Source organism: Haloferax sp. AB510, from assembly GCF_024136985.1.
Lineage (GTDB): Archaea > Halobacteriota > Halobacteria > Halobacteriales > Haloferacaceae > Haloferax.
Genome location: NZ_JAMYJY010000008.1, coordinates 1 through 55999, shown reverse-complemented (window position 1 = coordinate 55999; position 55999 = coordinate 1). Strand labels below are relative to the sequence as shown.

The following is a 55999-nucleotide window of genomic DNA, read 5'->3' as shown; positions in this document are numbered from 1 at the left end:
ACGAGGTTCGCGAGAAGTTCGGCGACGAGTTCGACGTGCCGACCTACGAGACGACCGAGGAACTGCTGGACGCCGAGTTCCTCGACGCGGTGACCATCGCCTCGCCGCACACGAAGCACTTCGACCAGGCGCTCGCGGCGCTCGATGCCGACCTCCACGTCCACCTCGAAAAGCCGATGGTGACCGACCTCGGCGGCGCGCGGGCGCTCATCGACCGCGCCGAGGAGCGCGGCCTCACCCTCGCGGTCGGCTACCAGCGCCACTTCGACCCGCGGTTCCACGAACTACGGCGCGTCATCGACAGCGGCCGCATCGGCGACCCGCACATGGTGGTCTGCCACCTCGAACAGGAGTGGATTCGCTGGACGAAAGACGAGTGGCGCGGCGACCCGTCGCTTTCGGGCGGCGGCCAACTGTACGACTCGGGGTCGCACCTCCTCGACGCGATGCTCTGGGTGACGCGCTCGACGCCGGTGACCGTCGCCGCGGCGGTCGACCACCGCGGCCACGACGTGGACGTGAACTCGGCGCTCGCGGTCGTCCTCGACCGCGACGGCGACCACCTCACCGCGAGCGTCGGCGTCTCCGGCGACGGACAGAGCGTCCCGGAACCCGGCGAGTCGCTCCGCGTCATCGGCACCGAGGGCATGGTCGCCTTCGACGGCGAGACCATCGAGGTGACGGAGGGCGGAACGACCTACACCGCCACGCCGCCGACGCCCGACTTCGAGGAGTTGACCCGGAAGAAGCTCCGGAACTTCGTGGACGCCGCGCGCGACGAGGCCGACCTCGCCATTCCGGCCGAGGACGCCCTCCACGTAACCGCCCTGACCGAGGCGGCCTACGAATCGGCGACGACGGGCAGGCGAGTCAACGTCAACGGCGACGCCTGACGCCCCCGCTCCGGCTTCGAGTGTGGCCCGGGGCGACCCTCAAACGCCGGTCAGCCGGTTCAGCGCGCCCGACGACCCGGTCACGAGCTGTCGGCCGCTCGTACAGACGTAGAGTTCGCCGTCGGGGGCGCGGCCGAACGCGAGGACGTTCGCCCCGCCGTCGTCGCGGTCCGCCACGGGAATCTCAGCGATGTCCCACGGGCGCGACTCGCTCGGGCGGGCGGCGAACAGTCTCCCCTCGGACTGCCAGTCGGCGAAGACGTACGCGCCCGAGAGCGCCGGAATCGACTCGCCGCGGTAGACATGCCCGCCGATGACGGCCACGCCAGACGGTCCGTCCCCGCTGTGGGGGTACTCCAGTACCGGGTCGATGAGCGGCGCGCCGTCGGGCGTCTCGGTCGGGCAGTCGTCGGCGCGGAAGCAGTGTGCGCCCTCGCGGACGTTCCAGCCGTAGTTGCCGCCGCGCTCCAAGAGATTCACCTCCTCCCACGCTCCCTGTCCCACGTCGGCGACGTAGCAGTCTTCGCCGTCGAACGAGAGCCGCCACGGGTTTCTGAGCCCCCACGCGTACTGCTCGTCGCGGCCGTCGGAGCCGACCAGCGGGTTGTCCTCGGGAACCCCGTAGGGGCGGTCGTCGTCGCCGGAGACGCCGCCGGTCGAGTCCACGTCGATGCGGAGGACGCTCCCGAGGAGGTTCTCGGTCACGTCCTGCCCGTTGCCGCCCGGGACCGCGTCGTACCAGTCGTCGACGTGGCCGCGTCCCTCGTCGTTCGCGCCGCCACCGTCGCCCGTGGCGACGTAGAGGTAGCTGTCCGGGCCGAACGCGACGGCTCCGGCGTTGTGGTTCGACTGGGGTTCGGGGAGTTCGAGCAGCGTCCGCTCGGAGTCGGCCGAGACGGTCGTCGCCTCGGGATCGACCGTCAGTTCACTCAGGACGAACGTGTGGCTGTAGTTGGAGGGCGTCCCGGAGCGTCGCGGGGCGCTGTACCGGAGGTAGAGCCGCCCGTTGTCGGCGAACTCGGGGTGGAAGGCGACGCCGAGGAAGCCGCGTTCGTCGTAGCCGCTGAGGTCGACGACGCGGTCGGTGATGTCGAGATAGGGCTCGCTCAGTAGTCCCGAGTCGTCGTGGAGCCAGATTCGACCGGGCTGGTCCACGACGAACCGTCGGCTCCCGCCGAACGCCTCGGGAATGGCCACGTCGACCGGCGAGGCAAACCCGGTCGCTAGCGTCTCGTAGGCGACTTCGAGGCCCGAGAGGGAGCCGCCACCCCCGGCATCCGTGGTCGCGGTCGAGCTATCGGTGTCGTCGGATGTCGCGTCGCTGTCAGTCGTTCCGCCAGCGCCGTCGTCGGTCGGCGCGCTCGCACAGCCCGCGAGACCGCCGAGGAGGGTCGCGCCGGTCGCGGCGAGGAAGTGGCGTCGGGAACCGTTCATGTCAACGTAGAACGGCGCGACCGGAGTAAGGCTTGCTACGGTCGGGCCGGAGAGGACTCCTCGTTCGCCCCGCCCCGCGACTCGAATCGAGCGGCGATTCCGAATCCCTTACCACCCGATAGTGACGACGGATACGACATGGACGAGGTACTCGCCGCCGACGGCCTCAGGAAGTCCTACGGCGACGTGGAGGCGCTTTCGGGCGTCTCCCTGTCGGTCGCCGAGGGGGAGGTCTTCGGCCTCATCGGTCCGAACGGCGCGGGGAAGACGACGCTGGTTCGCGCCCTCACGGGCACGACCGCAGTGGACTCGGGGTCGGCGGCCATCCTCGGGCGCGACCCGACCGAGGTGGACCGCCAGCGTCTCGGCGTCCTCCCGCAGGAGTTCCGGCCCGCGGGGCGGCTCTCCGCCCGCGAACTCGTGGCCTACTACGCGGGGCTCTACGACGACGCCCGCAACCCCGACGCGGTGCTCGACGAGGTCGGCCTCGCCGACGCCGCCGACACGTGGTACGAGAACCTCTCGGGCGGCCAACAGCGCCGCACCTGCATCGCGCTGACGCTCGTCAACGACCCCGACGTGCTGTTCTTGGACGAACCAACCACCGGCATCGACCCGGCGGGCCGCCGGTCGCTGTGGGGACTCGTCGAAGACCTCGCCGCCGGTGGGACGACGGTGTTTCTCACCAGCCACTCGATGGAGGAGATAGAGCGCCTCGCCGACCGCGTGGGCCTGCTCAACGCGGGCGAACTCGTCACGGTCGGCCGGCCGGACGACCTCGTCGCCGAGTACGGCGGCGAGAGCCGACTCGTCGTCCGAACCGACGATGACGCCGGCGCGGCCCTCGAATCGGTGTCGCTCCCGGCCGCGCTCGACGCGACGGTGTCGGGAGACGGCATCACCGTCCACGGCGTCGGCCCGCGCGACATCGGCGACGTGGTCGCCGCCTTCGACGACGCGGGCGTCGTCTACGAGTCACTCGTCTGGAAGCAGCCCGGTCTCGAAGAGGTCTACCTCTCTCTGACCGGTGAGCAGTTCGAGGCGGCCCGGCCAGCCGCGGCCGCCGCGGTCGGAGGTGACAGATGAGCCTCGCCGCCCGCGTCCGCTCGGAGTTCGTCGCCTCGTGGCACGCGTTCCTCCGGCGGCGGACGGCGGTCTTCTTCACGTTCTTCTTCCCCGCCATCATCGTCGTTATCTTCGGGGCGCTCGTGCAGACCCAGCCGACCGGCGGCGGCCTGTTCGCCGAGCCGAAGGAGTACTACATCGCCGGCTACCTCGCGGTCGTCGTGCTGTTCACCCCGCTGTCGCGGGTCGGCAGCACCATCGCCCGCCACCGCGAGGGAAGTCGCTTCGAGAAGCTGGCGACGACGCCGCTGTCCCGCGCCGAGTGGCTTCTCGCGCACTCGCTCGTCAACGTCGTCGTCATCGGTCTCGCGGCGCTGTTGCTCCTCGCGCTGTCGGCGCTCGTGACTGGGGCGTCGATTCCGCTGCGGCCCGCGACGCTCGCCATCGTCCCCTTCGTCGCGCTCGGCGTGACGCTCTTTTGCGGCCTCGGGGCCGTCATCGGGAGCGTCGCCGACTCGCAAGACGGCGTCATCGCCGCGAGCAACGCCATCGCGCTTCCCCTGTTGTTCCTCTCGGAGACGTTCGTGACGCCCGACCTGCTGCCGGCGTGGTTCGTCCCGGCGCTGAACCTCTCGCCGCTCACGTACTTCGCCCGCGGCGTCCGGGCGCTCACCTACGGCGGCGGCGACTGGCTCACGAACCTCGCGGTGCTCGCGCGCTCGCAGTCGCCTTTTTCGCGGCGGGAACGGTGGCGATTCCGCGGACCGACTGAGGGGACGCGGACGCCGCTCGGCCGCCACTCGTGAGTCGGCGCACTCGGGGCGTCCGGGTCGCTCGCGCGGGACCCGACGCGCCCGCAAACTCAAGCCTTAACCCGCGGCCGACCCCACGTGGTGGCATGGTCGAAACTGAGACGTACACCATCGAGGGACCGGACGGAGACACCGAAGCGCTGGAACTCCCCGCGGGCCTCGTCGACATCTTCTCGGAGCAGGGCGAAGACCCGACCGACGTCGTCGCCGACGTCGTCGTGCAGGCGTTCGCACAGCAGGCACACGTCGTCGCTCACCACAGCGAAGGCGGCGCGCCGGCCGACATCGCCGAAATCAACGAGAAGATGGAAGAGCTGTTCGAGGACCGCTTCGGCGTCCCGCTCTCGGACGCGCTCGGCCACTCGCACTAAGCCGCATTCGCGGCTCGCAGTTCGCTGTTTTCTCTGCCGTTCCGAGTCGAAGGCGAGAGCCGGGCGTCTGAGCCGTCGTGACGGGTCTGCCGCGCTCAGATGAACGCCAGCGGGACCATGACGGCGAAGCCGGCGACGAGCCCCGCGAGCAGTTCGGCCCGACCGCCGCGCGGGAGGCGCTCGCCGAGTTCGAGCGCCTCGGGGATGAACTCCGTGAGGACGAGAAAGACCATCGCGCCCGCGGCGAAGCCGAAGCCGAACGGGAGGAACTCCCGGGCGATGCGGACGAAGTAGAACGCGATGACCGCGCCGATAGGCTGGGGGAGACTGGAGAAGATGGCCCACCAGACGAGCTTCCAGTTCGAGACGTTCATCGACCGGAGCGGGATGGAGATGGCGAGCCCCTCGGGGACGTTGTGAATCGAGATGGCGATAGTCATGAACACCGCGAGCAGCGGGACGACGAAGCCGAACAGCTGGAAACCGCCGTCGAGGCCGAGGTCGGCGAAGGAGACGCCGACGGCGACGCCCTCGGGGAAACTGTGGACGGTGAGGATGCCGAGAATCAACAGCAGTTTACGGAAGTCGGCCTCCTCGTACTGCTTCGGGTTGACCTCCGCACCCTCGATGACGTGGTGGGCGACGAGGACGAGCGCGACGCCCGCGAGCATCCCGATACCGAGTTGCAGCGGCGTCCCGTTCGCGAGGCCCTCGAAGACGAGCCCGAACAGCGACGCCGACACCATGATGCCCGAGGCGATGCCCCACAGCGCCACGTTCCAGCGGTCGCTCACGTCCGAGACGAAGAAGAACGGAATCGCGCCGAGACCGGTGGCGATGGCCGTGACGAGCCCGGCGAGAAAGACGAACGCGAGAGCGGCAAACTGGTCCATACCGAACGTAGCCACTCGGTGCCGATAAGTATTATCATATCACAGATATTTTTGGCTTACCTAAACAATTGAATGTCCCGTAGAAGGCCCCATATGGTTTAGACGGGCCAAAAAGCCCGGGCAGCGTTAAAATAGATATTCTGATACATCTGTGCGAGCGTCGGTTCGAGGGCAGTAGTCAGCGAAGAAAGGTGTCGGTTCCGCGGTGCGCTCGTACCGGGCGCACTGGACGCACCGGGCGGAGCGTGTTCAGTCGTCTGCCGGCGACGCGCCCTCGGGCGAGTCGCTGTCGCCGCCCATCGGGGAGACGGGGGTGGCCGCGACGGAGCGGGCCGACCCCATCCAGCGCTCGACGTTGGCCGAGACGTAGTCGCGCGCGCCGAAGGCGACCGCGCCGCCGACGCCGATGGCGAGGGCCGCGGCGATGCCCCACGCGAACGCCTGCGCGATGGTGAACAGGATGGCCACGTCGATGCCCATCGTGCTCAGGCCGATGACGACGGCGGTGAAGTAGAGGAACATCCGGGTGCCGACCGCGAAGACGCTCGTGTACGGCGTCTCGGTCGCCGCGCGGGTTCGCGTGATGGCGTCACCGATGAAGTCGGCGACGACGAACCCGAGGACGATGACGAGCAGGCCGGCCACGAACGACGGCGCGTACGACGCCGCGGTCGAGACCCATTCGGAGAACAGGTCGACCGCGAGCACGTCGGCGGCCGCGAGGACCGCGATGGCGTAGACGAACCACTTACCGAGCGTCCCGAACGCGCTCGATACCGCCTTTTCTGTTCCGCCGAGAATCTTCCCGACGGGCGTCGCCAACACGGCCTTATCCACCTCGACGCGGTCGGCGATTCGCGTGATGAGTCGGGCCGCGATGCTGCCGATGAACCAGCCGACGATGAGGATTAAGAGCGCGCCCACGAGCCGCGGGACGAACGCGAGCACGGCGTTGGTCAACTCTGCGATGGACTCGGTCAACGTGACTTGTAACGGGTACATTGTTCCGGGTGGAACATCGCGCGCTCAGAGGTTAGTTAAGAATAGTAGAACCATGAATAAAATTATCTCGTAATCGGTACCCTCCGGATTCATCGATATTCGGTGGAAACGGACGGATCGCTGACATCGCCTCTCTGTGTATTATGTTGATAGTAAACCTCCCTCGCGTCTGAATTTCTGTGGTCCCGAAACACTCGTTCGGTTTAATCTATCATTCACCCTCACCGTCACGCTCCGTTCTGCGGTTGGTTGAGCCTGTTCGGGTCGCTACGAGGCGACTGAGATGTCGTCGACCAACTCCGTGACGACGACAGTGGTGAGATAACAGGATGGGCTATCTGTCTCCGAGGGGAGAATCCCGCCGTTTACGGCGGGGAGGATGTCACTCGACAACGAGTTGATTATCGACCACGCGAACGTCACTGCGGTCGAATAGATCACGTAGCCTCCCTTCGAGTTGGACGTCGGTGACGAACACGTCGATGGCGTCGAGGGTGGCGAACTCACGGAAGCTCTGTTCTCCGAGTTTACTCCCGTCTGCGACAAGGATGACGTGGCGACCGCTCTCGCACAACAGCGACTTGATCCGGGCTTCGTCCTCGTTGGAGACGGAGAGTCCCCCGTCTCCATGAATCGCGTCCGTCTCCAAAAACACGGTGTCGAAGTTGGTTTTCCGGAGATACGATTCCGCGCTCGGCCCGACGAACGCGTCCGAAGTCCGACGCAGGGAGTCACCGACGATTTTTACTTCGCCACACGACTCCCGGAGTTCGAACGCGTTTTCGGGGGAGTTAGTCGCTACGAGCAGCGATAGCGACTCAGGGATGGCTTTGGCGACCTCCAACGTCGTCTGGCCAGTGTCGAAGAACACTGCATCGCCGTTGTTCAGTTCCTCGACGGCCCGTGCGGCGATGGCACGCTTTCCACTCGGGTTCTGGATGCGGTCTCGCAGTTGCGAGCCGTTGGCTGTCTCGTCGGATGCGGGGAGGGCACCACCGTGAAACCGCTCGATGTGACCGTCTTCGGCCAATGACGCAAGGTCTCGCCGAATCGTCGGGCCGGAGACACCGAACTCCTCCGTCAACTCCTCCACGGTGACCCGATTCGATTGGTTTACCTTCCGCACGATTTCCTTTCTTCGTTTTTCAGGTAACATTTATCACTGACACCAATCCGGGCTGGCAAATGTTTCTCATTGTCGTTGTGAACGTGAATACGTGTATATTGTGGTCCCAGCTGCCGCCAGATCCTGACGGGACCTCACACAGCAATCGCTCCGGAGCGGGTGCGGCCACCGTATCATGTGGCGAGGACACCGAACAGTGTCGCGATGATCGCTCCGATACTACTGACGATTGCCCCTCCGTAGACTCCACTCACGAAGTTGTACACGGCGATACCCGCCAGTACAGCGGCGACGCCGAATGAGACCATCGTGGCAGGCGAGATGTCCCGAGTGGAGTCCAGTTGCATATTCAGACAATCGCCTTCTGCTCGGGTTTCGAGTCGTAGGTCAGGGACGCACCCGTCTGCGGGTCGAAGTACTGCAGAGAGTCTCTATCGAACCGGAGGTTGACCGAGTCGCCCATCTCGACCGCGGAATCCGGTGCAACCGCGGCTTTGACGCTCTGCCCAGTACCGAGCGTCACTTCTAGCACCGTCTTCTCGCCTTGCGGTTCGACGACATCGACGGTCGCAGGGTGAACATTCGCCGGGACCCCGTCCTGGTTGAGCGCGATGTTCTCTGGCCTGATTCCCAGCACGACACGTTCGCCGACATAGTCCTCGAGGTCTGCGGCAAACTCGTCTGGGACGTCGTGTGTCTCCCCTCCGAGGTCGAGTTCGAACTTACCCGACGAAGACGTGTTCAGAGTGCCCTCAATGAAGTTCATGCTCGGCGACCCGAGGAACCCGGCGACGAACATGTTCCGCGGGTTGGTGTAGACGTGGGTCGGTTCGCCGACCTGTTGTATCTCCCCACCGTCCATGACCGCAATCTGGTCGGCGAGCGTCATCGCCTCGACCTGGTCGTGGGTGACGTACACTGTCGTCGTCGACAGTTCCTCGTGGAGTTTGTTCAACTCGGCGCGCATCTGGACGCGAAGCTTCGCGTCCAGGTTCGAAAGCGGCTCGTCCATCAGGAACACGGCCGGGTCCCGGACGATGGCACGGCCGAGTGCGACGCGCTGCTGTTGCCCCCCGGACAGCTCCGAGGGTTTGCGGTCGAGCAGTTCCTCGATCTGGAGCAGTTTCGCGGCCTCGCTAACGCGTTCGGTGATGACGTCCTCGGGCGTGTCGTGCTGTTCCAGCCCGAAGCGCATGTTCCCGCGAACCGTCTTATGCGGGTACAGCGCGTAGTTCTGGAAGACCATCGCGATGTCTCGTTCGTACGCGCGGCGGTCGTTGACGACTTCGTCCCCGATCCGAATCTCACCGTCACTCGCCCGTTCGAGCCCCGCGACCAGGCGGAGTGTCGTCGTCTTCCCGCATCCGGACGGGCCGACGAGGACGGTGAAGCTCTCGTCCGGGATGTCCAGCGAGATGCCGTCGACAGCCGTGACGTCGTTGAAGTTCTTTACTAGCTCGTTGAGTTCTACGTGTGCCATTATTATTACTCCTTGACAGCTCCTTGCGTGAGTCCACTGACGATGTACTGCTGGAAGAACAGGCCGAACAGGATGCCGGGGAGCGCCGCAATCATGCCACCGGCGGCCAGGTGAGCCCAGTCCACGAAGTCGTCAGCGACGAAAAGCGAGACTGCAATCGGTAGTGTTTGTGCCTGTTCTGACGACGTGAGAACGAGCGCGAAGACGAACTCGTTCCACGAGAAGATGAACGACAGAATCGCTGTCGCGGCGATTCCCGGCTTCGCCATCGGGAGGATAATCTTCACGAAGCCCTCCCAGCGCGAACAGCCATCGATCCGCGCCTGCTCGTCGAGCGACTCGGGAACCCCGTCGAAGTAGTTCTTCATGATCCAAACCGCGAACGGTAGGTTGAAGAACGTGTACGTCAGGATGAGGGCGATGCGAGTATCGTAGAGGCTCCCGGTCAGACCGCCGATAAGCGGCGGGTTCGACATGATGGTGAAAAACGGGACGATGAGCGCGATGGGCGGAATCATCCGCGCGGCGACGATGGACAACAACAGCGCCTTGTTCCCCAGGAAGTCGTACCGGGAAAACGAGTATCCGGTGACCGTCCCCAGCGTGATGCAGATGAGGGTGGTCGTACTCGCGACGATGAGACTGTTCAGCGTGTACAGCTCGAACGGACGGTTCTGGAAGATCTCGACGTAGTTGCTCACCGTCGGCTGCGACGGGATGAACGATATCGGCACGTCGAGCACGGCGGTCGTCGGCTTGATGCTGGTGATGAAGATGAAGTAGATCGGGAACCAGATGACGAGGACGTACACGCCCAGCAGTCCGTAGGCGACGAGTCGCTCACGGACGATATGGGTCCATTCGTCCTCGGTATCTAGCCCGAGGGTTGCGATCACTCGGTCGATGGTCGATTGTTTCGTACTCATTGTTAGTATGGTGACTCGCCGAAGACTCTGTACAGCACGGCAACGATCACGAACGTGACCGCGAGCAGAACGACGCCGAGTGCGGCACCCTCTCCGGGTCGGTTGAACACCTGCGCCGTGCGGTAGAGCCACGAGGCCCAGACCTCGGTCGACTTACCGGGACCGCCCTGAGTCATGACCCAGACCAGGTCAAGCGCGCGGATGTCGAAGATGATTCGGATGGTCAGTGCGACCAGAATCGAGGGCTTCAAGAACGGATACGTGACGTTCCAGAACCGTGAGATCCGTCCGGCACCGTCGACTTCGGCCGCGTCATATAACTGCTCGGGGACGTTCTGCAGCCCGGCGAGCAGGATGATGATGATAAACGGGGTGAAGACCCAGATATCGGCGATGATGATCGCCATCATCGCGAGCGTCCCGTCCGAGAAGAACGCGATTTTCTCGGCGATGAGGCCGGATTGGGTAAGGAGGCCGTTGATAGCGCCGTACTCCGACTGGAACATCCAGCGCCACATCAGCCCGCTCATCACGTAGGGCAAAACCCACGGAACGATGACCGCAGTCCGGAACCAGCCACGTCCTGTGAGGTCCTTGTTGAGAAGCAAGGCGATACCGAGCCCCAGTGCGAAGGAGATACTCACGCTCAGTCCGACGTAGATGACGGTGTGCCACGTGATCGAGACGAAGTCGGGAGCGAATCCAAAGACCGACCCGGGACCCTCGGCGAAGATGAGCCGCTGAAAGTTTCGGAAGCCGACGAACTCCTTTTGTCCGTTGATCGGGTTCGTCCAGAAGACGCTGCTCCAGAGCAGCTTCAACGTCGGGTAGACGATTATCGCAGCGATCCAGAGCAACGTCGGACCGACAGTCAACGGGACGAACAGCCGGTCAAGTTTGCGTCGTAGTGATTGTTTTTCGGTTGACATTCTGAAATACGATGGGTAGTGATCGGGACGTTCCGGCACCGACGGGCTCAGAGCAGGCCGATGTCTTGGTACAGACGTTCGATGTTACTCTGTGCCGTCTGTAGCGCCTTCTTCGGGTCCTTGTCGCCCAGGAGCGCGGGCGTGATCTGTTCGGAGAGGTAGTCGTCGACCTGCGCCTGTGCGAGGTAGGTCTCACTCTGTGCGTGTTCGAGGTTGAACTTCATGTCTTCGAGCAGCCAAGAGGGGTACTGACTCTGAATCTCGGAGGAGTCGTAGACCGACGGGATAACCGCGGGGTTACCCTCGACTTTCATATTCGTCTTCGCGGACTCTGGCGTCGTCATGAAGCGAGCGAACTCCTTGGCTGCCTCTTTGCGCTCCGAGAAGGCGGAGACGCTGATGCCATTGGTGTCTTGGAACGTCGCGCGGGAACTCGGCCCCTTCGGGGGTTTCGCGCTGCTGAGGCGGTCTGCACTCCACGCGTCGGCGTCGAGTACGCGAGAACCGAGGGGCGTCCAGGACTCGACGGACGCAGTCTGTCCGGCGATAAACGTGTCACCGACGCCGCCCTCGCCCATGCTGGAAATGCCGTTGGGGATCAGGTCGTTCTCGCGGAGTCGGGTGAAAAAGTCCATCACCTCCATCCCCGCATCGACGAACGTGGGTTCGTTACTGTCGTTGAACAGTTTCCCGCCCGCCTGGTAGACGAACTGCTTGAAGGTGAAAACGTCCTTGTTCGCCCACGTGAACGCGAAGGGTGCGGTATCGTCCGTCTTGAGCTGCTTCCCCTTCGAGACGACTTCGTCCCAGGAGTTCGGCGGTTCGCTGACGCCCTGGGCCTCGTAGTGTTCCGCGTCATAGAGGAACGTCCCCCACTTGCCGAACTCCGGTGCCATGTACGCACCGTCCTCGAACGTGACGAGTTCCTGGAGATTCGACGGGAAATTCGACATGTGGCTGTCCCCGAGGTCGAGCGGTTCGATCCAGTCGGACGCGACGAAGTCGGCTAGCCACCACGTCGGTCCGTTGAACACGTCGACCGTCGAGTCCTTGTTCCGCCAGATCGTGGTGAGACTCGTCTTGAGATTGTTCCAGGGCGTTTCGTTCACTTCGACCGTGATACCCGTCTCCTCCTCGAAGCGCTTGATATTCTCGGCGGTTCCCGGATCGTACTTGAGGCTCCCCGCGTTGTAGAAGACGATTTTGTCGGCCATCGAGCCCGAACTGCTCCCAGTGGTCGTACCCGAACTCTCGGTCGTACCCCCACTGTCCGAACTCGAAGTACCACTACACCCTGCGAGCGCCGCGACACCGGCCGCGCCTGCCGCCGTGATGAACTGTCGCCGAGTTCCCGTGCCTTTGTCTTGCATACAATTGCTCACGAGAAATGCAATCATAATAAATATTGGGGACTGTTGAACTATCTCGTTCATCAGAAAATCACGAAAGCTGGACGTTAGATTCAGATTATTTGCTATCAATCGGTGATAGAAGCCCTAAAATAGGATTTCACAGATGTTCAATTACCATCAGTAATTTATTGAACGAAAGAGGTATTGAACGAATTCGTTCAATCAGTGCCGATAGTTCGTTATATATTCACGCCGTTGCTTCCGGGTCTCGGGCAACGTCGAGGTTCATCGCTACCGTCTGGGTCCTCACGCGGCGTACCATCGACACGCAAAGGAGATTCGAACGGCCCGATTCGCGTGAACTCATCCGCCACGTGACCACGACGTCAATCCCTCCTACTGACGAGCGTAACCGGCCCAATTCTGTGGTATAAATCACGAATCATCCCGATTAATTGCGCTACTGTAGCGTGCCACCAAAGGCCGTGAGAGCGCCCACACCACCGAATTTATCAGTCAATGACGGGAAGCAACAGGTAATGGGAGAGCTATCCGAATTGTTCGCGCCGAACCGAATCGCGGTGGTCGGTGCGACCGAGCGCGAAGGAGCAATCGGGCGGGCAATCATGGACAACCTCATCGACGAGTTCGACGGTGAGGTCGTTCCGGTCAACCCCAAGTACGACGAACTGTTCGGCCTGCAGTGCTACGGTGATGTCGGCGAGACGGACGCCGACCTCGCGGTCATCGTCGTTCCTCCGAAGGTCGTCCTGCCGGCCATGAAATCCGCCGGGGAAGCGGGTATCCAGAACGTGGTTGTCATTACCGCCGGCTTCGGCGAGACGGGCAGCGAAGGTGCCGCCCGCGAGCAGGAACTCCGCGACATCGCCGAGGAGTACGACCTCAACGTCGTCGGCCCGAACAGTCTGGGCATCATGAACACGGACGTCGGCATGAACGCGACGTTCGGCCCCGACATGGCCCTCGACGGCAACATGTCCTTCATGAGCCAGTCGGGCGCGTTCATCACGGCCGTCATCGACTGGGCAAACGACGAGGACATCGGCTTCAAGGACATCGTCTCTTTAGGTAACAAGGCCGTCCTCGACGAGGCCGACTTCATCGAGGCGTGGAACGACGACCCCGACACCGAGGTCATCATCGGCTACCTCGAAGGCATCTCGGCGGGCCGCGAGTTCATCGACTCCGCCCGCGACGTGACGAAGGACACGCCCATCGTCCTCGTCAAGTCCGGCAAGACCGACGCCGGCGCGCAGGCCGCCTCCTCGCACACCGGCACCATCGCCGGCTCCGACGCCGCCTACGAGGCCGGCCTCGAACAGGCGGGCGTCATCCGCGCGGACTCCGTCCAGCACCTGTTCGACACCGCCCGCGTGCTGGGCGACCAGCCGCTCCCCGAGAACAAGGACGTGGCCGTCATCACGAACGCCGGCGGCCCCGGCGTCATGACGACCGACGCCATCGGCGAGTCGGAACTGCAGATGGCCGACTTCACCGACGAGACGCTCGAAGCCTTCTCCGAGTCGCTCCCCGCCGAGGGGAACATCTACAACCCGGTCGACATCGTCGGCGACGCCGACAACGACCGGTTCAAGGAGGCCCTCGACGTGGCGCTCGCCGACGACAACGTCGGCATGGCGCTCGTCCTGACCTGCCCGACGGCCGTCCTCGACTACAACCAGCTCGCCGCCGACACCGTCGAACTCCAACAGAAGTACGACAAGCCCGTCGCCGCCTGTTTCATGGGCGGCGAGCGCGTTGACGCCGCCTCCGACGTGATGAAGGACGCCGGCATCCCGAATTACTTCGACCCCTCGCGCGCCGTCGACGGCCTCGAAGCCCTCTCGAAGTACGCCGACATCCGCCAGCGCGAGTACGACGCGCCCACCGAGTTCGACGTGGACCGCGAGCGCGCCCGCGAAATCCTCGAAACCGTCAAGGAGCGCGACGAGACCCGCCTCGGCGTCGAGGCGATGGAACTGCTCGACGCCTACGGCATCGAGACGCCGACCGGCGACATCGTCGACGACCCCGCGGACGCCCTCGAAGTCGCGGAGCGCATCGACGGCGACGTCGTGATGAAAATCGTCAGCCCGGACATCCTCCACAAGTCCGACATCGGCGGCGTCAAGGTCGGCGTCGAAAACGAGGACGTCTACGACGCCTACGAGGACCTCATCACCCGCGCGAAGAACTACCAGCCCGACGCCAACATCCTCGGCGTACAGGTCCAAGAGATGGTGAACCTCGACGACGGCGTCGAGACCATCGTCGGCATGAACCGTGACCCGCAGTTCGGCCCGCTCATGATGTTCGGTCTCGGCGGCATCTTCGTCGAAATCCTCGAGGACACGACGTTCCGCGTCGCGCCCGTCTCCGAGGTAGAAGCCGAAGACATGACGAAGGAAATCGACGCCGCGCCGATGCTCCGCGGTGCCCGCGGTAACGACCCGGTGGACATCGGCGGCATCACGGAGACCATCCAGCGGCTCTCCCAACTGGTCACTGACTTCCCCGCCATCCTCGAACTCGACATCAACCCGCTCGTCGCGCTGCCCGACGGCGTGAAGGCCGTCGACGTTCGACTCACCGTCGACCCGGACGAACTTTAAACACTTCACCACCCTACCATTCAACAATGAACACGGTACTCGTCACCTCGACCGGAGAAAGCACCGGGAAGACCGCAATCACGCTCGCACTCGGCGTCCTCGCCAAGGAGCGCGGACTGGACGTGGGCTACATGAAGCCCAAGGGCACCCGCCTGCAGTCCAGCACCGGCAAGACCCTCGACGAGGACCCGATGCTCGCCCGCGAACTGCTCGACATCGACGCCGAGATGCACCAGCTCGAACCCGTCGTCTACTCCCCGACGTTCATCCAAGGTGCCGTTCGCGGCAAGGAGAACGCCGAGGAGCTTTCGGAGGTCATCTCCCACCACTTCGAGGACATCTCGGCCGGCAAGGACCTGATGCTCATCGAGGGCGGCGGCTCCTACCGCACCGGCGGCATCGTGGACCTCACCGACGGCGACGTGGCGAACCTCCTCGACGCCGAGGTCATCCTCGTCGCCGACTACCAGCACCCGAGCGACCTCGACGACGTGGTCGCGGCGGTCGAAGACATCGGCCCCGACCGCCTCGCGGGCGTCGTGTTCAACCGCGTGAGCGACGCCTCCTACGACGAACTCGAAACCGAGGTCGCGCCGTTCCTCGAAGCCCGCGGCGTCCCCGTCCTCGGCGTCGTCCCGACCGAAAAGGACCTCGCGGGCGTCACCGTCGAAGAACTCGCGAACGAACTCGGCGCCGACTTCGCCACCGACGCGCCGACCGACGCCTTCGTCGAGCGCTTCCTCGTCGGCGCGATGGGCGGCGACGCGGCGCTCCGCTACTTCCGCCGCACGAAGAACGCCGCAGTCATTACCGGCGGCGACCGCGCGAACATCCAGCGCGCCGCGCTCGAAGCCCCCGGCGTCAAATGTATCATCCTCACCGGCGGCCACCGACCCGTCGGGGCCGTCATCGGCAAGGCCGAAGAGAAGGGCGTCCCGGTGCTCCTCGTCAACGGCGACACCCTCTCTGTGACCGACCGCGCCGAGGACATCGTCAGCACGGGCCGCACCCGCGACGAGCGCACGGTCAACCGGATGCGCGACCTACTGTACGAACACGCCGACATCGACGCCATCATCGGAAACATCGAGCCGTCCGGTGACGGCGCGGCCGACGGTGACGACGACGAGTAACGACCGACGCGACGGCACCATCGACTGCGTTGCTTTTTTCAGACTTCTGACTCAGACCCCGCTCTCGCCGCCTTCGACCCCGTCGAGGTAGTCGTTGACGAGCGACGGCGCGACGACGCCGACGGCGAGCAGCGCGAGAAACGAGAGGGCGAACTGGTCGGTGGCCGATTCCACGAGATACGCGACGGGGAGGGCGGCGAGAACGAACACGGTGACAACGAGCGTCTGTCGGGAGACCATACGCCCGCTACGGTAGTCAGCGAGTTAACAGCTTTGCGCCTAACAGCGCCAGCCGCGGTCGGTGTCGTTCAGGAGTTCCGCGCCGTCATCGGTGACGACGACGAGGTCCTCGATTCGGACGCCGAACTCGTCGGGGAGGTAGATTCCCGGCTCGACGCTGAAGACGTTCCCGACCTCGAGTTCGCGGTCGCTCCCGGCGACGATGTAGGGTTCCTCGTGCACGTCGAGGCCGACGCCGTGGCCGGTCCGATGGATGAAGCGGTCGCCGTAGCCCGCCTCCTCGATGACCTCGCGGGCCGCGCGGTCGACGTCGCCGGCAGTGACGCCCGGTTCGACGGTCTCGACGGCGGCGGTCCGGGCGGCCTGCACGACGCCGTGGACCTCGGCGAACGCCGCGGGCGGCTCGCCGGCGAAGACGACGGTCCGCGTCTGGTCGCTCGGGTAGTGGTCGACGACGGTGCCGAAGTCGAGGACGACCGGGTCGCCCGACTCGATGACGCGGTCGCCGTGGCTGTGGTGTGGCATCGCCCCGTTCGGGCCGGAGCCGACGAGCGGCCCGAAGGGAATCCCCTCGCCACCCTCGTCAGAGAGGAGTCGCTCGATTTCCGCGGCGAGTTCGTTCTCGGTCATGCCGACAGCGTCCTCTCCCATGTCGCGGACGCGCTCGACCGCGCGGTCGACGGCCGCACCAGCGCGGCGGAGTGCGTCGAGTTCGGCGTCGTCCTTCCGCGCGCGGAGTGGAGCGACGACCTCGCTCGCGAGACCGAAGTCAGCGTCGGGGAGCGTCACCCGGAGGTCCTGCGAGAAACGGGCCCACATCGTGTCGTCGACGAGGACGCGCCCGCCGGCGAGGCCGAGGTCCGAGACCACGTCGGCGAGGGCGTCACGCGGGTCGTCGTCGTCGCTCCACGTGCGCACGTCCGCGACCCACGACTCGGCGCGGACCTGCGTCTCGTAGAGGTCGGGGACGAGAAACACCGGTTCGCCCTCGCGGGAGACGAAAAGCAGTAGGTGGCGCTCCGCGGGTTCCTCGTCGAAGCCCGAGAGGTACAGCAGGTTTCGGCTGGGGAACAGTACAGCGGCGTCGGCGTCCGCGTCGGCCAGTCGCTCCTGACAGGCGCGGGTCCGTCGTTCGAAGGGCGTCATGCGAGTGGGTACGGGCGGCGGATGAAAAGCGTGGGCGGTCCTACGCCCCGAGGTCGAGCGGGTCGTAAAGCTGGCCAGTGATGGACTCGAAGGCGTCGGAGGCGGTCACGAGACCGACTACGGAGCCGCCTTCGGGGTCGCGGACCATGGCGAGTTCCTGATTCTCCGCCTGGAAGCGGTCGATGAGGTCGCTGACCGAGAGGTCCGAGGGAACCGAAAGCGGGGGCGCGGCGATGTCGTCGAGCCGGCGGTCGCCCGACTGGAGGCGGTCGATGTTCGAGAGGACCGTCGGCGCGTAGACGACACCCCGAACGTCGTCCAGCGAGTCGCCGACGAGCGGGAACCGCGAGTGCTGGGGGTTCGCCCGGATTCGTTCGAGGCTCTCGTCGGTGCTCGCGTCGACCGAGAGCGCGACGACGCGGTCCGCGGGGACCATCACGTCGCGGACGGGTAACTCGCCGATTCGAAGCGCGTTCAGGACCTCCTCGCGGCGGTCCTCGGGAAGCGAACCCTGCGCGAGGATGTCGCCCATCTGGCTACGAACCTCCCCCCGGGTGAGCCGAGCGCCTTCGCCCGTGGAGCCGTCGCCACCCTCCTCCTCGTCGATTTCGGCTTCCTGCCACGACCGGGTTATCTCGACGCCGACGAGCGACAGCAGGCGCTTTGCCAGCCAGTCGGCGACGACGATGACCGGGTACATCAGCTTCGTCCAGCCGTACAGCACGGGCGCGGTGTACTTCGCCACCGTGCGAGAGCGCTCGACGCCGAGGTACGTCGGCACCTGCTCGCCGAGGACGACGTGCGAGAGGTTGATGACGACGAGCGCCAGACCCACCGATAGCGACGTGTGGGAACCCGCCGCCCCGCCACCGCCGAGGACCGCGTTGAAGGTGGCCGCGACGGCCGGTTCGGCGACGACGCCGAGGCCGACGCTGGCGATGGTAATCCCAACCTGACAGCCCGAGAGGTACACCTCCAGCCGCTCCGTCATCTCCCACGCCCGTTCGAGACCGCGAGAGCCCTCGAAGGCGGACTCGTCGAACTGCGGGACGCGCGTCATCGCGAACTCCGAGACGACGAAGAAAGCGTTCGCAAGCAACAATACGAGGCCGCCGCCGAGCCGGAGCGCGGTTTCGACACCTACCATGTGAGCCGAGCGTTCGAACCCGACTCCCCTGAGCGTGTCGGCTCCGGTACGACGTTGTGGTTTTTCGAGGAATTATTTTAAACTCAAAAATGTGCCGTAACAACTATGTTTTCGACGGCCGCGGTGTTTGGTATGCGTCAGCAACACAGGCGAACGTTCCTGAAGCTGAGTGGTTCCCTCCTCGGTGGGGTCGCCGCCGGGTCGACCGTCGTCGCAGCCGAGCGGACCGACCGGTTCATCGTCGACCTCGGGAGCGGCGACGTGTCGGCGGCGACGAGCGCCGACCTAGAGGTCGTCTACGACCTCTCGCCGGCCGGCGTGGTGGTCGTCGAGGGAAGCGAGTCGGCCGTTTCCGCGCTGAACGCGGCCTACGCGCCCGACGTGGAGATAGAACTCGACGGGCCGGCGGTCGAGGACGCGGCACCGGCCGGTGCGGTCGACGAACCCGGCTACGACGCGCAGTGGGACAAACAGAGCCAGCGGATTCCCGCGGTCCACAACGTGACCCGGGGCGAGGGCGCGCGCGTCGCCGTCATCGACACCGGCGTCGCCGCCGACCACCCGGACCTCGAACACGCGGTCAACGCGTCGCTCTCGCGGAACTTCACCGGCGACGGCTTCGGCGTGGGCGTCCCCGCCGGCGGCGACCACGGCACCCACGTCGCGGGCATCGTCGCCGCGAACGACGACAACGAGACGGGCGTCGTCGGCTCCGCGCCGGGGGCCGAAATCGTGGACTGCCGCGTGTTCTCGCCGAACTCGCTCGCCTCGTTCGCCGATATCCTCGCGGCCGTCGTCTACAGCGCCGAAATCGGCTGCGACGCCGCGAACCTCAGCCTCGGTGCCTACCCGGTCCCGCGACAGGGCGAAGGGAAGTTCTACGGCAAGGTGTTGAACAAGACGATGACCTACGCCAACCGCTCGGGGACCGTCCTCGCTATCGCTGCCGGCAACGACAGCGCGGACCTCCAGCACGACGGCGGCCTCATCAGCCTCCCCAACGAGGGGGCACAGGCGCTCAGCGTCAGCGCGACCGGACCTAAGGGCACCGCCTTCGACGCGGGCGACGAGGAAGAGGGACCGGAGACACCGGCGTTCTACACGAACTACGGGACCAACGCAGTCGGCGTGGCCGCACCGGGCGGCGACGCCCTCCTGTCCGCACAGGAGACGCATCCCGACACGTGGTTCTACGACCTCGTCTACAACACCGTCTCGACGCCCGCCTACGACGACGACGGGAACTACGTCGGCTCGGCGAACGGCTACGGCTGGAAGGCCGGCACCTCGATGGCCGCGCCGCAGGTCGCCGCCGCCGTCGCGCTCGTCCGATCGGTCGACCCGGACCTGAACGCGAATCAGGTCGCGTCGAAACTCGGCCGAACCGCGACCGTCCCCGAGGGGTCCGACAAGGAGTACTACGGAGCCGGCTACCTCGACCCGCTGGCCGCCGTCACCGAGTAACGACCCCATCGAGACACCTCTCAGGCCCCCGAGAGAGTCACCGAGCGACGTGATACCTTAGCTCTCGAACACCTTTATCTCGCGAGGCGTCGCATTGTCACTCATGAGTTGGAAAGCAATCGACGCCCTCGACGACGCCCGTGACGCCACGGCGTCGCTCCTCCTCCCGTTCGATGCGGGTCGATGGGCGCGCCTCGCACTCATCGCCCTCTTCGTCGGCGGCCTCGGCGGGAGCGGCGGTGCCGGAAGCAACACCGGAACGACCACTCCCACCGGAGGCGGGTCGACCGACATCCCAATCGACTCGCTGCCCGGCTTCGTGACGCCCGAAAACGTCTTCGCTGCCATCGTCGCGCTCGCGGCGATCGCTATCGTCCTCGGCCTCCTCTGGTCGTTCGTCGGCTCCGTGATGCAGTTCGTCCTCGTTGACGCCGTCGTCACGAAAGACGTTCGCATCCGCAAACCGTTCCGCGAGCGCTTCTGGCTCGGCGTCAGACTGTTCGCGTTCCAAATTGGCCTGCTCATCGCCATCATCACGGTCATCGGACTCCCGGTCGCGGCCGTATACTTCGGCTCCGTCGCGGTCACGCCCGCGATTGCCCTCCTCGCCATCCCGCTCGTCCTGCTCGGGCTCCTGTTGGTGTTCGTGGTCGCGGTCGTCATGCAGTTGACGACCGACTTCGTCGTCCCGACGATGATAGCCGAAGACCGCGCCCTCCTCTCGTCGTGGGGCCGGGTCGTGCCGGTGTTCCGCGCCGAATTCTCCGAGTTCGGGCTGTACGTCATCGTCCGGTTCATCCTCGGTATCCTCGCGAGCATCGGTATCGGTATCGCGGCCCTCCTCGCCCTGCTCGTCGTCGCCATCCCCTTCGCCATCGTCGGCGGCGCGGCGTTCCTCGCGCTCAACGCCGCGAACATCGCGTTAACCTCGACGGTCGGGCTGGTCGTCTTCGGCGCGCTCGGACTCCTGTTCGTCCTCGCGGCCATCGCGGTCGGCGCGGTCGTCCAGATGCCCGTCGTGACGTACTTCCGGTACTACTCGCTGTTCTTACTCGGAAGCACCGACGACTCGCTCGATCTCGTCTCGCAGTTCCGGTCCGACGACGACTCGTCGGCCCCGGAAGGCCCGACCCCCGCGTAAGGTTCACCGACTCGTTTTCGCCGTCCTGCGTCCTTTTTTCACGCCGTCGCCGACGTAACCGCCTCGCGGTCCAGTCGCCCGAGGAGCACGAGAATCGGAATCATCAGTACGCCGCCGACGACGAAGGGGGCCCAGAACGCGATGCCGGTGTAGAGCCCACCGGCCAGCGCCGGTCCGAACGTCCGGGCGAGGCTCCCGGCGCTCTGAGTGAGGCCGAACGCGCCGCCCTGCTCGTCGTCCGTTGCCGAGCGAGAGACGAGCGTGTTCAAGGAGACGTTCGTGAGAGCGTTGCCGAACGACAGCGGTGTCATCACGGCGAGGAGCGCGAGCACGCCCGCCGGGAGGACGGGACCGAACGGGAGGACCGCTCCGAGGTCGGGGACGAACGCGCCCAGTTGGGGAGAGAAGGGGACTGCCGCGAGCGTGAGCACCTGAATCGCCGCGCCCCCCACCGCGAGTCGGTACTCGCCGAAGCGGTCGGTGAGCGGGCCGACGAGGCCGCCCTGCACGACCGCGAGGACGACGCCGACGTAGGTGAGGATGATCGCGTTCTCGGTCGCGCCGTAGCCGTACTGGTCGTTGGTGAGGAAGATGAACTGGCTTTCGAGCGCCGAGAAGGCGAAGGAGACGAGGAAAAAGGAGGCGACGAGCGTGCCCAGCCCGGGCGACCGGAGTGCCGAAAGGAGCTGTTGGACGCGGGACTCGCGGTCCTCGGCTGGCGTCCCGCGCGCTTCGGGCGGCCGCGACTCGGGCAGGACGAAGAACGCGACGACGAGGTTCGTCCCGGTGATGGCCGCGGCGGCGAAGCTCGGAAGCGAGAACTCGGAGACGGGGACGAACGCAGGCAGAAGGTCCCGGGCGGCCGCGACGACCGGTTCGCTGGCGAAGAAGCCACCGAGCGCCGGGCCGAACACGAAGCCGAGGCCGAACGCGGCCCCGAGGAGACCGAGCCCCTTCGCCCGGTCGTCCGCCGCGGTGATGTCGGCGATGTACGCCTGTGCGGTGGCGATGTTGCCGCCCATCGCGCCCGCGAGCATCCGCGCGGTGAACAACACCGCAAGCGACCCCGCGACGCCGAACAGGAGCCACGCGATGACGCTCCCCGTGAGCGACAGGAGAAGCACGGGTCGCCGACCGCGGGAGTCCGACAGGCGGCCTAAAAACGGTGCGGCGAGGAACTGCATCGCAGAGTAGGAGGCGATGAGGAGGCTCCCGACGAACTCCGTCGCACCGAACGAGAGCGCGTACAGGGGAATCACCGGGATGAGGATACCGAAGCCGAGGAGGTCGACGAAGACGATGAAAAAGACCACCCCGAGCGCCCGACGCGGGTTCTCGACTGTCATCGTCTCCCCGTTGGCGGGGAGTCGAATAACCGCACCGATACCCTCCGCCTCGGGGGGGTAAGCGGTGATTAATTAATACGTTGACAATCCTGAGTGTCAGTATGTCCTTCGAATGGGTCTCGTACTTCACGTGCGAGGAGTGTGGGTTGGAACGCCCATCCCCGGAGGTTCCCTACGACCGCCTCGGGTACGCCGTCTGTCCGAGTTGCGGCGCTGAGACGCGCCCGGCCGTCTCGGCGACGGCAGACGCCTCGACGCTGGCGGATGGGTAGACACTTCGGGCTTGACGGTCACCTCCGGGTATGAGCTGGACGGAGGTCCGCCGAGACGACCGTATCGTAGAGTGGGAGCGAAGCGACGGCCACGCGACCATTCGGCTCCGTCACGGGCCGAACGCGTGGCACGTCAGGGTGGACCGACTCTATCAGTCCGCCGAGGGGCGCGGCTACGAGGGCGAGCGGTTCGAGTCGGAATCCGAGGCTCGCGAGACCGTCGAGGCGTGGAAAGACGAGTACGACGTGGAGAGCTGAGCTACTGGAGTCGGCGCGTCGTCTCGACCAGCGGGTGTCGCGCGTAGTCGACGATGTCGATGTCCGAGATAGATTTGAGGCCCTCTTTTTCGGCGGTCCGCTGCATTCCGAGTTCGACGGGGTCGTCGATGACGATGATGTAGGCGTCCATCTCCTCGATGCCGATTCGGTCGGCCGCGAGGACGCGGTGGTGGCCGTCGGCGAGGAGCAGCGTCCCGTTGTTGTCGATGACGACGAGCGGCTCCGCGAGGCCGCGTTCGAGTTCGTAGCGGCGACCGTCGAGTTCGTCGGCGTAGACGCGGGCCTGCGTGGGAATGAGGTTCGAAAGCGAGACCGTGCGGCGCTCCTGGTGGACCGTGATGCCGTGAATCTGCTCGAGCGTCCGCATGAGTTTGCCCACTTTCTCCGGCGTCGCGCGCTCGATTTGGCTCCGGATGACGTCGGTGTTCGAGATGATGCCGACGAGGTTGCCCGCGTCGTCGACGACCGGGAGCTTCTGGATGCCCGACCGGAGGATGACGCGGGCGGCGTCGTTCACGTCCATCTCGGGGTGAGCGACGACGAGGTCCGTCGCCATCACCGTCTCGATGGGGGCCTCGTCGTCGGCGAGGAGGATATCCCGCGCCGTGACGAATCCCTCGGCCTTGCGACCGTCACAGACGGGAAACCCGTTGTGCCCGTCGCTCTCCGCGATGCGTTGGGCGACGTCCGCGACCGTGTCGGTCGGAGAGACGGTCTGGACCTCGCGCGTCATGTACTCCTTGACGGTCGCTTTGGTACTCATCTCCCACCCCATAGGGCCACCGTCGGCAAAAACGTGTGGGCGTTCACTCATCGAGCGGGTACTCGAAGGCCACGTCGGTGTCCAGACTCGGCGTCGGCGTCGCGTGCTCCAGCGTCTCGAACATCCGCCCGGCGACGATGTCCGTGACGATGGTCGCGAGCGACTCCCGGGAGTCGTCGCCCACGTCGTCGAGGATGCCCAGTGGAATCTGTGCGCCCGCCATGTCCGCGTGGCCGCCGGCGCTCCCGATAGAGCCGAGGGCGTCGCGGAACGTCTCTCCGAGGTCGACTTTCGCCCCGCGGGCGCGACCGGAGACGTAGACGGTGCCGTCCATCAGTCCGTAGACGACCGTCACCTCGACGCCCTCCATCCCGAGGAGGTGGTCGGCGGCCTGCGCGAGCGCGTCCCGCTCGCGGATATCGCCGACGTTCGTCGTGAGGACGTTCCCCCGAACGTCGCGGTTCGAGATGGCGCGGGCGAGCGTCTCCATCGTCTCGGAGGTCAGACTCGGTGTCTCGACCCGTTCGAGCAGATCCATGTCGACGTGGGGGATGAGGAAGGCGGCGGCCTCGAAGTCGGCGGTCGAGACCTCCCGCGTGAAGTCGTTAGTGTCGACCTGAATCCCGAACAGGAGGGCCGTCGCCACCGTCGTGTCGGGGACGATGCCGAGCCGTTCGAGGTACTCCGCGAGCAGCGTGCTCGTCGCGCCGACGCCGCGTCTGAGGTCAACGTACGCCGCTTCGACCGGCGCGCGCGGCGGGTGGTGGTCGATGACGATGTCGATGGTCGTCTCCGGCGGCAGGCGGTCGTTGACGCCCGGTCGGGAGTGGTCGACGAGCGCGAAGCCGGCGTACTCGTCGTCCGCCGGAACCTCGTCGAGAACCCGAAGGTCCAAATCGAGGAGGTTCACGAGCGCGCGGTTCTCCTGATGAGAGATGTCGCCAAAGTAACACACGTCTGCGTCGACGCTCGCCCGCTCGGCGATGGCTTGCAGCGCCAGCGCCGCGGCGATGGCGTCGGGGTCCGGGTTGTCGTGCATCACGACCGCGAGCCTACCGTCGAGGTTTCGGAGGACGCGCATCAGGCGGTTCAACCGCTCCGTGTGCGACGTGCCGACGGCGTCGAGGATTCGCCCGGAGACGATTCGACGCGGGTCGATGACCTCGTCGGCCAGCGCGTCGATGTCGGCGCGGACCGACGGGTCGGCGTCGTCGCCGAGGTAGACGACGAGCGGTGCGTCGGGGAATCGGTCGCGGGCCGCGCGCGCCGCGTCGAGATTCGACGCCGAGGACTGCCCCCCGACGACGATGAGGTCGGCCGCGTCGGGGTAGTTCGACGGGTCGGCGGGGTCGCCCTCCCTCGCGGCGATGCCGTCCGAACGGAGGTCATCGGCGTGGCCTTTCCGGTCCGTGACGACCGTTACCGTCCCCCCGCGGTCGGCGAGTTGCTCGACGAGGTTCCCGCCGAGCGACCCGCAGCCGAGAACCAGGCGACGTACCATACACGGAGGGTCGGACTCCGGCCGCAAAACCCTACCGTCCTCCCATCCGGCGATGATATTATGTCATGCCAACGCATGACACATATACGATGGAACTCGAGACGCAACTACTCCCCGAGTCGCGCGCCGAGTCGTTCGTCCGAACCTGTCGAACCGTCGTCGGCGACGACCTCAGGAGCGTGACGTACTTCACGCACGACCGGTGCGACCAGATATACCTTCGAAGCGACCTCGAAGCCGACGCCGACCTCACCGGGTTCGTCGAACACGAGACCGACGGGTTTCAGGCGCGGACCGCCTACCGTGGCTCCGAACTCGGGAACTACCGGTACACTGTCCGCGCGTTCGACCACGGCTACCTGACGCGGGTGACCGACGACGACAAGGGCGTGTTCGTCACCACCGACGGCCTGACGCTCAGGCGCTCCGAGGAGTTGGCGTCGGCGCTCGGTGAGTTACTGCGAGAATAAAAGAAACCGAATCGAACCGAATCGCCGAAACGCTCAGAAGAGCGCCGCAGCGACGGTCTGGGCCGTCTCGATGACGGGCTGGAAGCCGGGCAGGAGCAGGACCGTCCCGACCGCGGCGAAGATAATCGCCACGTAGAGACCGACCGGCTGGCTGCCGATTTCGAGGGGCTTCGACGGCTCCTCGATCCACATCGCCTTCACGACACGGCTGTAGTAGAACAGCGACAGCGCGCTGTTGACCGCACCGAAGGCGGCGAGCCACCAGAAGCCGGACTCGATGGCCGAGTAGAACAGCGCGTACTTCGAGACGAAGCCGCCGAACGGTGGCAGGCCGGCGAGCGAGAACATGAAGACGGTCATCGCCGTCGCGGCGATGGGCGCCTTCGACGCGATGCCGTTGTAGTCCTCGAACGTGCGGCCGAGGCCCCACTTTTCGACCATGGCGATGAACAGGAACGCGCCCGTGTTCATGAAGCCGTAGACGAGCAGGTGGGCCATGCTCGCGCCGAGCACGTCACCGTTCGCGGCACCGCCGTCGACGGTGATGGCCGCGAGCCCGATGAGCGCGTAGCCGGCGTGCCCGATAGAGGAGTACGCCAGCATGCGCTTGACGTTCTCTTGGGTCGCCGCCGCGAAGTTACCGAGCGTCATCGTGACGACGGCGAGCAGCGCGAACAGAAGCGACCAGTCGACGCTCCCGCCGCCGACCGCGGTGACGGTCTCGAGGGGGAACGCGACGGTGAAGACGCGGAAGGCGACGGCGAAGCCGGCCGCCTTCGACGCCGACGAGAGGAACGCGCTCACGGGAGCGGGCGCGCCCTCGTAGGCCTCCGGCGCCCAGAAGTGGAACGGAACGGAGGCGGTCTTGAACGCGAAGCCGCCGGCGATCATCAGCACGCCGAGGCCGAGGACGCCGACGAGTTCGGTGCCCTCAGCAAGCGTCGCGGCGACTTCCGGGAGCACCAGCGAGCCGGTGACGGCGAACACGAGGCTGATACCGAACGCGAACACCGCCGACGACAGCGCGCCGATGAGGAAGTACTTGAGGCCCGCCTCGATGCTGCCGCGGTCCTTCTTGAGGAACGCGACGAGCGCGTACGAGGGGAGGGACGCGAGTTCGAGACTGACGAAGACGGTCGCCAGCGAGTTCGCCATCCCCATGAGCGTCATACCGGTCGCGGCGAATATGACGAGCGAGTAGAACTCACCCTGGTACTCCTCGTCCGCGAGATAGTCGTAGGAGGCGACGGTCACCATCGCGGTGACGCTGGTGAAGATGAGCGTGAAGAACAGGCTCATCCCGTCGACGACGAGCGCGTCGCCGTACAGCGAAATCGCGCCGCCGGTGGACTCCATACCGGTTCCACCGATGAGGAACCAGGCGGCGATGCCGCCGGCGGCGAGCGCGCCGAGCGTCGCCGTGCCGGCCAGCAGGCCGTTGTTCGTGGAGTCCGGGTCGATGGTGTCGATGAGCAGCAGCGCGAGTCCCGTCAGCGCGAGCACGATGGCGGGAGCCGTCGCCGCCCACTCGGGGAGCGTCTGGAGGGGCGTCATCTAGAACGCACCTCCCAGTTCGAGAATCGGATTAACCGCGTCCTGAATCATCGTGAAGAAGATGTCCGGAGAGACACCGAGCACGATGGTGAGAAGCAGCAGCACCGCGAGGGGTGCGACGTCGTGGAACGGCGCCTCCGTGACGTCGTAGTCGCCGTCGAACCGGAAGGGTCCGAACAGCGTCCGCTGCATCGCGAACAGCAGGTAGCCGGCGACGATGACGATACCGAACATCGCGGCGCCGGTAAACAGCGGCATCGCCTCCATCACCGTGGACTCGAACGCGCCCTTGAAGATGAAGAACTCCGCGGCGAAGCCGGCCATGAGCGGCAGGCCCATGTAGCCGAACGCACCGGCGACGAAGATGCCCGCCGTGACGGGCATCCGGTCGGCGATACCGGACATGTCCGACACCATGCGCGTGTGGGTCGTGTTGTAGATGACGCCGACGGCCATGAACATCAGACCGGAGATGAGGCCGTGGGCGACCATCTGGAAGGTCGCACCGCCGACGCCGTAGGTGGTGTAGGCGATGAGACCGAGGATGACGTACCCCATCGACGAGACGGAGGAGTACGCGACGATACGCTTGAGGTCCTGCTGTGCCAGCGCGAGAAGCGCGCCGTAGATGACGCTCGCGACGGCGAGCAGGGCGATGGGCAGCGCGAAGGCGCGCGCCGTCTCCGGCAGCATCGTGAAGTTGAACCGGAGCAGGGCGTACGTACCCATCTTCAGGAGGACCCCCGCCAGCATGACCGACACCGGCGTGGGGGCCTCAACGTGTGCGTCCGGCAGCCACGTGTGAAGCGGGGCGACCGGGACCTTGACCGCGAACCCGAAGAACATCGCGATGAACGCGACCGACGCGAGCGCGCCGGCCGACAGTCCCGCGAAGCTTCCGAGCTGCCCGGCCTGCAACGCTTGGGCAATCTCGGGCAACCGCAGCGACGTAATCGAGTCGCCGAGGCCGAACACCAGCGAGATGAACCCGATGAACATCACGAGCGACGCGATGTTCGTGTAGACGAAGAACTTAATCGCCGCGTACTTGCGGCGGGGACCGCCCCAGACGCCGATGAGGAAGTACATCGGGACGAGGACGGCCTCCCAGAAGACGAACCAGACGAAGAAGTCGAGCGCCGTGAAGACGCCGAGCAGGTTCGCCTCCATCAGGAGCATCAGCCCGAAGAACTGGGACTGACGCTCCGCGATCGGCGTCCAGGCGCTGACGATAGCGAGCGTGGTGAGGATGGTCGTGAGGACGACGAGCGGCATACTGATGCCGTCGACGCCGACCATCCAGTGGAGGTCGTACTGGCCGAGTTGCAGCCAGACGACGTCTGTCTCGAACGCGATGTTCCCGCCGAGTAAGGCGTTCCCGCTCGCGTCGTACTGTTGCCACATGTAGAGGCTCCCGATGACGGGAGCCAGACTCAGCGCGAAGGCCGCCTTGCCGGCGTACCGGTCCGGCAGGACGAAGGTGACCAGCGCGGCGAGGAACGTGACTGCGATGAGCGCTTCGATTATCATGCGAACCAACCTCCGAGCAGGCCGAGACCGAGAAGCAGCGCGGTCAGACCGAGCGTGAGGAGCGCCGCGTAGTTGCTCACCACACCGGTCTGAATGCGCTTGACGCGACCGCCAGCGAACAGGCTCACGCTGGAGATACCGTTGACGACGCCGTCGACGATACCCTGGTCGAACTTATCGAGGACGCGCGAGATGGGCTGGACGACGCCGGTCGCGATCCAGACCTGGTACTCGTCCTGGTAGTAGTTGTTGTACAGTACGGTCTTGATGCTCCCGAGCTTGTCCGTGTGTTCGATGGGCTCGGGGACGTTGTACAGCACGTGTGCGAGCGCGGCACCGCCGAGCGCGAAGCCGAGCGAGACGGCCGCACCGATAGCGACCGTTCCGGCCTCGCCGCCGATGTAGCCCGAACTGTACGGGATGAGTTCGGCGTAGTGGTGCGCGTTCAGCGAGCTGAAGCTTCCGTCGAGGAACTGGTGCAGGAAGTCGATTCCCTTGATGCCGAAGAGCTTCTCGACCGGGACCATGTTGACGAGCCCGGTCGTCGCGGCGAGCACGCCGAGAACGGCGAGCGGACCCTTGACGTTCCAGCGAACGCCGTGGGGGTCACGCGCCGTTCCGGACCGTGGCTCGCCGTGGAAGGTGAGGAACACCATCCGGAAGGTGTAGAACCCCGTGAAGAACACGGCGAGCAGGCCCATCGCGTACGCAGCGAGCAGAATCGGACTGCCACCGAGGCCGTGAATAAGCGTCTCGTAGAGGACCTCGTCTTTCGACCAGAAGCCTGCGAACGGGACGATACCCGCGAGGGCGAGCGACCCGGAGAGGAACGCGTAGTAGGTCACGGGCATCTTGTCTTTCAGACCGCCCATGTCCCACATGTTCTCGTTGTGGTGCATCGCGATGATGACCGAACCGGCACCGAGGAACAGCAGCGCCTTGAAGAAGGCGTGCGTCATGAGGTGGAACGTCGCCGCGACGTAGCCACCGGCACCGAGGCCGAGCATCATGTAGCCGTACTGGCTGATAGTCGAGTACGCGAGCACCTGCTTGATTTCTTTCTTGACGACGCCCATGGTCGCCGCAAAGAGGGCGGTGAAGCCCCCGATGAGGGCGATGATGGCGAGCGTCGTCGGCGTCAGCACGTAGAACCCGTACATCCGGGCGACGAGGTAGACACCGGCCGCAACCATCGTCGCTGCGTGGATGAGCGCGGAGACGGGCGTCGGACCTTCCATCGCGTCCGGGAGCCACGTGTGCAGAGGGAACTGTGCGGACTTCCCGACGACGCCCCCGAGAACGAGGAGGCCGACGACGGTGAACCACGCCTGTTCTCCCATACCGAGGAACGTGTTGACCGAGTGTTCGCCGTTGAGCGCTTCCTCGGCGAGAACCGGGAAGGCGTCCGGGCCGGCGAAGGCGGCGGAGCCGAACGTCGCGAACACCGCGACGACGCCGATGAGGAAGAAGTAGTCACCGAAGCGGGTGACGAGGAACGCCTTCTTCGCGGCACTCGGCGGGCCGTCCTGCCGGAAGTGGAAGCCGATGAGCAGGTAGGAACACAGGCCCACCAGCTCGAAGAACATGAACGCCATGAGCAGGTTGTCGGCGACGACGAACCCGAGCATGGAGGCGGTGAACAGGCCGAGCCCGGCGTAGTAGCGCGGGAGGCCAGTCTCGCCCTCGTCGTTCATGTAGCCGAGGCTGAAGATGTGGACGAGGAGCGCGACGAGCGTCACGATGACGAGCATCATCGACGAAAGCGGGTCGATGAGTAGACCGAACGTCAGGTTGATGGCGTCGAGGCCCTCCGCCCACGTGTAAATCGTTTGGTTGTAGGTCTGTCCGCCGCTGACGGCGAAGAACGTCGCGATCGACAGGACGAACGAGCCCGCCGTCGCGCCGATACCCGCCAGCGCGCCTCCCTTCGGCATGTACCGTCCCGCCCCGAGCGCGATCAGGAACGAGAGGAACGGGAGGAGGACGATGGCCGGAGCGAAGTCTAAGATACCTGCCATAGATTACCACCTCATCGTGGTCGCGTTAGTCACGTCCACGCCGTCGAAGTTGCGGTACAGTACGAGGATGATGCCGATACCGACCGCCACCTCGGCGGCGGCGAGCGCCAGCGTGAACAGGGTGAACGTCTGGCCCGTCACGTTGCCCCAGTAGTAGGAGAACGCGACGAGGTTGATGTTCGCGGCGTTCAGCATCAGTTCGACCGACATCAGGAACAACAGCGCGTTCCGTCGAGTCAAGAGGCCGAAGATGCCGATACAGAACACGGCGGCCGACAGGACGAGGTAATACTGCGCGGGGACCATCAGTTGTCACCCTCCTCGTCGTCGAACAGCGTCTGCTTGAGTTCCCGACCACCGTCGGTCAGGATAGTCCGCATCTGCCCCGTAGTAGTGTCCTCGCGGCGAGCGAGGAGCACCGCGCCGGTGAGCGCGGCGACGAGCACGAGGTCGATGATTTCGAATGCGACCAGCATGCTCTCGCCGTCGACGCTTCCGAACCCGAGGTTGAACATCGAATAGCCGATGCTCGCGGTGATGTTTGCTCCCTCTGGGAACCCCTGTGGGTTCGGGAACGACGCACCGAGGAACACGACCGCCATCACGACGAACAGCGCGACGGCAGCGAGTCCGGGCACGAGGTGCGAACCGAGTTTCAGCTGCGGTTTGGTTGTCATGTACTACTCACCTCCGGATTGATACGCGTCAGCATCACGGCGAACGTGATGAGAATCAGTACCCCGCCGACGTAGACGAGGACTTGCATGGCGGCGAGGAACTCCGCCTGCAACATCACGTAATGCACCGCGACGCTCAAGAGCGCGCCCCCGAGCAGGAGTGCGGAATGCCAGATGTCCCGCACGAGGACGACGCCCAGGCTGCAGCCCACGGTAATGAGGGCGAACAGCGCGAACGCGATGGTTTCATAAACCATTGTGTATGTCTCCTTGAGATATCCCTTTGAACATTTCGAGAACGTCCTCAGCGTCCGGTAGCGGACGCGGGCTGACGGGACTCGAACGATTCACTCGCGGTCATGTTACTGGTAGTCGACCTCTCCTTCGCCCTCGCCGATCCACGCGTTGCGGTCGGGGTTGCGGGAGTTGAGCGGGTCGATGTCCTTGTACCACGGGACGTTCTTGAGCTGTTCTTTGTTGTAGACGAAGTCGTTCTTGGTGTCCGCCGTGAACTCGAAGTTCTGCGTGAGTAGGATGGCGTCGACGGGACAGACCTCCTCGCACAGCCGGCAGTAGATACACTGGCCGATGTGGAGGTTGTACTGCTCGCCGTTGCGCTTGTCGTCCTGAACGATCTGAATCGTGTCGTTCGGACAGACGTTCTCACACTGACGGCACCAGATACACCGCTCTTGGCTGAACTTGTGGACGCCGCGGAAACGCGGGCTCACTTCGGGCGCGGTCTCGGGGTACTCGACCGTGAACGTCTGCCCGTCGAGCGCGTGCTTCAGCGTCACTGCCATGCCTTTGAGGATTCCGATCATGCAATCACCCCCACGATGATGGCCGTGAGAACCAGGTTGGCGAAGGAGAGCACGAGCATCCCCTTCCAACCGATTTCGAGGAACTGATCGACGCGAAGGCGCGGAACCGCGGAGCGCGCCCACTGGGTGAACAGGAAGAACGCCCAGATTTTGATGGTGAACCAGACGAATCCGGGCAGGACCGGGCCCGCCGGACCGCCGAGGAACAGGGTCGCCGCGATAGCGCCGCCGAGGAAAATGTGAATGAACTCACCGAGGTAGATGAGCACGAAGTAGACCGAGGAGTACTCGGTCTGATACCCGGCGACAATCTCGGTCGGCGCTTCGGGGATGTCGAATGGGTTGCGGCCGACCTCCGCGAGGTTCGCGATGATGAACAGCGCGAACGCGAAGGGGTTCACGAACGCGAACCACGTCGGAATCGTCACGCCCGCGACCGAAAGCAGCGGCTCGGCCTGCACGGCGACGATTTCGCTCATGCGGAGCGAGCCGGCGAAGATGACGACCGAGGCCGCCGTGACGACGAGCGGAATCTCGTAGGCGATGTTCGCCGCGACGGCGCGGAGCGCACCGATGAGCGAGAACTTGTTGTTCGACGCGTAGCCGGTCATGACGATGCCAAGCGAGGCGATAGACGCCGCGGCGAAGGCGAACGCGAGGCCGGTTTCGGGGTCCGCGAGCTGGATGCCGTTACCCATCGGGATGACGGCGAATCCGAGCAGCGCAGAGAAGGGAATGACTATCGGCGCGAGGTCCCACGCGGGACGGTCGACGCCCTCGGGAACAATGAGCTCCTTCGACAGCAGACGGACTGCGTCCGTGACGATGGTCAGGAGACCGAACGGACCGATTCGGTTGACCGCGATACGGTCACCGAAGGCGGCCGTAATCTTCCGTTTGGCCCACGGCCCGGCGAACGCCGTCATGATGAGCATGATGTTGGCGACGAGGAACGCGCCGACGAGTCCGCCGACAACGTCCCCGAGGACGCCTTCGAGGCCGAGGAGGCCGCTGATCGTGTCCGGAAGGACCGCTTGCAGACTCATTACCGGTCCACCTCTCCGAGAACGATGTCGAGACTGCCGAGCGAGGCAATCATGTCGGGGATGTACTCACCCTCGGACATCTCGGGGAGCGTCTGCAGGTTCGAGAAGCACGGACTGCGAATCTTGAAGCGGGCCGGCTTGTCGGTGCCGTCGGCGCGAATGTAGATGCCGAGTTCGCCCTTCGCGCCTTCGACGGCGCGGTAGATTTCCGTGTCCTCTTCGGGCTTCAGGGTGCGCGGAACGTTGGCCTGGATGTTCCGCTCGTCTTCGGGCCAGTCTTCGAGCAGGTCGACACACTGCTGGATGATCTTGGCCGACTCCTCGACCTCGCGCATACGCACGAGCAGGCGCGAGAAGTTATCGCAACCGTCCTCGACGACGACGTCCCAGTCGAGTTCGTCGTAGTAACCGTAGGAGTCGTCGCGGCGGAGGTCGTAGTCGATGCCGGAGCCGCGAGCGACCGGTCCGGTCGCGCCGTAGCTCTTTGCGACTTCCGGCGGCAGGACGCCCGTGCCGACCGTACGGGCCTGGAGGATCTCGTTCGAGGTGATCATGTCGTGGTACTCCTCGAGGGCCTGCGGAAGCCCGTCGAGGAAGTCACGAATCTTCTCGAAGAACTCCTCGCGGGGTTCGGGGAGGTCCCAGACGACCCCGCCGAGCCGGAAGTAGTTGAACATCATGCGCTGACCGGTGAGGTCTTCGAGGATGTTCTGGACGATTTCACGGTCCCGCATGGCGTACATGAAGATGGCCGTGAAGTCGCCGTACACGTCCAGCGCGAACGTACCGAGCGCGATCATGTGCGACGCGATGCGGCACAGTTCCGCGCTCATCGTCCGGATGATCTGGGCGTACTCGGGGACCTCGATATCCGCGAGGTCCTCCGCGGTGCGGGCGTAGGCCCACTCGTTCAGGAGACCGGCCGAGATGTAGTCCCAGCGGTCGGGGTACGGCATAATCTGGTGCCGGTAGGTCCCCTGCTGACACATCTGCTCCTCGCAGCGGTGGAGGTAGCCGATGTCGGATTCGAGGTCGACGACCTGTTCGCCGTCGACGACCGTCTCGACGTGCAGCACGCCGTGGGTCGCCGGGTGGTGGGGTCCGATGTTGATGTACATCGTGTTGCTGTCCCCGGCGCGGTGGTCCTCTTCGAGCGGATTCGCGTGCTCGCGGAGCGTCGCGATCTGCGGGCGGTCCTGGTCGTAGTCCAGCCCGAGCGGGTGGCCCTGCCACGTCTCCGGCAGGAGGATGCGGCGCAGGTCCGGGTGGTCTTCGTACTGGATGCCGACGAGGTCGTACGCCTCTCGCTCGTGCCAGTCGGCCGTCCGGAACACCGGTTCGGCGGACTGACTGACCGGGTTGTCCTTCGACGTAGGCACGACGACCGAGACCTCGTCGGTCCGGTCGTCGAACTTCGTCAGGTGGTAGATCGACTCGTAGCGGTCCTCGTACTCCTGTGCGGTCACACACGAGAGGTGGTCGAAGCCGGCCTCGTCTCGGAGCTTGAACAGCGCGTCTTGGACCTCGTCGGGACGGATGACGAGGCCGGGCGCGTTCATGTGCTCTTCGCGGCCGACGACGAGGTCGCCGAGCAGGTCGGCGAGTTCGTCGCCGCGGCTGACGCCCGATTCGAGTTCCGCGGGTTCGTCGGACTGTTGCTCTTCGAGACTCATGGCGAATCAGCCCAGTTGTACCGCATAACGAGGTCGTCCTCGTCGATCTGCGCGGCGAGTTTGTCGACGATTTCGTCGCGCTCGAGGTCGCCGAACTGCTCCAGTTCGTACGGCTTGACCGTCACCGGACTGGACTCGCCGTTCGCGATGCGCTCTTGGAGCTTCGCGATACCGTAGATGAGCGCTTCCGGGCGCGGCGGGCAGCCGGGGATGTGGATGTCCACCGGGATGACCTCTTCTGCGCCCTTGATAACGTTGTAGCCCTCCTGGAACGGGCCGCCGGAAATCGTACACGACCCCATGCCGACGACGAACTTCGGCTCGGGCATCTGGTCGTAGACGCGCTTCATGCGCGGGGCGAACTTCGAAACGATCGTCCCCGGCACGATAATCACGTCGGCCTGTCGCGGCGACGCACGCGGCACACCCGCCGCGAATCGGTCCAGGTCGTGCTTGATCGCGTAGGTGTGCATCATCTCGATGCTGCAGCACGCGATACCGAACTGCAGCATGAACATCGAGGACCCGCGGACCCAGTTCATGAACTTGTCGAACTTCGTGAGGATGAACGGTGACGAGCCGAACGCCTCCCGAAGCTTCGAGTTGAACCGGTCGTCCGCCCCCGCCATCCGGGCATCGCGAGTCTCGGTCTGTACCTGTGTATCGTCAGTGACGAATGGTTTCTGTTCGCTACTCATGCATCTTGTCTCTCTGTCTTACGACGACTTGCCTGCGGGCTTTTGACCCACTTGACTGCGCCGTTGCGCCACGCCCAGACGAGGCCGACGACGAGGACACCGATGAAAACGAGCATCGGCGTCAGAATCGTCGCCAGCGACGCGCCCTGTTCGAGGGCAGAGCGGTAAATGACCGTCCACGGGAAAATCAGGACGGTCTCGATGTCGAACACGAGGAACAGCAGCGCGACCATGTAGTACTGAATGTTAAACTGGACGCGCGCCGTGCCTGTCGGCACCTCACCACTCTCGTACGTGGCACTCTTTCCTTGTTCCGGTACGCTTGGGCGAAGCAGCGCCGACACCGCCATCATCGCGAGCGGTAAGCCGACACCGACCAAACCCATCGCACCGATTGCAATCCAATCACTCATGCCGTGTCTCCCTGACGTGCGGCGGTTAGAAGCGCTCCCCTATAAACATTGATTTGTGTGTTTCGGGCGCGAGAGGGCTTCTATTTGGAAAATACGCGAGAGACGCCCGGAACCCCGCGCGGGCAGGGTTTCGACGCCGGGAACGGCTCTCGATTGCGGAAAACTGACTGGGGATAACGGGCGCTTCGCTACCGCGAGTCGCGGAAGCCCGCGACCCCGAGGTCGTGGAGCGCGGCCGAGGTCTCGGCCACGTCGGAAACGAGGTCCTCGTGGTACTCGACGAGCCGGTCTTCGAGTTCGGGGTACCCCCGAGAAAGCGCCTGTACGGCCGAAAGTGCGGCGTTGAATGACTTGCCGGCGTCGACCGCGACGATGGGCGCGCCCGTCGGCATCCCGATGACCGAGTCCACCGACTTCTCCTGAACGGGGACGCCGACGACCGGAAGCGGGTACGCGATTGAGGCGGTCATGTTCGGCAGGTCCGCGGACTTGCCGCCCGCGCCGGCGATGATGACCTCGACGCCGCGGTCGCGCGCGGTGTCGCCGTAGGCGTACATCAAGTCCGGCGTCCGGTGTGCTGAGACGACGTACGTCTCGTAGGTGAATCGCTCCTCGGGCGGCGCGTCGAAGTCCGTCTGTTCGCCGAACCCGAGCGTGTCCAGCGCCTCGTGCGCGCCGGACATCACGTCGAGGTCGGAGTCCGACCCCATGATGATTCCCACGTCGGGCGTCGTCTCGGGGTCGCGGTCGGCGTCGGCCTGTGCGTGCAGTTCGTCGATGAGGTCCCGTTCTGTCGTCATTGTGTATCAGTCGAAGTGTAGTCCGTCCCGGAGGTCGCGCGTGCGTGCGAGAAGCGCTTCGAGGTCGACATCGCCGTCGCCGACGGCGGTGAGGTGGCCCATCTTGCGGAGCGGGCGCACCTCGTCTTTGCCGTACCAGTGCAGCGAGACGCCCGATTCCGCAAGCGCGTCGTCGAGGCCGCCGAGGCGCGCGGGTCGGCTCTCGTCGACGGTGCCGAGGACGTTCGCCATCACGGTGGGCGACCGGCGGGTCGTCGCGCCGAGGGGCCACCCGAGGACGGCGCGGACGTGCTGTTCGAACTGCGAGGCGAGCGCGCCCTCGATGGTCCAGTGGCCGGAGTTGTGCGGGCGCGGCGCGACCTCGTTGACGAGCACGTCGCCCGCCGGGGTCTCGAACAGTTCGATGCCGAAGACGCCGCGGCCGGGCAGGTGCGAAAGCACCTCGCGGGCGACGCGGTCGGCCTCCTCGCGAACCTCGTCGGTCGTCCGCGCCGGGACGACGGTCTCGCGGAGAATCTCCTCCTCGTGGACGTTCTCGCCCACGGGGAAGGTCCGAATTTCGTCCTCACCGCGGATACCGATGACAGACAGTTCGCGCTCGAAGTCGACGAACGCCTCGGCCATCGCCGGGCCGCCGACCGCCTCGATGGCGGCCTCGGCGTCCTCGGGGTCGGTGACGGGGACGTTCCCGCGGCCGTCGTAGCCGCCGGTTCGGGCTTTCAGCATGACCGAGCCGAACTCGTCGAGTGCGTCGCGGAGGTCGGCCGCGTCGTCGACGCGGTGGAACGGGGGAATCGGAATGCCCGCCTCGCCGAAGGTGTCCTTCTGGACCAGTTTGTCCTCGATGGTCCGGAGCGCGTCGGGCGAGGGGTGGACATCGATTCCCTCCTCGGCGGCCAGTTCGTCGAGCAGGTCCGGGTCGGCGAGTTCGATTTCGAACGTCAGCGCGTCGGCCCGCGCGGCGAGTTCCGCCATCGCCTCGGGGTCGTCGAAGTCGCCGACGATTTGGTCGGCGACGGCCGATGCCGGGCAGTCGGGTGTCGGGTCGAGCACGACGATGTCGACGCCGAGCGGTGCGGCGGCCTCGCCGAGCATGCGCCCGAGCTGGCCCCCACCGACGACGCCGAGCGTGGGTCCGGGTACGGTGACGGTCACAGTCGCGGGTTCAGTACGTCGGTGCATAAACGTTGCCACATTATGTGTTCAAATAGGCACGTTCGTGGATACAATCGGGGCAGAAGACGCAGAACGAGCCGGGCGCTCGAACGCGTCGAACGCGAGAAAAATCGGGTCGTCGAACGCCGCAGGTCGGCGTCAGCCCCGCGTCTCGTTCGCGGTCGCGAGCGCGTCCTCGTCGATAAAGACGACCACGTCCTCGCTCCAGAGTTTGAAGGCGTGCTGGCGCACGACGTAGCCGTCGAGTTCGGATTCGAGTTCGGTTCGGTCCCACTCGTAGGCGATGACGACCGGCGGCGCGTCGGCGGTCACCTCGGAGACGTTCGCGTCCGGCGCGCTACTGGTGCGCTCGACGCCTGAGCCCTCGAAGTACCACGGGAACGGGAGTCGACTGTGCCACGAGGGCCCACCGAGTGGGTTCGACTCGTTGGAGACGTAGAAGTGCGTCTCGTCGCTGTCCGGCGGGTGGGTTCCGTACAGGAGCACGTCGGTTCCGGGGTTGGCGGCCGACACGCGCTCTACGTCGTCGAGCGTGGCCTTGAGGTCGTTTTCGGGTTGGGCCCACTGGAGCACCTCCTTGTCCTCGTCGGTCGAGGCGTTCCAGTAGTCGACGTTGGCGGCCGCGACGCCGCCGACTGAGGCGACGAGCACGAGCGCCGCGAGGCCGACGCCGACCGTGTCCTTGGCGTCGAGCGCCTGCACGCCGGAGCGGAAGACGAACGCCGCGCCGACCGCCGCCGGGACCGCGAGCGGGACGATCGCGTGGACGACGACCCACGGCGCTTGGATGTCGGTCGCCAGCGGGTAGCCGAAGATGCTCACGACGCCCCAGTAGGTCGCGAAGGCGACGAGCCAGCGGACCCGTCCGGCGACGACGCCGTACCGGTCCACGACGATGCCGACGAGCGCGAAGACGATGAGCACCGGCGCGCCGTAGACGAACGTTTCGAGGAAGTCCTTCAAGTACGGGAGATACTCGTGGGACTGGTGGCTTCCGCCGAGCCAACTGCCGAACATCTCGGAGACCGCGCCGACGGTCCCGGCTTCGAGAACGGGCAGAACCGCAGTTGAGCCGCCGAGCGCGTTCCAGAGGTCGGGCCGCGGCGCGTAGAAGAAGACGAAGACGGCGAGGAAGGCGAGCAGCCCCCCGAGGACGCCTGCGGCGTACCGAATCGCGCCGTAACTGAGACTTCCCGCCCCGCGTGCGCGAAGTCGGTCGCGGATGCTCGCGGGCAGTTCCGAAAAGAGGACATCGCGGGCGGACTCGCCGGCCGAGGTGCGGGCGAGCAGTCGGTGGTCGAAGACGAGGAACGCCGCCCCGAGGAAACACGCGAGGTAGACGACGTAGTTCTCCTTGGCTGCCGAGCCGGTCGCGAAGGAGACGCCCGCGGGGATGAGGTAGGCGAGGCGGCCGGTGTCGTACGCGCGGACGACGAAGCCGAGCGCGACGAACGAGAAGGCGGCCACCAGCACGTCGTTGCGCATGAACCGCGAGTAGTAGACCAAGATGGGATTCGCCGCGAGGAAGAGCGCGAGCGCGACCATCTCGTCGCGGCGGAGATGCTCTCGGAACAGCCAGACCGAAAGCGGGAGCAGGCCGCCGACGAGCGCCACGGGAAGTCGAGCCGTGAAGTCGGTCGCCGGGAGGACCGCGAAGAGATAGTCGTTGACGACGGGGAGAAACGGGCCGTGGATGATGGGCCGGTAGGAGAACTCGCCGGTCTCGTGATACCGAAGAATCCAGTAGCCGACGCGGCCTTCGTCCCAGTGGAAGATGCGGCCGCCGAGGTCGACGAGGCGGACGAGGAGGGCGACGACCACCGCGCCCGAAAGCGCCAGGAGGGCACGGGACCGAGTGACCGTCTCGGTCCCACTGTCAGTACTCATGCCCACCCATCGCGACGCCGACAATACAACTTTTGTGCTTGTCCGCCGCCGGACCAAATTCGGTCGGTGTCGGTAGTTCTTTTATCCGAGACGGGAAGGGTCGGCCATGGTCTCTCTCGGACTCGTCGTGGCCCGATTCAACTCGTCGGTCACGGAACAGATGGAGGAGGCGGCCCGCGACGCGGCCGCCGAGCGCGACGCAGAGGTGGTCGAGACGGTTCAGGTACCCGGCGCGTACGACTCGCCTCTCGCGGCCGACCGACTCGCCCGCCGCGACGACATCGACGCCGTCGTCGTCATCGGCGCAATCGTCACCGGCGACACCGACCACGACCGCGTCATCGCCGACGCGACCGCGAAGTCGCTGACTGAGGTCTCGTTGGACCGCGACAAGCCCGTCTCGTTCGGCGTCTCCGGCCCCGGCATGAGCGGCGCTGAGGCGCGCGAGCGCGTCAGCAAAGGTGCGGAAGCGGTTTACGCTGCGACTGATATGGTGGAGGCGTTGGCATGAACTTCGATTTCAGCGACCGAGTCGGCCGCGTCGAACCGAGCGCGACGCTCGCCATCTCGAACCTCGCGAGCGAACTGGAAGCGCAGGGCGAAGACGTGGTCGACCTCTCGGTCGGCGCACCGGACTTCCCGACCCCGGACAACATCACGCAGGCGGCGAAGGACGCGCTTGACGCGGGACACACGAGCTACACCTCGTCGAACGGAATCCCGGAACTCAAGGATGCAATCGCGGCGAAGCTCCGCGGGAACGGCGTCGACGCCGAGGCCGACGAGGTCATCGTCACGCCCGGCGGCAAGCAGGCGCTCTTCGAGACGTTCCAGACGCTCGTCGACGACGGCGACGAGGTCGTCCTCCTCGACCCCGCGTGGGTCTCCTACGAGGCGATGGTCAAGCTCGCCGGCGGCACCCTCAGCCGCGTCGACCTCGCACAGCACGACTTCAGGCTCGAACCCGCGCTCGACGAACTCGCCGAGACAGTCTCCGACGAGACGAAACTCCTCGTCGTCAACTCCCCGTCGAACCCGACGGGCGGCGTCTTCTCCGACGCGGCGCTCGAAGGCGTCCGCGACCTCGCGGTCGAACACGACTTCGCCGTCATCTCCGACGAGATTTACGAGCGCATCGTCTACGACGGCTTCGAGCACACCTCGCTGGGCTCCCTCGACGGGATGGAAGACCGCACCATCACCATCAACGGCTTCTCCAAGGCGTTCTCGATGACCGGCTGGCGGCTCGGCTACCTCCACGCCCCGTCGGACCTCATCTCGCAGGCCGGTAAGCTCCACTCGCATTCGGTCTCCTGCGCCGTGAACTTCGTCCAGCACGCCGGCGTCGAGGCGCTCTCGGAGCGCACCGACGACGACGTCGAGGAGATGCGCCAGGCGTTCGAGGCCCGCCGCGACATGCTCGTGGACCTCCTCGCCGAACACGACGTTGATGTCGCCGTCCCGAAGGGCGCGTTCTACATGATGCTCCCCGTCGACGACGACGACCAGGCGTGGTGTGAAGGTGCGATTCAGGACGCAAAGGTCGCGACCGTCCCCGGGAGCGCCTTCAACGCACCGGGGTACGCCCGAATCTCCTACGCCGCGAGCGAAGAGCGACTCCGCGAGGCCGTCGAGCGCCTCGCCGAGCACGACTACATCTAATCCCCCGCTGCGACCCGACTTTTCTACCGTCGTATCGAGCCCCGAGAGCGCGTACTGGCAACTAATCTGACAGTGTGCTAGGGCTGAACGTGATTTTTGTTGTCTTATCTCCGGTTAGATTTATCTTGTCTACCCACCATGTACTAGTCGTACATACCGCTCTTTGGGTGGGTTCTCCGCGGACGGGCCGCGTATGTATGGAGCATACAATTCATGAAAATAAGACAACTACTAGCAGACGATGGTGCAGTCTCGCCGGTCATCGGCGTGATTCTGATGGTTGCGATTACAGTCATTCTCGCGGCCGTTATCGGGACGTTCGTCCTCGGACTGGGTGAGCAGACTGAGTCTGCACCGCAGGCGAGTTTCAGCTTCGACTTCACGGACAATGACCAGACGTCATCTGATTCCCCTGATTCACTCTCAATCACGCACGATGCAGGGACTGCAATTAGTTCAGAACGGTTGACCTTTGCAGTATCTGGTGCGACCGCTGTTGATGCCGCCTCCTCAACTCCAGCTTCGATAGCAGTCGGCGGGACGTTGGGTGATTCGTCTTGGGATATCCTATCGTCGGGTACGGTGAATGCGGGACAAACAGTCACTCTGGATGGTGACGACTTCATGTATAACACCGATGGACCAACGGACGACACCCTTGCAGATGGGACCACCGATGACACGGCTGATACACCCGCAGACAACGAAGCACTCGACCTGAGCGGTGCAACGGTCCGTATCGTCTGGACCTCGGAGTCCGGTGAGAACTCTGCAACGATTCAGACGTGGACCGGCCCCGAGGCCTAACCACCTCCGTAACGATTTCGTCGTAATCGGCCCCGACGCGGCCGACGACAATGCCGGCTTTTTACCAAAACTGTTCTCCCAGAGTCCCATCTACTTCCTGAGCGCCTCCACCGGCCGCTCGTTGGCCGCCTTCCACGCCGGGTACAGCCCCGAGAGGACGCTGGTACCGACGCCGAACCCGACCGCGAGGACGATGTAGAGGAGGTTCGCCGCCTGGAAGGTCGCGAGCGGGTCGTTCAGGACGAACGCGTTGAGCGCGACGCCCGCACCGACCGCGAGTATCGCGCCGATGACGCCCCCGGCGACGCCGAGCAGGCCGGCCTCGGCGAGAATCATGCGAATCACATCGCCGCGCTGGACGCCGACGGCGCGGAGGACGCCGATTTCCTGGCGTCGCTCGATGGTGCTCATGAGCATGACGTTCAGGATGCTCACGCCGGCGACGACCAGCGAGATGGAGCCGATGCCGATGAGGAAGGCGTTGAGGATGCCGAAGAACTCGTTGATGCCCGCCGTGATGGACTGGAGTTCGAACACCGAGACGCGCTGTTCGCGCTCGTTGAGGGCCTCGCGGATGGCGACCGCCGACTCGTTTGCGGCCTGTCCGGAGTCGGCGCTGACGACGACCTGCGAGTAGCCCGTGCCGTTTACGTCCTCGACGGGGACGATGACGGCGTTGTTCGGGCTGACGAGCGAGATGCCTCCCTGTTCGGCGAGCACGGCCGCGACGCGGTAGGTCCGACCGTCCACGGAGATGGTGTTTCCGGGCTCGACGTCGAGCAAGCCGGCGGTGCCGGAGCCGACGAGCGCGCCCTGTCTGAGTCGGTCGGGAATGCGGCCCTGTTCGGCCTCGTAGAGCGCGCCGGGATTCTCCATGCCGTAGACCGTGGTGACGGTCTGTCGATCACCCCGCGAGACGAGTCTCGATTCCGAGCGGACGGGGACGACCGCGCCGTCGGTGACCGCGCGACGAATCTCGTCGACGTCGCGCTCGGTGAGTTCCTCGATTCCCTCTTGGAAGTTGGGCGAGACGCTGATCTCGTTGCCGATGTCGCCGAGTTGCTGGCTCGCGCCGGTGCGGAGCGTCGTGCCGAACATGCCGAGCGACGCGATGGCGAGGACGCCGATGATGATGCCGAGGACGGCGAGCCCCGACCGGATGCGGTTGCGCGAGAGGTTCCGACGCGCCATCAACAGCGCGGGAACGCGCCGGAAGAGGTCGTCGAGGACGCTCACTGTATCCTCCCGTCGATGAGTTCGACCGTTCGGTCCGCGTAGTCGCCGAGTTGGGGGTCGTGGGTGACGGCGATGACCGCCACGTCGTCCTCGCGGCGAATCTCGTCGAACAGGTCGAGGACGCTCCGGCCGGTCTTGCGGTCGAGGTTCCCCGTCGGCTCGTCGGCGAGGAGGATGCGCGGCTCGTTGATAAGCGCCCGCGCGATGGCGACGCGCTGTTTCTGCCCGCCCGAGAGCTGGTCGGGACGGTGGTCGAGTCGCTCGCCGAGGCCGACGCGTTCGAGCAGGTGCGTCGCCCGGTCGCGGGCGGTCGGGTCGTCGCCGAACAGCGTCGGCATCTCCACGTTTTCCAGCGCCGACAGCGTCGGAATCAGGTGGAAACTCTGGAAGATGAAGCCGATAAAGCGCTTTCTGTGGACCGTCATCTCCCGGTCGGAGAGGTCGGTCACGTCCTGTCCGTCGAGGTAGACGGTCCCTTCAGTGGGTGTGTCGAGGAGGCCGAGGACGTTCAGCATCGTGGACTTCCCGCTCCCCGAGGGCCCCATGACGGCGACGAACTCGCCGGGGTCGGCGTGGAAGTCCACGTCCTTGAGCGCCTCGACGACCTCGCCGCCGGTGTCGTAGCGTTTCCAGACGCGTTGGAGTTCGATGATGTGGTTCATCTCGAATCAGCGTCGTCTGTAGGCGTAGATTCCGACGCCGACCACGACGAGGAGGGCGACGAGGCCGCCGACGAGGAGGAGCGTGGTGCCGAGGCCCCCGCCGCCGCCGTCGTTCGAGTCGACGGGTTGCGAGAGGTCGCTCACGTCCACCGTCGTTTCGACGGTCCGCTCGCGGCCGTCGGCGAGGTAGCTCACCTCGACCGGGACGGCGGCCACGCCGTCGTCGACGGTGGCGTAGAGGTCGAACGAGGCGAAGTCACTCGCGGGAACCGAGCCGACGAAGTACTCCTTGTAGGGGCGCTCGGGGGTGACGCCGTCGGTCGGGACGACCCGGACGACGACGCTCTGGGCGTCGCTGAGACCGACGTTGCTCGCGCTGCCTGAGATGTGTATCTTCCCGTCTTCGCGCTCCACGTCGACGCCGGTGAGCGAAATCTGGCCGGGAGCGGCGACGTAGTCGATGGTCGTCGCCGCGGAGCCGTCGCGCCCACCGGTCTCGTAGTCGGCGACCACGTCGAGCGTCGCGCGGTCGACCGACGAGACGTTCAGTCGGACGGTCCGAGTGGACTCGGCCGCGACGGTGCCGACCGGCGTTCCGACGACGGTCGAACCGCTGTCCCGCAACGAGAGGACGAGGTCGTCGAGCGGTGCGTTGCCGAGGTTCGTCACGTCAACGACGACCGCGGGGCGAGCGCCGTCGCCGAGGGTCGCGTCGAGGCGGACGTTCTCTCGGAGTTCGTCGGCGGCGAGCGGCGCGGTGGTGGTCGTCGTCCGGGCGTTACCGTCGGCGGTGGTGTAGCGCAGCGTCGCCGTCACCTCGGAGTCGGTCGCGCCGGGCGTCACGTCGAACTGGAACGTCTGGGCCTGCCCGGAGTCGAGGCGCGGGACGACGCGGGTGTCGTTCCGCACGGTCGCGTCCTCGGCGGCGACCGACAGCCGAAGGTTGCGCGCCACCTCCTCCTCGCCGTTTGAGACGGTGACCTGAACGGGCGTCTCCGTGCCGATGACCGCGTCGCCGACCTCGACGGTCACCTGCGGACCACCCTCGCGGACGCGGACGACGACGGGGTACTGGAGCCGCTGGATGCTGCCGTCGCTCCGGCCGACGACGGTCACGCGGAGATCGTAGGTCCCCGCGTCGGCGAGCCGGACCGAAAGCGGGATGTCGAGGTCGCTCCCGGGTGGAATCGTCCCGAGGTCTTCGGCCCGAGCGAGGTCGTTCGACCCACCAGCCGTGCGGACGTACACGTCCGTCACTTGGAGGTTCGACGGGCTGTTCTGTGCGTTCTGTACGATAGTCGAGAGGATGAACCGCTCGCCCGGCGTCGGCTGTGCGGGCGAGACGGAGACGTCGTCGATGTAAGCGGTTGCCTCCGCGCCGAGCGTCGGTGCCGGGAGCCCGGCGAGCACGACGACGACGAGAAGGGCGACCGAGAGGGCACGCCTGCTCATGTTTATCAAGCCATATATCGAGAAGCCGACGGAAATACCTGCCGTGGCTGACGGTCGCACGAGGCCGAACGTCTCGGCCCGGTTCGGGGGCCGTCGGTCGGCGACCTCCCGCCCGGCGAAGATACTTATGTGAGTCCGCCACCAGAACTGTGACAGATGCGCGTGCGTGACCTCCCGCTGTCGGCGGCCCTCGTCTCCCACTACGAGTCGGACGGTATCGAGGAACTCTACCCGCCGCAGGCCGCCGCGGTCGAGGCCGGCGTCGCGGAGGGCGGCCGCGTCGTCGCCGCCATTCCGACCGCCAGCGGCAAGACGTTCATCGCGGAACTCGCCATGCTCACCGCCGACGGGCCGGCGCTCTACATCGTCCCGCTCCGCGCGCTCGCCCGCGAGAAATACGAGACGTTCGACCGACTGCCCGGCGTGAGCGTCGGCATCTCCACGGGTGACTTCGACGCGGACGAGGCGGAACTCGGCGACCACGACATCGTCGTCGCCACGAGCGAGAAGGTCGACTCGGCGATTCGAAACGGTGCGCCGTGGGTCGAACGCCTCGCCTGCGTCGTCGTCGACGAAGTCCACCTCCTCGGCGCGCCGGGTCGTGGACCGACGCTCGAAGTCACGCTGGCCACGCTCCAGCGCCGCGTCCCGGACCTCCAGCTCGTCGCCCTCTCGGCGACCGTCGACAACCCCGAGGTCATCGCCGACTGGCTCGACGCGGCGTTAGTCGAGAGCACGTGGAGACCCGTCTCGCTCCGCACCGGCGTCTACGCTGACGAGACCGTCGCGTTCGACGACGGCACCGACCTCGACGTGGTCGTCCCCCCGACCGGCCCGAACGACGACGAGGCAACGGAGGCGACCGTCGCGCTCGTCGAAGACGCGGTCGAGACCGGCGGGCAGTGCCTCGCGTTCGTCCGGTCGCGCCGCGAGGCCGAGGCGCTCGCCGACCGCCTCGCCGACGAGGACCTCTCGCCCGCGCCCGGTCTCGGCGACGAACTCGACGAACTCGGCGGCACCGCGACCGGCCGCCAGCTCTCGGAGTGCGCCCGGACCGGCGTCGGCTTCCACCACGCCGGCCTGCGGAGTGCCCACCGGGTCGCCGTCGAGAACGCGTTTCGGGACCGCCGGCTCGCGGTCATCTGCGCGACGCCGACGCTCGCCGCCGGGGTGAACGTCCCTGCCCGACGGGTCGTCATCCGCGACCAGAAGCGCTACACCGGCGACGCGATGGAATGGATTCCCGTCCTCGACGTGCACCAGATGTGCGGCCGCGCCGGTCGCCCGCACCTCGACCCGTTCGGCGAGGCGGTCCTCGTCGGCGACGCGGACACGAAAGCCGAGCTGTTCGACCGCTACGTCACCGCCGACGCGGAGGCCGTGGACTCGCAGTTCGACGACCCCGAGGCGCTCCGGACGCACGTCCTCTCGGTCGTCGCCTCCGGGTTCGCCGACAGCCTCGACGGCGTCGCCGACGTGTTCTCGGCGACCTACTACGCCCACCAGAACCCGAGCGTTGACCTCGCGGAACTCGTCGCCGACGTGGTCTCCGAACTCGAAGCGATGGAGCTCCTCGACGCGACGGACGGGACGCTGTCGGCGACGACGCTGGGCGCACAGACCTCCAGACAGTACGTCTCGCCGACGACCGGGGCGCGAATCGTCTCGGGCATCCGGACCATCGAGACGATGGCCGACGAGCACGTCACCGCCCGGACCGCCCTCGAAGTCGTCTGCGACACGCCGGACATGCACGACACCTACCTCGGCAACCGCGAGCGGGCGCTGATGTACCAGTACGCCCGGAGCCACGCCGCGGAGTTCACCACCGCGATGCACGACGCCGACCCCTTCGAGGAGTGGCTGACGGCGGTCAAGACAGCCCGCATCCTCCACGAGTGGACCGAGGGCTCGGACATCGAGGAACTCGTCGAGCGCTACCGAATCGGGCCGGGCGACGTGGAGTCCCGCGTGGAGCGCGCGGAGTGGCTGCTAGGCGCGGCCGACGCGCTCTGTGCCGCCCTCGACACCGACGTTCCCGAGTTCCGCGAGGTCCGGGCGCTTTTGTCGCCCTGATGCGGAGGGCTGACCACGTGACGCACCCGTGTTGACCCCGCTACTCACCAAGCCGTTCTCCTTCGCGTCGAGGGGCCAAAGTCGCTTCGGGATGCCGTTTTAAGCTTCGCGGGGGCGTAGGCGAAGCTATGGGTATCACGTACGAAGACTTCCTCGACCTCGACTACGAACCGACCGACGAGGACCTCGTCTGCACCTTCCGCATCGACCCCGCGACGGGGATGTCGACAGAGGCGGCGGCGAGTCGCGTGGCCTCGGAGTCCTCCAACGGCACGTGGGCGGCCCTCCAGACCGGCGCTGACTTCACCGACATGGGCGCGACGACGTTCGACATCGACGGCGACCGCATCAAGGTCGCCTACCCCGCCGGGCTGTTCGAACCCGGAAACATGCCGCAGGTGCTGTCGTGCATCGCCGGCAACATCATGGGCATGAAGGCGGTCGACACGATTCGCCTCCTCGACTGCGAGTGGCCCGAGTCCGTCGTCTCGACGTACCCCGGCCCGCTGTACGGGTCGTCGGTCCGTGAGGAGATATTCGGCGTCACCGACCGCCCCATCACGGCGACGGTCCCCAAGCCAAAAGTCGGCCTCTCGACGGCGGCGCACGCGCAGGTCGGCTACGACGCGTGGATCGGCGGTGTCGACCTCCTGAAAGACGACGAGAACCTGACCGACCAGGCGTTCAACCCCTTCTCAGACCGCCTGACTGAGTCGCTGTCGCTCCGCGACGACGCCGAGGACGAGACGGGCGAGAAGAAATCGTACCTCATCAACGTCACCGCCGACACTCAGACGATGCTCGACCGAGTCGACGAGGTGGCCGCGCAGGGCGGCGAGTACGTCATGGTGGACATCATCACCGCGGGCTGGGCGGGCCTCCAGACCGTCCGCGAGCGCACCGAGAAACACGGGCTGGCGATTCACGCCCACCGCGCCATGCACGCCGCCTTCGACCGGCTCCCGGCCCACGGCGTCTCGATGCGGGTGCTCGCACAGATAAGCCGTCTCTGCGGTGTCGACCAGCTCCACACCGGCACCGCCGGCCTCGGTAAGCTCGCCAACGAGGACACCGTCGGCATCAACGACTGGCTCGCGGGCGACCTCTACGGGACGACCGACGTGCTGCCGGTCGCCTCGGGCGGACTCCACCCCGGTCTACTCCCTGACCTGCTCGACGCCACGGGAACGAACGTCTGCGTCCAACTCGGCGGCGGTATCCACGGCCACCCCGACGGCACCCGCGCGGGCGCGGTCGCGCTCCGGTCGGCCATCGACGCCTACGCCGAGGGGCGGTCAATCACCGAGGCCGCCGAGGAGACGCCCGAACTCGCCGTCGCCCTCGACAAGTGGGGGACGGAGACGCCGCGGTAAGTGCTGACGAGGCGGTGCGACCGCCTTCTCGGCCGCAATTGTTGCTGTTTCGTGACAATGGTTCGAAACGTGTTGAGTGATTACTGCAATACCGAGTGAGAAATCGACCCGCTATTTGACGGGGATTCGAAGTGGTTCTGCGTTCGAATATCGCCGATAATAATTGGCGGGGGAGTTTTATACGGTTGTTCTGGCAGAGCTAGACTCAGAGCTATTCGGCCACGTACCGGCTGTTCGGCGCGTGTTGGGGGACGCCGGGACTCGCCGATATCAACCAAACCATGAAGATACGAACGAAACTTATCGCGCTCTGTCTCGCCATCTCGCTGGTTCCCGTGGCAGTCGTTGGCGTTGCGGGCGTTCAAGGAATGAATAGTATTGGGGATTATGCGCAAGGGCAAAGCGAGGCAACGCTGGAAGGGCAGATTACGAGCGACCTGAACGGCACCGTCGCCGCCCGGCAAGAGGAGATACAGAACCTCCTCGACGCCCGTCGAATCGACGCTCTCGCGCTGGCGGACTCGGCACCTGTCCATAACTACGAGGCCGCCCGGGCCGGGGAGATGGAACTCGTCCAGGAACAGAGCCAAGCGCAGTTGGGCTACATGGCGCTCCAGATGCGCGCCACCGTCGAGACCACGAAACAGACCGTCCTCGCGAACCAGTACGGGGGGCAGGACTGGGACGAACTCACACCGACGGAGCAACAACAGGTGAAAGACCAAGTCGAGGCTCGAATCGCCGGGACGGCTGGAAACGGCGTCCAACAGGGCGGAACGCTCTCCGAGTCGTTCCACCCCGGCTACGTCGGCTCTACCGGCTACGCGTTCATCCTCGACAGCGACGTCAACTTCGTCGTCCACCACGGCCTCGAAGACGGGGTCAACGCCGTCGACGACGCCGGGATACCGGCGTTCAATCAGGTGCCCGCCGAAATCGAGTCCAACCCCGCCGTCCGCAACGGCGAGGACTGGGGCATCGTCGAGTACGAGTGGGAAGACACCACGCAGGAGGGCAACCCCGTCGAGGAGAAGTTCGTCGCGTACGCCTACCACGAGGACTTCGACTGGGTGCTCGCGCCGAGCGTCTACTACTACGAACTGCAGACGGCCGCCGTCACCGACGCCCGCGACGAGATTAACGACTCGTTCCGGAGTTACCTCAGAACCCGTGCCGTGACTATCGACGGCGAGGAGCGACCCACCTACGACGAGATTCTGTTCACCGACGAGAACGGCCAGGGCATCGTCCAAGCGATGCGCACGGACGACGGCATCACCACCGAGTCGGTGTCCGGCACCTCGTTCGCGGACGAGCCGTGGTTCGAGGCCGCGACCGAGCTTCAGGAAGGCGAGATTCAGGTCAGCGAGGTGACGACCGTCGACGGCGAGGCCGCAATCTACGTCACCGCGCCGGTGTACCGCGAGGGAGAGCTCGCCGGGACCATCACGCTCCAGTTCAACTTCGAACTCCTCGACACGCTCATCGACGACATCGAAGTCGGTGAAACCGGCCATCTGACCATCGTGAGCGAAGATGGTGACCTCCTGACCGACTCGAAGGAGTCGCTCGGCACCGCCGAGTCCGAAATCGCGGAGAACGTGACGGCGATTGTCGGCCAGAGCGGACTGACCACTCACGAGTCGGTCGGCGACGGCGGCGAATCGGCTCGCTACTTCGTCGGGTACGCGCCGCTCCACTTCGGGAACGGACAGTACGAACTCGTCGCCACCGTCCCCGAGTCCGACGTGACGGGACCGGTCGAACAGCTCAGTCAGGCGATGAACAACCGGGCGGACATGGCCCGGAACATCATGCTCCTGTTGATCGTCGGCATCATCGTGGTCGTCGTCGGCGTCGGCTACGTCGCCGCGCGGTACTTCTCGGAGCCGATAGAGGCGCTTCGGGACCGCGCACAGTCGCTCGCCCGCGGGCGGTTCGACAACGACGAGGACATCGACGCCAACGACGACGAACTCGGCGAACTCGTCGAGGCGTTCGACGACATGCAGTCGAACCTCGAACAGCAGGTCTCGGCGCTTCGGACCGCCGGAACGGAACTCGGGGACGGCAACCTCGACCAGAACCTCCGGACCGACCTCCCCGGCGAGTTCGGCGCTATCATGACCGACCTCGACACCGGGATTCAGAAGCTCCAAGACGGCTTCGTCGAGGTGCAGTCCGTCGCCGACGAGTTCGCGGCGGTGAGCAACGAGACGGTGTCGAGCGCGAAGGAAATCGAGTCCGCGAGCCAGGAGACCGCGCGGTCGGTCGAAGAAATCGCCCACGGCGCGGAACAGCAGACCGAACGGCTCCAGACGGTCGCAAATGAGATGAACGACCTCTCGGCGACCATCGAGGAAGTCGCGGCCTCCGCCGACGGCGTCGTCCAGTCGGCGAATCAGGCCGTGTCGCTCGCCGACGAGGGGCGCGAGCACGCCGCGGAGGCGACCGACGAGATATCGACTATCGAGACCGAGGCCGACGAGGCCGTCGAGCGGGTCGAAGCCCTCGGCGAGCAGGTGGGCGAAATCAACGAAATTGTCCAACTCATCAACGACATCGCGGAGCAGACGGACCTGCTCGCGCTCAACGCATCCATTGAAGCGGCCCGCGCGGGCGAGGCGGGCGAGGGTTTCGCTGTCGTCGCCAACGAGATCAAGGCGCTCGCAAAAGAGGCCAGTCAGGCCACCGACGAGGTGGAAGCCCAAATCGACGAGGTGCGCGACCGCGCCGACGACACGGTCGACGACATGCAGTCCATGCAGGAGAGCGTCGAGAGCGGCTCCGAGACCATCGGCGACGCCATCGAGATGTTCGACCACATCTCCGGGGCGATTCGCGAGGCCGAACACGGCGTCGAGGAGATTTCGCAGGCGACCGAGAACCAGGCCGTCTCGACCGAGGAGGTCGTCTCGATGGTCGACGACGTGTCGAGCGTGAGCGAGGAGACGACCTCGGAGACGGCGACTGTCTCTGCGGCGACCGAAGAACAGACCGCCGCGATAAACGAGGTCACGCGGAACATCCAGCAGGTGTCGGAGTCCGCCGAGTCGCTCAACGACCTCGTCGGTCGGTTCGACGTCGGTCAGGGCGGCCGCGGCGGCGGTGCGCCGACCGAGGCGACTCCCGCCGCGCAGTCGCAGTCGGGACCGGAGGCTGTCGCCGACGGGTCGGGTGAGGGGACCGGTCCCTCGCCGTCGGACGACTGAGTCGCCGACGCGCGACGCCGCGTGACGCCGGCCGTCCCGCCGACGACTACCGGTCTACTTCTCCCATTATCGTGTCGAGGCTCCCGAGCGCCGCGATGAGGTCCGGGATGTACTCGCCTTCGGCCATCTCGGGGAGCGCCTGGAGGTTCGAAAACGACCCGCCGCGAATCTTGAACCGCGCCGGGGTGTCGGTGCCGTCGGCGCGGATGTAGATACCGAGTTCCCCCTTCGCGGCTTCGACCGCGCGATAGACCTCGGTGTCGTCGTCCGGTCTGATGGTGCGCGGGACGTTCGACTGGATGGTCCGCTCGTCGTCCGGCCAGTCTTCGAGCAGGTCGACACACTGCTGGATGATCTTGGCCGACTCCTCGACCTCACGGAGGCGGACGAGCAAGCGTGCGAAGTTGTCGCAGTCGTCCTCGACGGCGACCGCCCAGTCGAGTTCGTCGTAGTAGCCGTAGGGGTCGTCGCGGCGGAGGTCGTAGTCGATACCGGAGCCGCGGGCGACCGGCCCGGTCACGCCGTAGTCCTTCGCCACCTCGGGCGGGAGGATACCGGTCTCGAGCGTGCGGGCTTGCAGAATCTCGTTCGCCGTCAGGAGGTCGTGATACTCCCGCAGCTTCTCGGGGAGGCCGTCGACGAACGTCCGAATCTTCTCGAAGAACTCCTCGCGGGGTTCGGGGAGGTCCCAGACGACCCCGCCGAGCCGGAAGTAGTTGAACATCAGCCGCTGGCCCGTGAGGTCTTCGAGGATGTTCTGGACGAGTTCGCGGTCCCGCATGGCGTACATGAACGTCGCGGTGAAGTCGCCGACGACGTCGAGGGCGTACGCGCCGACCGCGAGCATGTGCGAGAGGATGCGGCTCAGTTCGGCCGCCAGCGTCCGGAGCACCTGCGCGTACTCGGGCACGTCGATGTCCGCCAGCGCCTCGGCGGTGCGGGCGTAGGCCCACTCGTTCAGGAGGCCGCCGCCGCCCCAGTCCCAGCGGTCGGGGTACGGCATAATCTGGTGCCGGTAGGTGCCCCGCTGGCACATCTGCTCCTCGCAGCGGTGGATGTAGCCGATGTCCGGCTCCACGTCGGCGACCTGCTCGCCGTCCAGCGTGACCTGCAGGTGCATCACGCCGTGGGTCGCCGGATGGTGCGGCCCGATGTTGAGAAGCATCGTGTTCGAGTCGGCGCGGCCGTCCTCGGCAAGCGGGTTCGCGTTCTCGTCGTACCGGACGACCTGCGGGCGCGTCTGGTCGTAGTCCAGCCCGAGTGGATGGCCCTGCCACGTCTCCGGCAAGAGGATGCGGCGTAAGTCCGGGTGTCCCTCGTATTCGATGCCGACGAGGTCGTACGCCTCCCGCTCGTGCCACTCGGCCGTCCGAAACACCGGCGCGGCAGACTCGCTCACCGGGTCCGAGCGGGGCGTGGGGACGACGACGCTCGCCTCTCGGGTCGGGTCGTCGTACGACTTCAGGTGATAGATGGACTCGTAGCGGTCCTCGTACTCTTGGGCGGTCACACACGAGAGGTGGTCGAGGCCGAGGTCGTCGCGGAGCGTCGAGAGCGACGACTGCACCGCGTCGGGGCGAATCTGGACCGCGGGCGCGTGGACGTGCTCCTCGGTGGCGAGGACGGCGTCGCCCAGCGCCCGCCGGAGCGCGTCGGCGTCGAGGGGACCGGCGGCGTCGTCGGCGATCGCGGCGGGGTCGGCGTCGGACTCGGTGGGCTGCTGCGGGCGTTCGAGTGACATGGCGGCTGACACCCGTTCGTTCGTCCGGTCGCCGGTTCGTCGTTCTGCCTCACGAGTGCGGCTGGTTTTTATGTCGCAGTCGAATCAATCCGCTGGCATGAAATCGGTCAGGCTTCGCTTCACGCCCGACGACGAACAGCTGCATCCGATGCACGAGTTCGTCGTCGAACACGAGGCGTTCGAGCGGACCGAACTCCACCACTGGAACCCGACGGTGACCGACAGGAACACCATCGTCTTCGAGGTCTTCGGGACCGACGTCGAGGCCTACGAGGCGGCGCTCGCGGAGACGGAGCGTATCCTGTCGTACGAACTCTCGCAGCTCCCCGGCGACTCCTTTTTCATCGTGGTCGACGAGCGGCTCGACGCGGCGGGGACGAAGCAGACGGCCGCCGTCACGCGGGGCGGGCTCATCGTCGTCCCGCCGGTCGTCTTCGACGGCGACGGGACGGTCTCGATGACGCTCGTCGGCACCGACGACGCGCTCCAGTCGGCGGTCGAACAGCTCCCCGAGGGTCGCGGCCTCGAAATCGTTCGAGTGCGGGAGTACACGGGGCCGGGGAGCGTCTCGGCCGGGTCGCTGTCGCCCCGCCAGCGCGAGGCCGTCGAGGTCGCCGTCGACTGCGGCTACTACCGCGAGCCGCGGACTGGTTCGGTCGCCGACGTGGCCGCGCGGCTCGACTGCTCGACGAGCACCGCGGCGGAGCACCTGCGAAAAGCGGAGATGAAGGTCATGGCGGACCTCGTCGGCGGGGCGTGACCGCGGGTCAGTTCGCGACGGCGGCTCCGCCTACGACTCGGACCGCAGCGACAGACCCGGCTACGGTTCGGCCCGCGACGACGGCTCCGACCACGGTTCGCTGGTGCCCTCGCCGAACAGCTCCCGCATCAGGATGACGATGCTCTCCGGCGGGAACTGCCCGCGCTCGGTGACGATGGCGTCCACGTAACGCGGCGGCGTCACGTCGAACGCGGGGTTCTTCACGGCCGGGTTGCCGAGCTCCGCGAGCGTCTCGTCGTCGATGACCTCGCTGGTGTCGCGCATCTCGATATCGACGGTGTGGCCGGTCATCGTCCCCGGGTGGAGCTTGAGCGTCTGGGCGGCGACCATGATGGGCGTCCCCCGGTCGCGGGCGTTGACCGCGAGGCCGCTCGTCCCGATTTTGTTGATGACACTCCCGTCGGCCGCGACGGCGTCCGCGCCGACGAGCACGTGGTCCACGTCGTTGAGGTAGCGGCGGGCCGCCGAGTCGACGATGAGCGTGACGGGCACGCCCAGTTCGTCGAGTCGCTTCGCGGTGATGTGTCCCTGATTTCTGGGTCGCGTCTCCTTGACGACGGCCTCAATGTGCTTTCCTTGCTCGACCGCGGCCTCGACGCACGCCAGCGCGTCCGTCGAGTGGCAGTGGGTCATGATGGTGTCGCCGTCGCGGAGGCGGTTCGCACCGACCTCGCCGAGGTCGGCCTGGGCCCGTTCGAGCCGGGCGCAGAACTCGTCGGCCGAGTCGACGACGTTCTGTCGGAGTCCCTCGACGGTCGTACTCGACATGCCGCGGAGGACGTACCGGAGGGCGTTGGGGAGGCTCACGGCCGTCGGCCGCGTCTCGTGAAGCGCCCGCGCGGCCGCGCGGAGGTCGGCCCGGAACGCCTCGGCGTCGGCGGCG

At 65.9% G+C, this 55999-nt stretch carries 51 protein-coding genes and 1 pseudogene (1 of these 52 cut by a window edge); 18 read left to right on the top strand and 34 right to left on the bottom strand.

From position 1 onward, the window contains the following. A protein-coding gene (locus tag NKF06_RS02945; protein ID WP_253244476.1) for a Gfo/Idh/MocA family oxidoreductase crosses the window boundary here: on the top strand, nt 1–893 show its 3' portion. It extends 106 nt beyond the left edge of the window; 893 of the gene's 999 nt are visible here — the last part of the coding sequence; its start codon lies off the left edge, out of view; its stop codon occupies nt 891–893. 39 nt (nt 894–932) lie between these two features. Here NKF06_RS02945 and NKF06_RS02940 read toward each other — a convergent pair whose 3' ends face one another. Further along, complete coding sequence (locus NKF06_RS02940; RefSeq protein WP_253244475.1) at nt 933–2327, bottom strand: PQQ-dependent sugar dehydrogenase; 1395 nt, start codon at nt 2325–2327, stop codon at nt 933–935. A gap of 138 nt (nt 2328–2465) precedes the next feature. On the opposite strand from NKF06_RS02940, the gene NKF06_RS02935 reads away from it, so the two are divergent. The 3 genes and pseudogenes from NKF06_RS02935 (at nt 2466) to NKF06_RS02925 (ending at nt 4575) form a co-directional block, all read left to right on the top strand. Beyond that, nucleotides 2466–3413, top strand: coding sequence for an ABC transporter ATP-binding protein (locus NKF06_RS02935; protein WP_253244474.1), 948 nt, complete (start codon nt 2466–2468; stop codon nt 3411–3413). Beyond that, nucleotides 3410–4164 (top strand): annotated as a pseudogene (locus NKF06_RS02930) (ABC transporter permease). Before NKF06_RS02935 ends, NKF06_RS02930 begins: the two are co-directional and overlap by 4 nt. A 126-nt stretch (nt 4165–4290) precedes the next feature. After that, nucleotides 4291–4575, top strand: coding sequence for a hypothetical protein (locus tag NKF06_RS02925; protein ID WP_008092543.1), 285 nt, complete (start codon nt 4291–4293; stop codon nt 4573–4575). A gap of 95 nt (nt 4576–4670) precedes the next feature. Here NKF06_RS02925 and NKF06_RS02920 read toward each other — a convergent pair whose 3' ends face one another. The 8 genes from NKF06_RS02920 to NKF06_RS02885 all read right to left on the bottom strand — a co-directional run bounded on the left by NKF06_RS02920 (nt 4671) and on the right by NKF06_RS02885 (nt 12301). After that, nucleotides 4671–5468: a ZIP family metal transporter gene (locus NKF06_RS02920; protein ID WP_253244473.1), complete on the bottom strand. Its 798-nt coding sequence runs from the start codon at nt 5466–5468 to the stop codon at nt 4671–4673. Nucleotides 5469–5717: 249 nt separating this feature from the next. Next, nucleotides 5718–6470, bottom strand: coding sequence for a hypothetical protein (locus tag NKF06_RS02915; RefSeq protein WP_058828186.1), 753 nt, complete (start codon nt 6468–6470; stop codon nt 5718–5720). A 382-nt stretch (nt 6471–6852) separates the two neighbouring features. After that, on the bottom strand, nt 6853–7626 hold the full coding sequence (glpR, locus tag NKF06_RS02910; protein WP_256477186.1) for an HTH-type transcriptional regulator GlpR: 774 nt from the start codon (nt 7624–7626) through the stop codon (nt 6853–6855). A gap of 143 nt (nt 7627–7769) precedes the next feature. After that, a complete protein-coding gene (locus tag NKF06_RS02905) occupies nt 7770–7943 on the bottom strand; it encodes a hypothetical protein (RefSeq protein WP_253244471.1) in 174 nt (57 codons plus the stop codon). Nucleotides 7944–7945: 2 nt separating this feature from the next. Further along, entirely contained in the window at nt 7946–9076 is a 1131-nt protein-coding gene (ugpC, locus tag NKF06_RS02900) for a sn-glycerol-3-phosphate ABC transporter ATP-binding protein UgpC (RefSeq protein ID WP_253244470.1), read from the bottom strand. Nucleotides 9077–9081: 5 nt separating this feature from the next. After that, on the bottom strand, nt 9082–10002 hold the full coding sequence (locus NKF06_RS02895) for a carbohydrate ABC transporter permease (protein ID WP_253244469.1): 921 nt from the start codon (nt 10000–10002) through the stop codon (nt 9082–9084). A 2-nt stretch (nt 10003–10004) separates the two neighbouring features. Then, on the bottom strand, nt 10005–10931 hold the full coding sequence (locus NKF06_RS02890) for a sugar ABC transporter permease (RefSeq protein WP_253244468.1): 927 nt from the start codon (nt 10929–10931) through the stop codon (nt 10005–10007). A 47-nt stretch (nt 10932–10978) separates the two neighbouring features. Further along, nucleotides 10979–12301, bottom strand: a complete 1323-nt coding sequence (locus NKF06_RS02885; RefSeq protein ID WP_253244467.1) for an extracellular solute-binding protein — start codon at nt 12299–12301, stop codon at nt 10979–10981. 521 nt (nt 12302–12822) lie between these two features. Between NKF06_RS02885 and NKF06_RS02880 the strand changes: the two genes are divergently transcribed. Together NKF06_RS02880 and NKF06_RS02875 are read left to right on the top strand one after the other, a co-directional pair. Further along, a complete protein-coding gene (locus tag NKF06_RS02880; protein WP_058828184.1) occupies nt 12823–14916 on the top strand; it encodes an acetate--CoA ligase in 2094 nt (697 codons plus the stop codon). 26 nt (nt 14917–14942) lie between these two features. Beyond that, the gene (locus tag NKF06_RS02875; protein WP_253244466.1) at nt 14943–16049 is read left to right on the top strand and encodes a phosphotransacetylase family protein; all 1107 of its coding nucleotides are present in this window, start codon (nt 14943–14945) and stop codon (nt 16047–16049) included. 51 nt (nt 16050–16100) lie between these two features. Here the strand turns inward: NKF06_RS02875 and NKF06_RS02870 are convergent, their stop codons facing one another. The 3 genes from NKF06_RS02870 to NKF06_RS02860 are packed head-to-tail and all read right to left on the bottom strand — an operon-like array spanning nt 16101 to nt 18582. Beyond that, nucleotides 16101–16289, bottom strand: coding sequence for a hypothetical protein (locus NKF06_RS02870; protein WP_058828182.1), 189 nt, complete (start codon nt 16287–16289; stop codon nt 16101–16103). A gap of 39 nt (nt 16290–16328) precedes the next feature. Next, nucleotides 16329–17435 carry a Xaa-Pro peptidase family protein gene (locus NKF06_RS02865; protein WP_058828181.1) on the bottom strand — a complete coding sequence of 369 codons (1107 nt, stop codon included), beginning with the start codon at nt 17433–17435 and terminating at the stop codon, nt 16329–16331. Nucleotides 17436–17475: 40 nt separating this feature from the next. Next, nucleotides 17476–18582: a hemolysin family protein gene (locus NKF06_RS02860; protein WP_253244465.1), complete on the bottom strand. Its 1107-nt coding sequence runs from the start codon at nt 18580–18582 to the stop codon at nt 17476–17478. Nucleotides 18583–18714: 132 nt separating this feature from the next. On the opposite strand from NKF06_RS02860, the gene NKF06_RS02855 reads away from it, so the two are divergent. Together NKF06_RS02855 and NKF06_RS02850 are read left to right on the top strand one after the other, a co-directional pair. Then, on the top strand, nt 18715–20046 hold the full coding sequence (locus NKF06_RS02855; RefSeq protein ID WP_253244464.1) for a S8 family serine peptidase: 1332 nt from the start codon (nt 18715–18717) through the stop codon (nt 20044–20046). 103 nt (nt 20047–20149) lie between these two features. Continuing rightward, nucleotides 20150–21187, top strand: a complete 1038-nt coding sequence (locus NKF06_RS02850) for a hypothetical protein (RefSeq protein ID WP_253244463.1) — start codon at nt 20150–20152, stop codon at nt 21185–21187. A 38-nt stretch (nt 21188–21225) separates the two neighbouring features. Here NKF06_RS02850 and NKF06_RS02845 read toward each other — a convergent pair whose 3' ends face one another. Then, nucleotides 21226–22533, bottom strand: coding sequence for an MFS transporter (locus tag NKF06_RS02845; protein WP_253244462.1), 1308 nt, complete (start codon nt 22531–22533; stop codon nt 21226–21228). Nucleotides 22534–22634: 101 nt separating this feature from the next. On the opposite strand from NKF06_RS02845, the gene NKF06_RS02840 reads away from it, so the two are divergent. Further along, complete coding sequence (locus NKF06_RS02840; RefSeq protein ID WP_172795814.1) at nt 22635–22805, top strand: hypothetical protein; 171 nt, start codon at nt 22635–22637, stop codon at nt 22803–22805. 30 nt (nt 22806–22835) lie between these two features. Continuing rightward, complete coding sequence (locus NKF06_RS02835; protein WP_058828176.1) at nt 22836–23063, top strand: hypothetical protein; 228 nt, start codon at nt 22836–22838, stop codon at nt 23061–23063. A gap of 1 nt (nt 23064) precedes the next feature. Here NKF06_RS02835 and NKF06_RS02830 read toward each other — a convergent pair whose 3' ends face one another. Beyond that, the gene (locus NKF06_RS02830) at nt 23065–23847 is read right to left on the bottom strand and encodes a CBS domain-containing protein (RefSeq protein WP_058828175.1); all 783 of its coding nucleotides are present in this window, start codon (nt 23845–23847) and stop codon (nt 23065–23067) included. 43 nt (nt 23848–23890) lie between these two features. Further along, a complete protein-coding gene (locus NKF06_RS02825; protein WP_253244461.1) occupies nt 23891–25348 on the bottom strand; it encodes a DHH family phosphoesterase in 1458 nt (485 codons plus the stop codon). 89 nt (nt 25349–25437) lie between these two features. On the opposite strand from NKF06_RS02825, the gene NKF06_RS02820 reads away from it, so the two are divergent. Beyond that, complete coding sequence (locus tag NKF06_RS02820; RefSeq protein ID WP_042666393.1) at nt 25438–25818, top strand: hypothetical protein; 381 nt, start codon at nt 25438–25440, stop codon at nt 25816–25818. Nucleotides 25819–25851: 33 nt separating this feature from the next. On the opposite strand, the gene NKF06_RS02815 is transcribed toward NKF06_RS02820, so the two are convergent. The 14 genes from NKF06_RS02815 to NKF06_RS02750 form a co-directional block, all read right to left on the bottom strand. Then, on the bottom strand, nt 25852–27372 hold the full coding sequence (locus tag NKF06_RS02815) for an NADH-quinone oxidoreductase subunit N (protein WP_058828173.1): 1521 nt from the start codon (nt 27370–27372) through the stop codon (nt 25852–25854). After that, nucleotides 27373–28902 carry a NuoM family protein gene (locus NKF06_RS02810; protein ID WP_058566660.1) on the bottom strand — a complete coding sequence of 510 codons (1530 nt, stop codon included), beginning with the start codon at nt 28900–28902 and terminating at the stop codon, nt 27373–27375. It abuts the gene before it with no gap. Further along, the gene (nuoL, locus tag NKF06_RS02805; RefSeq protein ID WP_253244460.1) at nt 28899–30920 is read right to left on the bottom strand and encodes an NADH-quinone oxidoreductase subunit L; all 2022 of its coding nucleotides are present in this window, start codon (nt 30918–30920) and stop codon (nt 28899–28901) included. Before nuoL ends, NKF06_RS02810 begins: the two co-directional genes overlap by 4 nt. 3 nt (nt 30921–30923) lie before the next feature. Further along, nucleotides 30924–31226 (bottom strand): NADH-quinone oxidoreductase subunit NuoK, encoded by a 303-nt coding sequence (gene nuoK, locus NKF06_RS02800; protein ID WP_042666387.1) that lies wholly within the window; start codon nt 31224–31226, stop codon nt 30924–30926. Continuing rightward, complete coding sequence (locus tag NKF06_RS02795) at nt 31226–31597, bottom strand: proton-conducting membrane transporter (RefSeq protein ID WP_253244459.1); 372 nt, start codon at nt 31595–31597, stop codon at nt 31226–31228. Before NKF06_RS02795 ends, nuoK begins: the two co-directional genes overlap by 1 nt. Further along, on the bottom strand, nt 31594–31854 hold the full coding sequence (locus tag NKF06_RS02790; protein ID WP_004971032.1) for an NADH-quinone oxidoreductase subunit J: 261 nt from the start codon (nt 31852–31854) through the stop codon (nt 31594–31596). Before NKF06_RS02790 ends, NKF06_RS02795 begins: the two co-directional genes overlap by 4 nt. Nucleotides 31855–31959: 105 nt before the next feature. After that, nucleotides 31960–32421 carry an NADH-quinone oxidoreductase subunit I gene (locus NKF06_RS02785; protein WP_004572690.1) on the bottom strand — a complete coding sequence of 154 codons (462 nt, stop codon included), beginning with the start codon at nt 32419–32421 and terminating at the stop codon, nt 31960–31962. Continuing rightward, a complete protein-coding gene (locus NKF06_RS02780; RefSeq protein WP_042666380.1) occupies nt 32418–33467 on the bottom strand; it encodes a complex I subunit 1 family protein in 1050 nt (349 codons plus the stop codon). The genes NKF06_RS02785 and NKF06_RS02780 overlap by 4 nt, the downstream gene beginning before the upstream one ends. After that, nucleotides 33467–35140 carry an NADH-quinone oxidoreductase subunit D gene (locus NKF06_RS02775; protein WP_058828168.1) on the bottom strand — a complete coding sequence of 558 codons (1674 nt, stop codon included), beginning with the start codon at nt 35138–35140 and terminating at the stop codon, nt 33467–33469. The genes NKF06_RS02780 and NKF06_RS02775 overlap by 1 nt, the downstream gene beginning before the upstream one ends. Then, a complete protein-coding gene (locus NKF06_RS02770; protein ID WP_008321368.1) occupies nt 35137–35838 on the bottom strand; it encodes an NADH-quinone oxidoreductase subunit B in 702 nt (233 codons plus the stop codon). The genes NKF06_RS02775 and NKF06_RS02770 overlap by 4 nt, the downstream gene beginning before the upstream one ends. Beyond that, nucleotides 35835–36251, bottom strand: coding sequence for an NADH-quinone oxidoreductase subunit A (locus NKF06_RS02765; RefSeq protein ID WP_058828167.1), 417 nt, complete (start codon nt 36249–36251; stop codon nt 35835–35837). Before NKF06_RS02765 ends, NKF06_RS02770 begins: the two co-directional genes overlap by 4 nt. 188 nt (nt 36252–36439) lie before the next feature. Then, a complete protein-coding gene (gene purE, locus NKF06_RS02760; RefSeq protein WP_058828166.1) occupies nt 36440–37051 on the bottom strand; it encodes a 5-(carboxyamino)imidazole ribonucleotide mutase in 612 nt (203 codons plus the stop codon). A 6-nt stretch (nt 37052–37057) separates the two neighbouring features. Then, nucleotides 37058–38206 (bottom strand): 5-(carboxyamino)imidazole ribonucleotide synthase, encoded by a 1149-nt coding sequence (locus NKF06_RS02755; protein WP_058828165.1) that lies wholly within the window; start codon nt 38204–38206, stop codon nt 37058–37060. Nucleotides 38207–38365: 159 nt separating this feature from the next. Then, nucleotides 38366–40114, bottom strand: a complete 1749-nt coding sequence (locus NKF06_RS02750; RefSeq protein ID WP_253244458.1) for a flippase activity-associated protein Agl23 — start codon at nt 40112–40114, stop codon at nt 38366–38368. Between the two features lie 106 nt (nt 40115–40220). On the opposite strand from NKF06_RS02750, the gene ribH reads away from it, so the two are divergent. The 3 genes from ribH to NKF06_RS02735 all read left to right on the top strand — a co-directional run bounded on the left by ribH (nt 40221) and on the right by NKF06_RS02735 (nt 42583). Further along, nucleotides 40221–40625: a 6,7-dimethyl-8-ribityllumazine synthase gene (gene ribH, locus NKF06_RS02745; RefSeq protein WP_253244457.1), complete on the top strand. Its 405-nt coding sequence runs from the start codon at nt 40221–40223 to the stop codon at nt 40623–40625. Further along, entirely contained in the window at nt 40622–41776 is a 1155-nt protein-coding gene (locus NKF06_RS02740) for a pyridoxal phosphate-dependent aminotransferase (RefSeq protein ID WP_004977651.1), read from the top strand. The genes ribH and NKF06_RS02740 overlap by 4 nt, the downstream gene beginning before the upstream one ends. Nucleotides 41777–41989: 213 nt before the next feature. Next, nucleotides 41990–42583 carry a type IV pilin N-terminal domain-containing protein gene (locus NKF06_RS02735; protein WP_253244456.1) on the top strand — a complete coding sequence of 198 codons (594 nt, stop codon included), beginning with the start codon at nt 41990–41992 and terminating at the stop codon, nt 42581–42583. Nucleotides 42584–42673: 90 nt separating this feature from the next. On the opposite strand, the gene NKF06_RS02730 is transcribed toward NKF06_RS02735, so the two are convergent. From NKF06_RS02730 to NKF06_RS02720, 3 genes are read right to left on the bottom strand one after another with little or no spacing between them, the layout of a single operon-like run. Further along, nucleotides 42674–43819, bottom strand: coding sequence for an ABC transporter permease (locus NKF06_RS02730; RefSeq protein ID WP_058828161.1), 1146 nt, complete (start codon nt 43817–43819; stop codon nt 42674–42676). Then, the gene (locus NKF06_RS02725) at nt 43816–44481 is read right to left on the bottom strand and encodes an ABC transporter ATP-binding protein (RefSeq protein ID WP_058828160.1); all 666 of its coding nucleotides are present in this window, start codon (nt 44479–44481) and stop codon (nt 43816–43818) included. The genes NKF06_RS02730 and NKF06_RS02725 overlap by 4 nt, the downstream gene beginning before the upstream one ends. 6 nt (nt 44482–44487) lie before the next feature. Then, the gene (locus tag NKF06_RS02720; protein WP_058828159.1) at nt 44488–45933 is read right to left on the bottom strand and encodes a hypothetical protein; all 1446 of its coding nucleotides are present in this window, start codon (nt 45931–45933) and stop codon (nt 44488–44490) included. A gap of 156 nt (nt 45934–46089) precedes the next feature. Between NKF06_RS02720 and NKF06_RS02715 the strand changes: the two genes are divergently transcribed. The 3 genes from NKF06_RS02715 (at nt 46090) to NKF06_RS02705 (ending at nt 52594) form a co-directional block, all read left to right on the top strand. Beyond that, nucleotides 46090–48009, top strand: coding sequence for a DEAD/DEAH box helicase (locus NKF06_RS02715; protein ID WP_253244455.1), 1920 nt, complete (start codon nt 46090–46092; stop codon nt 48007–48009). Between the two features lie 128 nt (nt 48010–48137). After that, on the top strand, nt 48138–49382 hold the full coding sequence (gene rbcL, locus NKF06_RS02710; protein WP_253244454.1) for a type III ribulose-bisphosphate carboxylase: 1245 nt from the start codon (nt 48138–48140) through the stop codon (nt 49380–49382). Between the two features lie 281 nt (nt 49383–49663). After that, a complete protein-coding gene (locus NKF06_RS02705; protein ID WP_253244453.1) occupies nt 49664–52594 on the top strand; it encodes a methyl-accepting chemotaxis protein in 2931 nt (976 codons plus the stop codon). Between the two features lie 46 nt (nt 52595–52640). Here NKF06_RS02705 and NKF06_RS02700 read toward each other — a convergent pair whose 3' ends face one another. Next, nucleotides 52641–54335 (bottom strand): NADH-quinone oxidoreductase subunit D, encoded by a 1695-nt coding sequence (locus NKF06_RS02700; protein WP_253244452.1) that lies wholly within the window; start codon nt 54333–54335, stop codon nt 52641–52643. A 97-nt stretch (nt 54336–54432) separates the two neighbouring features. Here NKF06_RS02700 and NKF06_RS02695 point away from each other — a divergent pair, with 97 nt between their 5' ends. Continuing rightward, nucleotides 54433–55095, top strand: a complete 663-nt coding sequence (locus NKF06_RS02695; protein ID WP_058828154.1) for a helix-turn-helix domain-containing protein — start codon at nt 54433–54435, stop codon at nt 55093–55095. A gap of 60 nt (nt 55096–55155) precedes the next feature. Here the strand turns inward: NKF06_RS02695 and NKF06_RS02690 are convergent. Then, on the bottom strand, nt 55156–55999 hold an 844-nt coding region (locus NKF06_RS02690; RefSeq protein WP_253244451.1), incomplete at its 5' end, for a ribose 1,5-bisphosphate isomerase.

Bases quoted from the DNA above. Each gene is read 5' to 3' on its own strand.
- NKF06_RS02850 (WP_253244463.1), top strand. From the start codon at position 20,150: ATGAGTTGGAAAGCAATCGACGCCCTCGACGACGCCCGTGACGCCACG.
- NKF06_RS02790 (WP_004971032.1), bottom strand. From the start codon at position 31,854: ATGGTTTATGAAACCATCGCGTTCGCGCTGTTCGCCCTCATTACCGTG.
- ribH (WP_253244457.1), top strand. From the start codon at position 40,221: ATGGTCTCTCTCGGACTCGTCGTGGCCCGATTCAACTCGTCGGTCACG.
- NKF06_RS02695 (WP_058828154.1), top strand. From the start codon at position 54,433: ATGAAATCGGTCAGGCTTCGCTTCACGCCCGACGACGAACAGCTGCAT.
- NKF06_RS02740 (WP_004977651.1), top strand. From the start codon at position 40,622: ATGAACTTCGATTTCAGCGACCGAGTCGGCCGCGTCGAACCGAGCGCG.
- NKF06_RS02715 (WP_253244455.1), top strand. From the start codon at position 46,090: ATGCGCGTGCGTGACCTCCCGCTGTCGGCGGCCCTCGTCTCCCACTAC.
- NKF06_RS02700 (WP_253244452.1), bottom strand. From the start codon at position 54,335: ATGTCACTCGAACGCCCGCAGCAGCCCACCGAGTCCGACGCCGACCCC.
- NKF06_RS02905 (WP_253244471.1), bottom strand. From the start codon at position 7,943: ATGCAACTGGACTCCACTCGGGACATCTCGCCTGCCACGATGGTCTCA.
- NKF06_RS02785 (WP_004572690.1), bottom strand. From the start codon at position 32,421: ATGATCGGAATCCTCAAAGGCATGGCAGTGACGCTGAAGCACGCGCTC.
- nuoL (WP_253244460.1), bottom strand. From the start codon at position 30,920: ATGGCAGGTATCTTAGACTTCGCTCCGGCCATCGTCCTCCTCCCGTTC.
- nuoK (WP_042666387.1), bottom strand. From the start codon at position 31,226: ATGGTCCCCGCGCAGTATTACCTCGTCCTGTCGGCCGCCGTGTTCTGT.
- purE (WP_058828166.1), bottom strand. From the start codon at position 37,051: ATGACGACAGAACGGGACCTCATCGACGAACTGCACGCACAGGCCGAC.
- ugpC (WP_253244470.1), bottom strand. From the start codon at position 9,076: ATGGCACACGTAGAACTCAACGAGCTAGTAAAGAACTTCAACGACGTC.
- NKF06_RS02780 (WP_042666380.1), bottom strand. From the start codon at position 33,467: ATGAGTCTGCAAGCGGTCCTTCCGGACACGATCAGCGGCCTCCTCGGC.
- NKF06_RS02895 (WP_253244469.1), bottom strand. From the start codon at position 10,002: ATGAGTACGAAACAATCGACCATCGACCGAGTGATCGCAACCCTCGGG.
- glpR (WP_256477186.1), bottom strand. From the start codon at position 7,626: ATGTTACCTGAAAAACGAAGAAAGGAAATCGTGCGGAAGGTAAACCAA.
- NKF06_RS02890 (WP_253244468.1), bottom strand. From the start codon at position 10,931: ATGTCAACCGAAAAACAATCACTACGACGCAAACTTGACCGGCTGTTC.
- NKF06_RS02880 (WP_058828184.1), top strand. From the start codon at position 12,823: ATGGGAGAGCTATCCGAATTGTTCGCGCCGAACCGAATCGCGGTGGTC.
- NKF06_RS02940 (WP_253244475.1), bottom strand. From the start codon at position 2,327: ATGAACGGTTCCCGACGCCACTTCCTCGCCGCGACCGGCGCGACCCTC.
- NKF06_RS02885 (WP_253244467.1), bottom strand. From the start codon at position 12,301: ATGCAAGACAAAGGCACGGGAACTCGGCGACAGTTCATCACGGCGGCA.
- NKF06_RS02840 (WP_172795814.1), top strand. From the start codon at position 22,635: ATGTCCTTCGAATGGGTCTCGTACTTCACGTGCGAGGAGTGTGGGTTG.
- NKF06_RS02765 (WP_058828167.1), bottom strand. From the start codon at position 36,251: ATGAGTGATTGGATTGCAATCGGTGCGATGGGTTTGGTCGGTGTCGGC.
- NKF06_RS02830 (WP_058828175.1), bottom strand. From the start codon at position 23,847: ATGAGTACCAAAGCGACCGTCAAGGAGTACATGACGCGCGAGGTCCAG.
- NKF06_RS02775 (WP_058828168.1), bottom strand. From the start codon at position 35,140: ATGAGTCTCGAAGAGCAACAGTCCGACGAACCCGCGGAACTCGAATCG.
- NKF06_RS02935 (WP_253244474.1), top strand. From the start codon at position 2,466: ATGGACGAGGTACTCGCCGCCGACGGCCTCAGGAAGTCCTACGGCGAC.
- NKF06_RS02770 (WP_008321368.1), bottom strand. From the start codon at position 35,838: ATGAGTAGCGAACAGAAACCATTCGTCACTGACGATACACAGGTACAG.
- NKF06_RS02875 (WP_253244466.1), top strand. From the start codon at position 14,943: ATGAACACGGTACTCGTCACCTCGACCGGAGAAAGCACCGGGAAGACC.
- NKF06_RS02835 (WP_058828176.1), top strand. From the start codon at position 22,836: ATGAGCTGGACGGAGGTCCGCCGAGACGACCGTATCGTAGAGTGGGAG.
- NKF06_RS02865 (WP_058828181.1), bottom strand. From the start codon at position 17,435: ATGACGCCCTTCGAACGACGGACCCGCGCCTGTCAGGAGCGACTGGCC.
- NKF06_RS02795 (WP_253244459.1), bottom strand. From the start codon at position 31,597: ATGACAACCAAACCGCAGCTGAAACTCGGTTCGCACCTCGTGCCCGGA.
- NKF06_RS02845 (WP_253244462.1), bottom strand. From the start codon at position 22,533: ATGACAGTCGAGAACCCGCGTCGGGCGCTCGGGGTGGTCTTTTTCATC.
- NKF06_RS02705 (WP_253244453.1), top strand. From the start codon at position 49,664: ATGAAGATACGAACGAAACTTATCGCGCTCTGTCTCGCCATCTCGCTG.
- NKF06_RS02925 (WP_008092543.1), top strand. From the start codon at position 4,291: ATGGTCGAAACTGAGACGTACACCATCGAGGGACCGGACGGAGACACC.
- NKF06_RS02860 (WP_253244465.1), bottom strand. From the start codon at position 18,582: ATGGTAGGTGTCGAAACCGCGCTCCGGCTCGGCGGCGGCCTCGTATTG.
- NKF06_RS02810 (WP_058566660.1), bottom strand. From the start codon at position 28,902: ATGATAATCGAAGCGCTCATCGCAGTCACGTTCCTCGCCGCGCTGGTC.
- NKF06_RS02915 (WP_058828186.1), bottom strand. From the start codon at position 6,470: ATGTACCCGTTACAAGTCACGTTGACCGAGTCCATCGCAGAGTTGACC.
- NKF06_RS02720 (WP_058828159.1), bottom strand. From the start codon at position 45,933: ATGAGCAGGCGTGCCCTCTCGGTCGCCCTTCTCGTCGTCGTCGTGCTC.
- NKF06_RS02735 (WP_253244456.1), top strand. From the start codon at position 41,990: ATGAAAATAAGACAACTACTAGCAGACGATGGTGCAGTCTCGCCGGTC.
- NKF06_RS02725 (WP_058828160.1), bottom strand. From the start codon at position 44,481: ATGAACCACATCATCGAACTCCAACGCGTCTGGAAACGCTACGACACC.
- rbcL (WP_253244454.1), top strand. From the start codon at position 48,138: ATGGGTATCACGTACGAAGACTTCCTCGACCTCGACTACGAACCGACC.
- NKF06_RS02815 (WP_058828173.1), bottom strand. From the start codon at position 27,372: ATGACGCCCCTCCAGACGCTCCCCGAGTGGGCGGCGACGGCTCCCGCC.
- NKF06_RS02820 (WP_042666393.1), top strand. From the start codon at position 25,438: ATGGAACTCGAGACGCAACTACTCCCCGAGTCGCGCGCCGAGTCGTTC.
- NKF06_RS02855 (WP_253244464.1), top strand. From the start codon at position 18,715: ATGCGTCAGCAACACAGGCGAACGTTCCTGAAGCTGAGTGGTTCCCTC.
- NKF06_RS02920 (WP_253244473.1), bottom strand. From the start codon at position 5,468: ATGGACCAGTTTGCCGCTCTCGCGTTCGTCTTTCTCGCCGGGCTCGTC.
- NKF06_RS02870 (WP_058828182.1), bottom strand. From the start codon at position 16,289: ATGGTCTCCCGACAGACGCTCGTTGTCACCGTGTTCGTTCTCGCCGCC.
- NKF06_RS02750 (WP_253244458.1), bottom strand. From the start codon at position 40,114: ATGAGTACTGACAGTGGGACCGAGACGGTCACTCGGTCCCGTGCCCTC.
- NKF06_RS02825 (WP_253244461.1), bottom strand. From the start codon at position 25,348: ATGGTACGTCGCCTGGTTCTCGGCTGCGGGTCGCTCGGCGGGAACCTC.